The sequence below is a fragment of the Vibrio sp. 1727 genome (assembly GCF_033344415.1).
In the GTDB taxonomy this organism is placed as follows: Bacteria; Pseudomonadota; Gammaproteobacteria; order Enterobacterales; family Vibrionaceae; genus Vibrio; species Vibrio alginolyticus.
This window is the reverse complement of sequence record NZ_JAWPOT010000012.1, coordinates 57,672-115,342: the sequence shown is the minus strand read 5'-3', so window position 1 is coordinate 115,342 and position 57,671 is coordinate 57,672. Positions and strand designations below refer to the sequence as shown.

The window sequence follows — 57,671 nt, the reverse complement described above, 5'->3', positions numbered from 1 at the left end:
ACCTCATGAGTCAGTATGTAGTTTGTGCGCTGTACAAGTTTGTTGAGCTGAATAACTATCAAGAGCTACGCGAGCCATTACTTGCGTTGATGGAAAAACACCATATTCGCGGAACATTACTACTGGCAAGTGAAGGTATCAACGGTACTGTTGCATCTGATCGTGCAGGTATTGATACGCTACTGGAGTGGCTAAACAACGAACCTCGTTTGACTGGCACCGTATACAAAGAGTCGTATTCTGAGACCCAGCCATTCAATCGCACCAAAGTGAAATTGAAAAAAGAGATCGTAACATTAGGTGTTGAAGGTATAGACCCTCGCCACGTAGTGGGGACTTACGTGAAACCTCAAGAGTGGAACGATCTTATTGCTGATCCTGAAGTGTTTGTTGTCGATACACGTAATGATTACGAAATCGAGATCGGGACATTCAAAGGCGCTGTAAACCCAAATACTGAAACCTTTCGTGAATTCCCAGACTATGTAAAAGAAAACATGGACCCGGCAAAACACAAGAAAGTTGCGATGTTCTGTACCGGTGGTATCCGCTGCGAAAAATCAACTGCTTACATGAAAGAACAGGGCTTTGATGAGGTCTACCACCTAGAAGGCGGCATTCTTAAATATCTTGAAGAAGTTCCTCAAGAAGAGAGCATGTGGGAAGGCGATTGTTACGTATTTGACGGTCGTGTTGCCGTGAACCACCAGCTAGAAAAAGCAGATTACGATTTATGTAACGCTTGTCGTCTACCGATCACTGAAGAAGACAAACAGTCAGAATTGTTCGAGCAAGGCGTGAGCTGTCCAAAATGTCACGGCACACACTCAGAAGAACAAATTGCTCGATTCCGCGAGCGTGAAAAACAAATTGTTCTTGCAGAGCAGCGAGGCGAGCAGCATGTTGGTGGTGAAAGTGCCAAGCAAAGAGAAGCCCGACGTGCCGCTAAGTACGCGCAAAAAGAAGCGCAGCGTAAACAAGACTAAGCCCAACTCTCCTTATATTTAGCGAGCTGCCGTATAGTGGCTCGCTTTTACTGCGCACCAATACTCTTTCAGTACAGTTTTGTATCCCTCACCAATACCTCTAGTTGATTGTTTCTTTTGCCTTCGGGTAGCCCCACCATTTCATCATAAGCACTTTGATGTACTAAAACCTGCTTATTTGCTTTGATATTCCTGCACTTCTTTTGCATCTCGATCAGGGAATGAGCCCTCAAAAAGATGCCGTTGTCATCAGTGATAAATTGCGCTTCTCCATCAATCACAACAGATGCCTGATACAATGCGAGATCAAGCGAATGAATGACCAATTTATCTACATAGAAGTATTTTTGTAACTTACTCAATGGTATTGCCATGTGTCACCTCCCTAAAAGTTACCTTTACGTTTTGTAGAATAAAACCGATCATTGGATGAGATTTCTTCGGTTTACTTGCGTACAACATCGGAAACTAAAGAGGATTCCGATGCAAACAATCAATGTCGTGTGGTTAAAACGAGATTTAAGGCTGACTGACCATCAACCACTAACTCAAGCATTATCAACAAAGCACCCAACTGTGCTTTTATATATTGTTGAACCATTGCTATTGAACAACCCACACTATTCTGAGCGCCACTGGCGATTTGTTTGGCAATCACTGCAAGACATGGATGAGACGCTCAAAGCATATGGGCATCGAATCACGGTGCTGTTTGACGATGCCTTAGCATGTTTTCAATCAATTCAAGCGCAATATCAAATCAACGCTGTTTTTTCTCACCAAGAAATAGGACTCAACTGCACCTTTGAGCGCGACAAACAAGTTGCCGCTTGGCTGTATAAGCAGAACATCGACTGGTTTGAGTTCGAACACGGTGCTGTTATCAGAGGTGCAAAAAACCGGCAAGGTTGGGACAAACATTGGGACTCTGTCATGAGAGCCTCAATAAGCCCTATTGAGCTCCAAACCGACTTATTGCATTCATTGGATGCAGAAGCTCTCGGCTGTTCGTTTTCGCCACCATCATCCTGGCTATCAAAATGCAAAGGAATGCAAACGGGAGGAAGCCGGCTCGCTTGGAAAACACTAGAGGACTTTTTTCATCGTCGAGGTCGTGATTACTATCGAAGCATTTCTAGTCCCACAGCCTCACGCACAGCCTGTACTCGACTTTCTCCATACCTCGCTTGGGGTAACATATCCTTGCGTGAAGTTTATCAATACCTTTTGAAACACTGGCAAGTCGCTGGATTTCGTCGCAGCTTAATTGCATTGTCTTCACGGCTTCATTGGCACTGTCACTTCATCCAAAAATTCGAATCGGAATACGACATGGAGTTTTACTGCGTTAATCGGGCTTACGAACCATTGATTAAACAAAGTAGTACTTTCGATGAAGAAAAGTTAGCAGCATGGAAATCCGGGCATACTGGCGTACCTTTGATTGATGCCTGCATGCGCTGTTTGCACCACACTGGTTACATTAACTTTCGCATGCGTGCCATGCTGGTTAGCTTTCTTACTCACCACATGAACATGGATTGGCGAGTAGGTGTAACGCATTTAGCGCAACTGTTTCTCGACTTTGAGCCTGGAATTCATTACCCACAATTCCAAATGCAAGCAGGAGTAACCGGGACTAACACAATCCGTATTTATAATCCGATCAAGCAAGCCCAAGAACATGATCCTAACGGTACGTTCATCTACAAGTGGGTACCTGAGTTACAAATGGTTCCTCCCCCTCTTTTATTCGAGCCCTGGACAATGACCCAGATGGAAGCTGTCATGTATCAATTGCAGCCAGATAGCCGTTACCTTGCACCTATTATCGCACCAGACAAAGCAGCTAAGGCAGCAAGAGAGCGCTTATGGACGTGGCGGAAACGAGCTGATGTGAAACAAGAAGGCAGACGAATTCTTGCGCGACATGTTAGACCCTCAAAAGAAAGTAGGACGCGATGATCATCTTTCAATCACGATGCGTACAAATGTAAACACACTCCAGGGAACCCGTTGTACCCTCAACTAGTAAGGAACACATTATGTTCAAACGTATCTTAGTTATCGCGGCGACACTGATGGCGACATTATCTTTTATGCTTCCCGTCAAGGCTCATGAGCATGGCATGATGAAAGCCGATATTGTCGACGTTGCCGCTGAAAACGGCTCTTTCAATACGCTTGTTGCTGCGGTGAAAGCAGCGGGCTTGGTTGACACTCTCAAAGGAGAAGGCCCATTTACTGTTTTTGCACCAACGGATGACGCTTTTGCAAAACTGCCAGACGGCACAGTCGACATGCTCTTAATGCCGGAAAACAAAGACAAGTTAGTATCTGTTTTGACTTATCACGTCGTCCCAGGGAAAGTGATGGCTGCCGATGTTGTTAAGCTAGACAAAGCGACTACGGTTCAGGGGCAAGATGTGATGATTAAAACCATGGGCGATAAAGTCATGGTTAACGATGCAAATGTCATTGCAACCGATGTGAAAGCTAAAAACGGTGTCATTCACGTGATTGATACTGTCATCATGCCGAAATAACACCATTCAGAGGGCGGTACAATCCGCCCTTTAGACAGAACTTCTTCCACCCTTAGCACGATTCCTCTCCACTTATCCCCAACAAACCCCCACTCATTCACCATGACTATAAAAAGGATGAAAACAAAATTAAAATCAATACCTTGTAAGACGACACTGCACAATATTGACGAGGTTAAGATATCGTTACCTTTCAATTTGAGAACAGGATTCCATGTCAGTGACGTTTACTTTTCCACATGTAAATTCTTAAGCTAAATTTTGGCTGCTCAATCACATTTCGGCAAACCATTCGAAAGGGTGGGACGCAAAGCTTCCGGTCTGTCAGCATTTAAAAATCTAAAAGAATGCTCATGATAGCGGGGTTACCATGACGCAGTGTTACAGAAGTCCAATTTCTGTAGCGTTGCTTTATGCTCAGCATGCGCCGGGGTGTGACATTAGTTTGTCAGCCATAACAGAGGACATGTGATGAAATCATTTCCAACCAAATCCGTACTCGCGTTAGCACTTGCAAGCATTAGCTCAGGTGCTGCGGCTCACGGTTATGTATCAGAAACCAATGGTGGTGTCGCTGCAAGTCGCTCGGCACTATGTAAGTATCCAACGCCAGATACTAACGAAAAAAATAATAACTGCGGTGCGATTCAATATGAACCGCAAAGCGTTGAAGGCCCTGATGGCTTTCCCGAAACAGGGCCTCGCGATGGTAAAATAGCGAGTGCCGAAACCGCTTTAGCAGCTGCCCTTGATGAGCAAACTGCCGACCGTTGGGTAAAACGCCCTATTCAAGCAGGTACACAAACTTTTGAATGGACATTTACCGCTAACCACGTGACGCGCGACTGGAAATATTACATCACCAAGCCTGATTGGAACCCAAACGCTTCACTATCACGAGACTCTTTTGATCTAACTCCTTTCTGTGTCGTCGACGGCAATATGGTTCAACCCCCGAAACAGGTAAGCCATCAATGTAATGTGCCTACTCGCGAGGGATACCATGTCATCCTGGCAGTATGGGATGTTGGCGACACTGCAGCCTCATTTTATAACGTGATCGATGTGAAATTTGATGGTGACAGTCCCGTTATTCCAGATTGGAAGCAAGGCGGTCAAATTATTCCTACAATGGATTTAAATATTGGGGATTCGGTTTATACACGCGTATTTGATCAAGCAGGTGAAAACGTGGCGTATAGAACTGAACTAGAAATTACCGATGCAGCAATGGGCCAAGCGAAAAACTGGTCTTACGCACTCGCGACTAAGCTAAACCAAGAACAAGCAAAACTGCAAGCCGGGCAGTATGCAGAGGATAAATTCACTCCTGTTTATGGTACTAATCCGGTGTATCTGCAAGCAAATAGCGGCCTTGAGCGAGTAGAGATCGGCTATAACATTGAAACTCCTGTTCCAGAATACTCACTCACAGTAGATGGCTTAGCAGACGAATATATCATTGAGTCAACACCGACAACGTTGGATCTGACACTAACTGCTGAAGGCGATTTAAATGCAGAACTCACCGTTTACAATCACCATCGCGAGCCACTTGCAAGTTGGGCAAACGAAATGAAAGACGGCTCGGTAGAGGCGATATCGCTCGCTTTAAGTAAATCGGAGCCGGGTCACCATATGCTCGTAACACGTATTAAGGATAAAGATGGCAACTTGGTGGATCAGCAAACACTCGACTTTCACTTAAAAGAAGAGTCAGTTACTCCACCACCATCTGATGAGTACGATTTTGTCTTCCCTGAAGGACTATCTAGCTACACGGCGGGCACAAAAGTGCTTGCCAGCGACGGGGGCATTTATCAATGTAAACCTTTCCCATACTCTGGTTACTGTATGCAGTGGAAAGAAAGCGCAAATCATTACGAGCCTGGAATAGGTTCACACTGGGAGATGGCTTGGGATAAAGTCAACTAAATCACCCTTTGAACGTTAAGTAAAAAGAGCCTCACGATGAGGCTCTTTTATAATCAAACGCAAAAATGACAGCTTTCCCGGTCTAAACCATGAACACCAGATAAACTAGTGAGATGCGCTCGCCCCTCAATCAGCCCCATTTCATACCCTTCTAGTAAAACGGATTGTCGCATTGATAAGCGCTGAACATGAAAATTATCTGGTGGGGCAATCACCCTAACATGTGTTCCTGGTGGAGGGTTACGAATAAACTCTAATGATTGATTATAGTTATCTGCACGTCTTAACATCGCATCCGCCATTTTGGGGTGCTCCGCAAACAGTTTCTTCATCAGCCATGTGGTCTTAACTGGCTTTTTGGCATAATTCAGCGGGTGAGAGAGTACTACGGTTATGTCGCGAGCCCCTCGACGATAAGCCTCACGCACTGGGATAGAATCAGCGACCCCACCATCGGTATAACAACCGCCAGAAAAACAAGGGGTATGCTTGTAGGCAATCGGTAATGCTGTTGTCGCTTCAATCGCATGGTGAAAATTATCACGTGTCACGCGGTAATAATCTGCCTGCCCTGTATCTACATTTGTTGTCGCTGCGAGAAAAGGAACGCCATTAAACAGTTTATTTTCATCGACGGGATACAAGCGATTAGATTCTTCAAACAGCCACTTCACATCGATGAGGTCCCCACCTTTAACGAAGCGAGTTGGGTCAAAAAAGCGTTTGCTTGTGGCCAGCTTAGTAATGACGTTAATACTGCGATGCGGGTAGTCGGTCAAATACCCAATCAAATTTGATGCACCAGCAGATACACCGATTGCAAAATCAAACGGTTTATAACTCTGCTCTAAAAACGCATCTAACACTCCGCTTGCGAAGACGCCTCGCATCGCGCCACCTTCTACTACAATTGCTTTTGTTGCCATATTTCCCCCATTCTCCTTGCCAAAAGAGTAATGAAATTCGTGCAATCACAACAATTGAATATTCTTATTATTGAAATAGGTGAAGTCTATTTATTTCTCTCTTAGAAAATGAAAACTAAAGTTCAAAAAATCCGTACCCGTTAGAAATGTAATTGCGGGCTTAACCAAGGTGGCAAGGTCTAAGAGAAATCTAGGAGAAAACCGTTTTATAGGCTTCGCCCGCGCCATCAATGAACATTTGAGTACCAATAACCGCTAGAATTAAGCCCATCATTTTAGTCACAACATTTAGAGCACTTGGTCCAACCGCTTTGACCAATTTGTCTCCAAATAAAAACAGTACATAGGTGATCACACACAGGACAGCGAAAGAGACGATAGTAATAATGGTTTGATCGAAACCACCCGCTGTCGCAAAGTTCATCGCGGTAGCAATCGTTCCAGGCCCAGCTAATATTGGCATCGCCAGTGGAGACACAGCAATACTCAATGCCGCCCGTTGCTGAGCTGGTGAATACGCCTTCTCTTTGGTTTTCTGATGCGTCGAATCACCTTGAAGCATGTTAAAACCTATCAAAAACACCAAAATACCGCCTGTTATTCGCAATGCATAAAGCGTGATACCAAACAAATCAAAAATTAACTTACCGGCAATAGAAAATATCGCGATGATAATAAATGCAATAAAAACCGAGCGAAGCGCAATGGAACGGATGGTTTCTTTATCTTCATCAGCAGTTAAACTCAAAAAGATGGGAATATTGGCGATAGGGTTCATGATGGCAAAGAAGCCCATAAACACCGTAACTGTATGAACAATGAGTTCTTTCATATTTTCCACTGCATTTAAATTATTGATTCTAAAAACAGTATATACGCTCTCAAACAGAACGAGTGGTGTATTCTCGATTCGTCTTCACACTTATGCACCAAGCATTGTTTTTCTTTTGAGATAGTTTACCGACTCATCAAATGTCGCTAAGGTGAGTCTTCAGCCTTTAACGTAACAGGGGATGTTAAGTCACCATGAACAGCACGATTCAAACAATTCTCAATCACCGCTCAATTCGAAAATTCACCTCACAACCGATTGAGAGCGAACAATTAGATGCCATTCTTCAAGCCGGCCTTGCGGCGTCCTCATCAAGCATGTTGCAAGTCGTTTCAATTATCCGCGTGACCGACAAAGAAAAACGTACACTATTAGCTCAATATGCCGGAAATCAAGGGTACGTTGAAAGCGCGGCTGAGTTTTTGGTGTTTTGTATTGATTACCAGCGCCATGCCAGTATCAACCCAGATATTCAAGCTGATTTTACCGAGTTAACGCTAATAGGCGCTGTAGACTCGGGGATCATGGCACAAAATTGCTTGCTTGCGGCGGAGTCGATGGGACTAGGAGGCGTGTATATTGGTGGTTTACGAAACAATGCCACAAAAGTAGACGAATTATTAGGTTTACCTAAAAATACCGCCATTTTATTTGGTATGTGTCTTGGTCATCCAGATCAAGCTCCTGAAGTAAAACCTCGCCTACCTAAGCATGTCGTGGTGCATGAGAATCAGTATCAAGACCTAAACTTGGATGATATTCAGACGTATGACCAAACCATGCAAAACTACTATGCAAACCGTTCGAGCAATCAAAAACAGAGTACTTGGTCGCAAGAAGTCACCAGTAAACTGGCTGGCGAATCACGTCCGCACATCCTGCCTTACTTAAACAGAAAAGGGCTCACTAAAAGGTGATGACTACAATACGATAGGATCAAAAAAGGCCTCTGAAGAGGCCTTTAGAATTTATCAGCAAAAACTTGCTTAGTTACCGCCTGTCGCGCCAGTGCCTGGACCCGGTGGATCTTCAGGTTCAATTGGCTCACCGACTTCCGCATCTGGGATTTGTGGTACTTCAGGTTCGATATCTTCTAGTGGAGTGTCGTTATCAATAGCCTCTTGTACATCAGCAACAACTTTCTGAGTATCTTCAGCTGGAATCGTTACGTAGATAACATCACCCGAATCATTCTCAGGATAATTTGGGTTCGCCGCGATTACATCTTCTGTTATTGCTTTTGCAGCAACAGCTACAGCTTCAGGCGAAGCTGTTGGGTTCGCTTTGATGATATCTGATACAACGTTTGCTGTTGCAACTAGCTGAGTAGCAAGTGCGCTGTTACCACCCTCACTACCAAGTCCTGCTACTACAGATTCTGTATCACGAAGGATTTCGTCAACTGTTTTACCACTTGCATTGATATCGATACCCAAATTCTCGAATACTTTTTCAGCGATATCAGAAGAGTATACTTCACCATCTTTTAAAGAGTTAGCAACCAAAGTCGTAAATGGAGAGCCTGTTACCAATGAATCCGTCTGGGCTAGGCCTTGAGGGATTTTGTAGTCAGATGTAATAGGTTTACCATTTGACGCGTCTTTACTATCTTCTGTGTGCGTTAATACGAAAGCACAATCACCTGGCGCATTTACAACGTTGATATTTTCAAAACGCGCTTTACCAACCATACCTTCATAGTTTGTTGTATTTTCAATAGCGTCGTATGTCTCACCACCACATACTGCTTGAACTTTCATGCCGATAACAGCTGGGTCATAAGCCTGAACTGAGTATCTTTTTACCTCAGGATCGCTGTCACTACCACAACCTGCTAGTAGGACTGCTGCCACACTTGCCGTTAAAAGTTTGATTTTCAAAATTAGCTCCAATATTTGTTGTTATATCCGACCGCAACAGGAAGCATAACGGCAGTTGCATATAGTGTAAATAGGATGCATACAACTTTGGCATGAGTTTTTTCACATTCTTGCCTGTTTGCTTGTGCAAAATCATGCATTCATCTCATTAACGTTAAATAGACACAATTTTGTCATGTATTCGTCAGTATTTTTTCAAGTAACTTGTTGCCTTTATTGCAACCAGATGGATAATAGTTGACTATTTTTTGTGGGTCGGATTTTCACACCTTCATTAATGAAACTAAGAGCTCTAAGTCGCTAGCAGCCATTTGGAGTGTTTATTACACAAATAATTCTGAATGGACTCGCTTTCTAAAGGCTTAAAACTGCAGTAAATCATCAATATTGATGAAATGCAGTTCAATTAGAATGAATCAATTTCAGTCGGCAAACTTTCTTTCGGTAGTTATAAACCAATGAACACATTTAATAAATTTTTGGGGATATCAGTACTTCCTATCCTTCTTACAGGGTGTACTTTGCCTGGTAGCCACCTTTCGGTCAGTGACAAAACAGTCATGAGCACTGAATCGAGTGATATAGAGTCTCAGGTTACCGTTTATCCCTTAACTTTGGAGCGCGTAACGTCTTTAAATTCAGTGGACCCTTTTTCAAAACCAAACCCAGAGTTAGATATTGAAATCGCAAAATATGAATACGAAGTAGGACCTGGCGATATCCTAAATATCACTATTTGGGATCACCCAGAGCTAACGATCCCAGCGGGCTCATACCGAAGCTCAGCCGAAGCGGGTAACTGGGTGCATTCGGATGGCACGATCTTCTACCCTTACATAGGTGTCGTACATGTTGAAGGCAAAAACGTACGTCAGATTCGTGCAGACATTGCAAGCCGCCTTGCAAAATACATTGAGAGCCCACAGGTCGATGTAAGCGTTGCGGCATTTCGCTCTAAAAAGACTTATGTAACTGGCGAAGTTAACAAGCCAGGACAACAACCAATTACAAACATCCCCCTTACACTTCTAGATGCTGTGAATAGAGCTGGCGGACTGGCTGCCGAGGCTGATTGGCGTAATGCGACACTGACACGCAATGGCGTTGTTGAAAACGTCTCTTTGTATGCTCTGATGCAACAAGGCGATTTAACTCAAAACCGCCTTCTAAAGCCTGGTGATATTGTTCATATTCCTCGAAACGATGCGCAAAAAGTATTTGTTATGGGCGAGGTTAACGATCCGAAATTACTCAAAATTGATCGTAGCGGCATGAGCCTTACTGAGGCTCTTAGCAGCGTTGGTGGTATCAGTGAAATCTCCGCAGATGCTACCGGTGTGTTTGTCATCAGACGTTCAAAAGAAGAAGCTAAAATGGCGGACATTTATCAGCTAGATGTTTCTGACGCTTCTGCTTTGGTGATTGGTACTGAGTTTGATCTCAACCCTTACGACATAGTCTATGTGACGGCTGCACCTGTTAGTCGTTGGAATCGTGTGATTGCTCAGCTCGTTCCAACCATTTCCGGCTTTAATGAACTAACTGAAGGTGTACTACGAGTACGCACTTGGCCGTAAAACAACGTGCCGCAAGAAAATTATCTCTTGCGGCACGTAATCGATATCTACTCAGCTCAATTGCGCAATATAAAGAAGCCAGCAATTCAGTTGAGATCATAAGCATACAACTTAAAGTAGGGTAAGCATTTGTTTTCTAATATTCTTGTCGTCTGTGTCGGTAATATTTGCCGCTCTCCAACAGGAGAGCGGCTTTTGCAGTCTTTACTACCAAACAAACATGTCGCATCAGCAGGAATCGCAGTAGATAAGAGCCATCTAACGGGAAAAGCTGCTGACGAGATGGCAACCACTATCGCGAACGAACATAGCGTAAGCTTAGATGGACACGAAGCACGACAATTAACACCTGAGCTTTGCGCTCAATACGATCTGATATTGGTTATGGAAAAAGGTCATTTAGAAGCCTTAACCAAAATCGCTCCTGAGGCACGAGGTAAAACGATGCTGTTTGGACAGTGGATAAATGAACAAAACATCCCTGATCCATACAGACAAAGTAGAGAAGCTTTCGAACATGCATATACGCTTATAGAAAAAGCAGCAAAAGCGTGGTCTCAAAAACTATAAGCCGCAAGGCTAAATAAACGCCAATGGCAAGGTATTTAAGAAGTTAAAGTAATGACAACACAAACTAATAAGCAATCACGTCAAGCCGACGATGAGATCGATTTGGGAAAGTTATTTGGGATCATTCTCGATGCCAAATGGCTCATTCTATGTACCGTAGTCCTATTTTCGATTATAGGCGTCGGCGTTGCCATTCTATCAACACCTATCTATAAAGCTGACGCTCTTATCCAAATCGAAAGTAAGAGTTCAGGTGGTATTTCAGCGATGGTTGGTGATATGGGAGAGCTGTTTTCAGCAGAATCATCAGCGACAACAGAAATAGAGATCATCAAATCTCGTATGATCTTGGGCGGTACTGTTGATAAGTTCAACTTAACGACTGTCGTTTCTCCAAACTACATGCCAATTATTGGTAAAGGCCTAGCTCGACTACAAGGTGAGCAAATCAGTCTGAGCGTTTCACGATTTAATGCTCCTTCTTACGCAGTTGGCGTTCCTTTAACTCTTGAAGTTATTGATTCTGAAAAACAGACGTTCAGGCTCTTAGAAGATGACAATAACGTCATTCTAGAAGGTAAAGTTGGTGAACTGCTTGAGAAGAATGGATACCAGTTTTTGGCGACTGAACTTGTGGCTCAAACTGGTGACTCATTCACGGTCAGCAAAATCAGTAAATTAGATGCAATTAATAAACTTCAAGAAAACTTATCGATTAGCGAACGTGGTAAGCAAACCGGGATTATATCTTTAAGCTTCTCTGGTGAAGACCGCGCTAAGATTCAAGATATCTTGAACGACATTAGCCAAAACTACTTCTTACAAAACGTTCAAAGAAATTCTGCAGAGGCAGAGCAAAGCCTCGAGTTCTTGAAAGGTCACCTCCCAGACATCAAAACAAAACTGACCGCTTCTGAAGACGTTTTAAATCGGTTCCGTCAAGAAAATGAATCTATCGACTTAGGCCTTGAAGCTCAGTCAACGCTGAAAGTAATGGTTGAGTTAGAAGCACAGCTAAATGAGCTTACATTCAAAGAAAGTGAGATCAGCCAACGCTTCACACAGGATCACCCAGCTTATAAGTCGCTACTTGATAAACGTGAAACACTATTAAAAGAGAAAGAACGTCTTAATAAACAAGTTCAAAAGTTACCGAAAACACAGCGTGAAGTTCTACGTATGACACGCGATGTAGAAGTAAACCAACAAATCTACATCCAACTATTGAACAAGGTTCAAGAGCTCAACATTATTAAAGCCGGAACAGTTGGCAACGTTCGAATCTTAGATAGCGCTCAATCTTTCTCTAAGCCAATTAAGCCGAAAAAAGCGCTTATCGTTGTGCTAGCAACACTGCTTGGCGGTATGGCAGGCGTGGCTTTCGTATTAATTCGTGCAGCATTCCACCGTGGTGTGGAAACACCAGATCAAATTGAACAAATTGGCATGCCAGTTTACGCAAGCGTTCCAAAATCTATTCAACAACTGGAATTTGCAAACAAGCTTAAGCGCAACAAAGGCAGCAACAATGAGCTAGTCCTTCTAGCGGAAGCTAACCCAGCCGATCTTTCCATTGAGGCTCTACGTAGTCTTCGCACTAGCTTGCACTTTGCAATGATGGAAGCGAAGAATAACGTTCTTATGATTTCAGGTCCTGCACCATCTATCGGCAAAACATTTGTATCGACCAACTTTGCGGCCGTCGCTGCGAAAACCGGTCAGAAAGTGCTGCTTATTGATGCGGATATGCGTAAAGGTTATTTGCAGCAATGCTTCGGTCTACGTTGGGACAACGGTCTTTCTGATTACTTGAGCGGTAAGACATCCCTTAGCAACATCATTAAATCGACATCCATTGATAATTTAGATGTTGTGACTCGCGGCCAAGTACCACCAAATCCGTCAGAACTTCTTATGCACCCTCGCTTCAAGAGCTTTGTTGACGAGATGTCTGCACAATACGATCTAGTCATCATCGATACACCGCCTGTACTCGCAGTTACCGACCCAAGCATTGTTGGCGCGCTTGCAGGAACAACTCTGATGGTCGCTCGTTTTGATCAAACGACTTTGAAGGAGATTGAAGTCGCGCAAGGTCGCTTCGAGCAATCAGGCGTTGAAGTTAAAGGTGTGATTCTCAATGCAGTTGAGAAAAAAGCATCTAACTCATACGGCTATGGATACGGCTACTATAACTACGCGTACAAAAGCGAATCATAACTTGAATTTAGATCGCTAATTAAACCAAATATGACAAAGCCCTGCTAGAAACAGCAGGGCTTTTTCTATTGCACTCTTAATTGCTTGTACGTAATCAAACTAAGCAAGACAAAGAATATTGGGTCACTCCAACCAAAACCGACAAATACTCCGATAATGCCGGCATAGGTAGTAATCACTGCCCCTAAGCCATTAGTAATCAATAATGCTTTAAACAGCTGTTTCGCAGTATGCCCTGATTCCACATTACGTAACATCAAACTCACCGCAGCGATTCCACCTAAAAAGATCGAAGTATGCTGCGATAAAAACAGCGCGTACTGGTCGTTAATTTGTACTCCATAGATCGGCCACATTATGGTTGGTACAAAAAACAACGCAAAAGCGAATACCGTATATACGACACCATGAGCGGTTAGAAAAGTGCGGTTGGTCATCATCTCCTTATCCTCTAATAGGCCCTTGATTGAGCGTAGTTAACGGCACATTGATATCGAGAATTTGACCTCGTACTTCGACTACGCCCATTTTTCGTAAGCGTGCGGCATGCATTTCGAGATAAGCTTGCGCCGTGGCTTCATCTTCAAAAAGATAGATACCACCACCGAGTTTGTCTTTTTCGCTTTCCGTCCAGATTTTCCAAATCATGCCCGGCTCTTGGTTAATCGACTTAGCTAAGTCGACCAGAGCATTCGACATCTCGTCACCAAACGGACCATGAAATTCAAAATCAACTTGCAATAATTTCGCCATCTTGAGTCTCCTCTTCTTATTGACTCGTTTTCGATGACAAGATTATTACCTTTATAAAACTGACAGAAAAGTTCATAATTTCGCCATTAACTGTCTAAAAAATTGACTCATGAGACTAAAAACGACCTTAGAACAATGGCAAACGCTACAAGCGATTAATCAAGAAGGCAGCATTCAATCCGCAGCTTTACTGCTCAACAAGAGCCATACCACATTGATCTACTCGGTGAGGAAGTTAGAAGACCAACTTGGTATTCAACTTATCGAAGTACGAGGGCGCAAAGCGGGTTTGACAGAGCACGGCAAAACCATACTGCGTCGTGCACAATCCATGCTTGAACAAGCGCGGGAACTAGAAGTCATCAGCGAGCAGTTAAAAAGTGGGGTGGAATCTCAAATCACGGTCGCAATAGATCATCTTTGTGACCCTTGTTGGCTTTATGCACCACTCAGTCAATTTTTGGAGGACAACAACACGACCTCCGTTCAAGTGGTTGAAACGTCACTGAGCAAAACAACCGAAATGGTCGTAAATGAGCTCGCTGACATCGCAATCATCAACTTACCGATAACCAACTACCCTGCCGAAGCATTTGGCGTAACAACCATGCTGCCTGTAATCGCAGCACACCATCCACTCGCTAAAAAGCCGCATGTTTCCATCGACGATTTTGCAACCACCAGCCAAATTGTCATCCGTGACTTAGGTGATTCAGACAAAACGAAAAGAGATGTGGGTTGGTTACGCGCACGTCAGCGTATTACCGTCGATAACTTCGACCACGCTTTTCACGCCGTAGAGCAAGGCGTTGGATTTTGTCGGCTACCAGCGCACTTAGTCGCAGCCCGCAAGAGCGATAAAATTAAAGTATTGGAGATCGAACACTCCCATCAATATCAAGTTGCGCTGCACCTCACTTTACCCAAAGGAGCCAAAAGTGGTCCTGCGACTCAAGCGCTTTATCGTACTTTACTCAAAAGTGTAGAAACTCGAGTCTAGCAACAGTGGTATTGAGTTGAATCGCTAGTGTTATCGCCTATTGATTCTCCCTAAATATAGAGAAACGGCCATTTTGTGACGCTACACTCTCACAAAAGGTTGCACGAAGGATAGCGACCACCTACTATCACTCTGCTCATGCCTAAAGCACCCAACACTCGCGGAAAGAACTCGGTTCACGGCAATATCCTCACCTGCTTGGTTTAGCAGGCACAATCTGTTTTTACCTTCTTTTTAGCTTCTATATAGGCGAGTGTGGAAGAAATAAGAAAGGTGAAATATGAACTCTACAAATAGCTTCTCGATCAATATCAATCAGCAAAAATCCATTGCTAAAAAAAGGCTCAAAGCTATCCGCCTATACGATGACGCCACGTTGGAGTTAGTTAAGCGATTTCACTCCAAACCAGAATCTTTGGCTCCCAATACAATTCAATTGGCTGACGTTCAACATGCACTCGCAAGAGAACTGGGCTTATCCAGTTGGAGTAAACTAAAAGTTCATGTCGAAGAGCTAGAAGCGCACAAACTAGCCATCAAAGAACAAAAACCGCCCCTAGATGCAAAAGTAAAAACGCTACACGTTCGTTGTGGCCACGACATTCAACAACAACTTAAAGCCAGCGGATTTGAAGGGGCATTTTTAGCCCTGATCGATCCGCTTTGTATTGGCCCCATACCAGCAACACCACAGAATTTCCTTGCCATTCGTGCCCAATATGTCGTAGAGACTCTGCTGCCTGTGATGAAGCGTGAAGACTCGGTTCAAGATATAGTCACATTGGAACAATCAAACCTCGATCTGTTGCAAAGTGATGTATTTGAACGAATCGTCTTTTGGGTCGAACATGACAGTTATGATCAATTGATGCTAATTCGTGCTCTAACACAGTTAGAGAATGTAGAGAATAAAGTGATAGAGGTCATTGAGTTGAACCAGTTCCCGGGCACTGAACGATTCATCGGCTTTGGGCAGTTGCCTGAAGAAGCTATTCGTTCTTGTTGGCGATACCGTAAACCTGTGACAGCAAAATTATTCAGTCAGGCTAAACGGTGTTGGCACGCTATTACATCACCGACACCTATTTCCATAATTAATTTGATTCAGCAGCATAACCTGGATTGCTTGCCCAATATATTCAACGTGCTTAAACGCCATTTGCAAGAGTTACCTAATTCACAAACTGGATTGAGCTTGACACAACACCTCGCACTAAAGGTTTTGAACTCGCAAAATCGTTCAATTCCCATCAAAGATTGGTTTGAGCAATATCAACAACTAGAACCTCTTCCTTACCTAGGAGACGTGATGTTTTACGCGTTACTCCTCCCTCTAGCACAGTGTCAAACACCTTTGATCACGATTGAGTCACGTGAAAGGCACTGGTGGGAACAAAGCGTCCGTATCACTGAGGCTGGCAAGCAGTGTTTGGAAGGCTTAATACGAGCGAAACAATGCTATTGGGTTGGAGGGATTAAAAATACCAGTCAAAGTTATTGGAGCTGGGATCACCTCCAACTAACTACACTTGCCAACCATCATTGAGTTGACAAATATGAAAGCATAACGGGTTCGTTGGCTCTGATGAACACTCAATACTAAATTATCCCTAAAGAAGCGACCGCTAGCCTGAATATAACTTAAATAGTTATGCAGAAATGCATCCACTCAAAGAGAGTATGCACTCTATCTCTTATTAAAATTTATTGTAAATCCTCTTTGTTATCGGTTGTATATTCGATAAAAGTGTTAAAATACAAACTTTTCATCCGGCCAATTCGTTAATATTTGGTTAAAATCCCATTTTTATTAGTGATAAAGTTCACATCTATTAACCATTTAGAGGATTATTCTTTCGTATTTTCTCACTCCGCTGCTAATCTGCTCGCCGCTTTGAAGTGAACTCAAGGTGCATAACTATAAGGAGTGTTCTCATGAATACCAAGAAACCGATGTCGCTTACCAGCCGCGTAATTTTAGGTATGGTTGCGGGTATCTTGACAGGATTTGCAATTCGCACACTTTTTGCCGACAACGGATTTGTCGACGCATACATTGTTAATGGATTATTCGAAGTTGGTGGACAGATCTTCGTTGCCAGCTTAAAAATGCTTGTTGTACCGCTAGTATTTGTTTCGTTAGTTTGTGGTACTAGCTCTCTCAAAGACCTCTCTACACTGGGTCGCATGGGCGGTAAAACCCTCGCTTTCTACGTTACGACAACGGCTATCGCGATTACGCTTGCTCTAACTATGGGTACTCTATTCCAGCCAGGGGCAGGGGCAGATCTAACGGCAGCAAGTTCATTCAAATCAGCCGAAGCGCCATCTTTGGGTCAGGTGATCATCGATATGTTCCCGACCAACCCAATCAGCGCAATGGCAGAAGGTAAAACTCTGCAAGTTATCGTGTTCGCCGTGCTATTCGGTATCGCGATCAGTGCAGCGGGTAAACCAGGCGAACGCATCGCAGCATTCTTCTCTGATCTGAATGAAGTGATCATGAAACTGGTCGCGATTTTGATGAACTTGGCACCTTATGGTGTGTTCTTCTTAATGGCGAAGCTATTTACTGGTCTTGGTCTGGGCGCGATCGTCAATCTGGCAGAGTACTTCTTAGTACTGGCTGGTACGCTTGTCCTGCACGGCCTAGTCACTTACAGCTTAATGTTAAAAGGTTTCACTGGTCTAAATCCAATTACGTTCCTGCGTAAGATGGAAGACGCGATCATGTTTGCTTTCTCGACCGCATCATCAAACGCGACGATTCCAGTGACAATGGAAACAGCAAAGCACCGCATGGGTGTTGAGAACCGTGTATCATCGTTCACAGTACCACTTGGTGCAACCGTGAACATGGACGGTACGGCGATCATGCAGGGCGTAGCAACTGCGTTTATTGCTCAAGCTTTCAATATTGATTTAACTATGGGCGATTACCTAATGGTTATCATGACGGCAACTCTGGCGTCTATCGGTACCGCAGGTGTTCCTGGTGTGGGTCTTGTCATGCTTGCTATGGTATTGAACCAAGTTGGTCTGCCGCTTGAAGGTATCGCGCTCATCATGGGTGTTGACCGTCTTCTTGATATGATTCGTACCGCGGTAAATATCACTGGTGACAGTGCTGTAACCGTCATCGTTGCAAAATCAGAGGGTGCATTGGATGAAGCTCGCTTCAACGACCCAATGGCAGGCGTTGCCGAAGAGGAAGTGCATCTGAAGCGCGCGGAAGCTTAAATACTTCCAAGTTAAATTATCCTGTCTAAGCAAAAACCACCTTACTCTAAGGTGGTTTTTTATTTCCAATTAACCCGAAATCAAAAAGGTTTAGATAAAATTCTCGTCCCCCCGAAGGTTGTTTCAATTACTAATAGGTCAGTAGTTAGATTCTATATTAGTTCATCTAGAGGGTTAAGATAACTCGCCTATGTTTATCACTTTGAAAATGATATAAGGGACATTTTCATCATATAGAGATACAAATTCCATTATCAAATTAAAGTTCAAAACCAAATCGCGATAGATAGTAGTCTGATAATTAAGTTGGTACTAAGATACATACATCATAATTTCATGTTTAAAAATAGTCTTTTTTTATTCATATTCTCATTTCCAATACTTGCATTAGGTTTCAACGAAAGTATGTTCGATTTTTTTAAGAAATTTAAATATACATTAAGCCCAGAGATAAAAGGTACTTTAGTTCTTGATCAAAGACCTCTAAAAAATTTAACCGTTTACTTAGAAGCTAATTTTTTAAAGAATGCTTACAAAAGGAGTTCAATTACTAATGAGTTAGGTGAATTTCACTTTAAGCCAGTCATACATTCTCAACGGTTTAAAGAATCAGCTTTGAATCAAACATATTCATATATCGGAATATATACCTATATAAATGAAGAAAAGAAGTACATTTGGGAGTCTCAGTTAAGCTACGTTTCACCGCCTATATTTATAAAAGATAACTTAAATAACCTTTACTGTGAGCTTAAAAATAAAGAATTCCGATATTTTTTCAAAAATATCAATCTAGAAAGTGCTCGAGATCTAATGGTTATTAGCAACTGCAATTTAAATGGATTTTTATATAAAACAGAGTTTACGGAGGATACATAATGCCGTCTTTAACACCAAAACTTGCATCAGAGATCGCGAACATACCGTATGGAGTATACCAGGGACAAGGGAGACTAGCGTTTAGGGGAGAAGGAGGTTTTGAAAAACACTTTGCATTTTCGCAGCAAGATGTTTTTAGTGGCCGAACTGGAGGCATCACAGGATTAGATCGTATACCATTGTTTAGAAAAGTGGTACCTGGTGTAATGAGAACATCTGAAGCATTTGCGGTAATTGGTATTGGGAAAGGAAAATATAAGGGAGATTTAGTAATTTCCATTAGAGGGACGCAAAACGCCAATGATTGGGTAACCAACCTAAATGTCGGCCTTAAAGGCTCTCCAAATGGCTCTATCGCTCATGCTGGATTTATTAATTCATTTTCAAGTATCAAACCAAGCATAAAACAATATTTACAGCAATGCCAAAATTTACCTAACCGTATTCATTGTGTTGGGCATAGCTTAGGAGGAGCTCTGGCTTCATTATGTTCTGATTGGCTGAGAGAAGAATATTCATTAAGAGTGAATTTATATACTTTTGGCGCACCTAGAGTTGGTTTAGAACAATATTCCCGTAAATCTAGTAAAAGCAACGACAAAGTATACCGCTGTACTCACGGCGCAGATCCTGTGCCTAAAGTACCTGTCTGGCCATTTATTCATGCTCCACATAATGGCGATGAGTACCGCTTAGACGCTAGTACTGGCTTTAATTTAAATGCTCATAGTATGTCTAGCGAAACAAGCTTAGGGTATTTAGATAATGCTAACTCCGAAACGTGGGGAGCAATAAAAGTCAGATCTAACAAGTACTTGTATACACCTACTAGATTTAAGTTTGAGCACAGAAACCAAGCATCATTTACAGAATATTGGTCAGAAAGAATTCAAGCAGCATTAATAACCTTATTAAAAGATACTGGCTTGTTTGCAGCAATAGCAGCCCAAGCCACAGTATCTACTGGAATGACATTTTATGATATACTCGCCAGAAATATAGAAAAAGTAGCTAAAGCTTCTAAAGTAAGAGAATCACAAGTCAAAGGGCTGTTAGGCCATATGCTGGTGTTTATTGGAAAACCAGTAACAGCAATTGAAGATATGTCTGCAAAGTTTATTAGAAACGTTTTTCTTATGGTATTTGGAAAACTTTATCGAGCAGCACAAATGGCTATTAGTGCTGTAAAATAAACTTTCAACTTAATCAGACATCGAATTCAGTTTTTCTCTGGCTTGTGCTTCGTGTTCTTTAGTGATGGCATTACCGACTGAGTTCGCGGCTAAGGTAAGTGCCGCCATATCATCGGTAAAACCGACGCCAGCTAGTACGTCTGGCACCATATCTGTTGGTAGGACGAAGTAAGCCAGCGCGCCACCTAGTATAGCCTTGTGGCGAACGGCGGTGTTGGAATCTGTCATCGCGAGCCATGATTTTATGCCCATTACGGCAATTTCTTCACCTGCTTTCTTAACCGACCCTTTCATTTTTCGCCAGAATGTTTTCTCATCTGGCGCTTGCATCGTTTGATCTTTGGCGTCTTTCGGCGCCGATTTTACAGACATTGTTGTGCTCATCGTTGCCTCCGAAATTTATGACTGTGGCCAACATATTAATAAATCGAACCTGAACGCAAGATTAATAACAAGAAATGATAGTAAAGTGAAACAAAAACACAGATAGAAAAATCCCCAAACCGAAGTCTGGGGATCGTGATGTTGGGAACTAAGTTGTCGAGGGCGCTACTGAGCTATCTTCTCCAGTACACGCATCAGCATTTTGATACGTGGTTCGATAGACTCAAGCAACAAGTACTCTTGGTCACTGTGGAAACCTGCACCGATAGGTCCTAGACCATCCAAAGTTGGAATGCCAAGAATTGCCGTATTGTTTGCATCAGAGCCGCCACCCACTTCTTTCCAGTTGATGTCGATAGCCAGTTCACTTGCGGCTTCTTCAACTAATGCCATCAGGCTTTCCGTTTGCGCACTTGGCACCATAGAAGGTTTGTAAGCTTCACGAACCAACTCGATACTCACACCATCAACGAATGGTGTTTCCAGCATGCCGTTTAGCTTGCTGTCGACATCATCGTATTCTTCGTTGCTCCAGAAACGTACATCCACGATCGCTTCAGCGTGCTCAGGGACGATGTTCGCACCGTTGCCGCCAGAAATAATACCGACGTTCAGAGTAGTACCAGATTCAAAGTTGGTCATTGCATTGACTGCGAGAATCCAATTCGCCATCTCAGTGATTGCGCTGCGACCGTTTTCTGGCTCGTTACCTGCGTGAGCAGCAACGCCATTAAAGGTCATTTTGTAGCGAGCCATGCCTTTGCGCGCTTTCACTAAACCGCCATCTGCACGTGCTGCTTCTGCAACCAGTACATTCTTAGCGTTTTTCGCTACTGATTGAATCCAATCCACAGAGTCCAGAGAGCCCGTCTCTTCATCTGGGTTCATGCAGATAGCGATAGACAACTTATCCAACACCGCTTGGTCTAGATTGCGCATCGCGTATACGATGTTCAGCAAGCCAGATTTCATGTCCGAGACGCCCGGACCGTAAGCTTTCTCTGCATCTTGAGACATTGGACGAAGCTCAGCAGTACCCACAGGGAACACGGTATCCATATGACCAATCAGCATCACGTCGATTTGCTCAGCTTCCGGCTTATTTCGAACTTCAAGACCGATGCCCGCTCTGCCACAGTCAATGCGTTTTACGCTCCAACCTGACATCGCTTGGTACTTCTCTTCAAATTGAGAAGCGATGTACTCGATACCATCAGTGGTGTAAGTACCACAATCCACATTGATTAGCGGACGTAGCTCTTCTAGATATTCATTTAGAGAGAATTGCATAACTCACTCCTAGACAAACAGATTCATCACCAGCATTGCGCCAAACGCGTTCAATACTGAGATTGCAATCATAACTGGGATATAACGACCTTCAGTGCCGATTGGGCCCATGATACGACCCATGTACTGAACTTGAGAGCCCATTAGGTAGATAGCAGGCGCAAGAATCGCAATGTGCGTACCGTTCAGGATACCTTGGTCAAATAGCGTAATAACTACGCCCACCGCGCCACCCATCGACATCCAAGCACCGATCAATACCGCTGCTGCTTCACCCGGAAGACCAAACACCGCCATGATTGGAGAGAACACCGTGCCCATCAGATCCAGTGCTCCCGTGATTTGTAGCGCTTTGATGATAACAAACGCCATCAATACGTTAGGCACCGTAGAGGTAGTCGCAATCACCCAACCTTTCTTAGCACCTTCGACGAAGATATCCGTCACCATTGGTTTTTTCGCTTTAACGTCACCCATTATGCCGTCTCCTCTTTTAAGTTCCCTGATTTGTTTTGGTCTTGCTTGTCTTCTTTACCTTCCGTCATGTTCAGGTAGATACGGAACAGGTTCGCGCCGATGATCTTAAATGCGAACATCACCACAACTGCTAAACCAATAGAAGACGTTACTGCTAGAGAGCCGTCAGCCATCGTCAGTGTGAACAGCACAGCACCCGATGAGAAGAAGTTCACGATGGTTGCACCTGCAGTGAACTGGAACATGGTAAATACGTCCGTTTCACGCTTAGTTAGGTGACCTTCATCTTTTAGCTGACGCGTCATTGCCGCACCTGCATCGGTACTTTGTAGAGAAGCAATTAAAGCCAGACCAGAGTTACCAGGGATGCCCATTAGAGGACGTAGAAGAGGAGTAAGAAGCTTACGAGCTGCTTCAAGTGCACCGTAGTGCTCAAGTACGTTGATCATACCTAATGCGAACATAACGGTTGGAATCAAAGTAAGTGCGAAAATGAAACCGTCACGAGCACCGCTACCGCCAGTACCACGGAAAGATGTGGTCGCAGCTTGTACCTCGCCATCCGCACCTTCCGTTACGCCGTAAGCCACTTTACCGAAAGAGCCATTAAGCGTTGTAAAATCGAATACACCGTACCATTCGCTAGATTGCATCAGGCCGAAAAGAACACAACCGCAAACGCCAGAGCAACGTAGCACCCCAGTGTAACTTTACGCTCAGTTTGAACAGGAATTTTCATAACATTACCTACACATGTGGAACTTAACACATATGTTCACCTGAATAATGTGCTAGAGAGATGATCAAAATCAATCCGCCTGCCGAACATTATCGCGACTCAGTTATGAAGTTTTGTTTTATGATTCCAATCACAATTGAAAGATAATAAAAATTTGTGCTAACAATTAGGTATATTAATCTATGTCGATAGCTCACGACTTCTTCATCAACTCAACAAATGATTCTGACGAATATTGCTTTCTACAACATTCATGACGTACTTCATACTTTGGCATTGAGGCAATATCGATTAACTCGAAAGTAACATTCAGCCACGAAATTTAGGTTAGGATGGCCCGGTCATATGTAAACGGCATAAACCAGAATTAACAGGACTATACGACCCATTGTTACGCTCACAATATAAAATAGCCAAATGGACACTCGCCCTCGTGCTTTGGGTGGTGATGATATGCTTAAGCCAAAATTCTGGTTTCTCGAAAAGCTGCCCGAAGGCTCACCAAATACAGAGTCAGCAAGATGAAAGCGTGAATTTATCACCATCTTGCGACCTTTCAGAAAAGCTGGTTCAAGCTTACCAACATCAGTTTGATCATATTCTTATTCCATTTTTTCTGTTTGCTTTGATTGTGGCGCTGCCGATGACAACCACAGCAATTCGCTATCTGGAATACACAGAACCGATACCGGAAAAGTATCGGGTTCACCTAAAACTTTGCGTGTTTAGAGAATAAAGCCAGCAAGGCGAGAGACCTTTCGGCCTGACTTTTGTACATATTTTATTCACTTCACATAACAAACAACGAAATTTAAAAGTTTTAGGAAATATTATGACATTCACTCGTACACTTTTGGCGTTAACGATGGCTATCGTACCTGCCGTATCTTTCGCATCAGAAAAGACCGCAGAACAAAAGCTAGAGGAAGTTACTCAGATACTAAAAGAAAACCCTCAAATTCTTGATTCATTGCACCAAAACCTTCAAGAGTACATTGCGTATCAACAGTCATTTGGCGACACCTTGAAGGAGGTTCGTCAATATCTAAGTGATGGCAAACATTCCTCTTTTGGTGCTGAAAACCCTGAGTTAACCATTATTAACGTAACAGACTATAGCTGCCCTTTTTGTAAACGTTTAGAAGGAGAGCTGGTCAAAGTTGGTAAGGAATATCCGCAGGTAAAAGTGCTTAACCTCAATGTCTCTTTTAAAGAACAATACGAGAAAAACGGCTACAACTCGGCAAGTTACGCATTAAATGTTTGGCAAAACCAGCGAGATAAGTACGAACAAGTGCATGAGTTATTGGTGAAAAAACCGGGCGCACATGACGCACGTTCCTTAAATCAAATAGCGAAAAAAACGGGGACAGAAGCACAGCTTGTCGACGACAAAGAGACCAAGGCGTTGCTTGATAAAAACTATCAGTATTTCACGCAACTTGGTTTACGCGGCACGCCCGCGTTGATCATTAATGATCAAGTCATTCCTGGCTATGTGCCGTTTGACGAGCTAGAAAAAGTCATCGACCAAGAACTGGCGAACTAATACAACAAAGCCCTTCCCTGATAACTCAAGGAAGGGCTTTTTCTATCTAGGCTTAAAACGAAGTTCTAACTACTTGTCGCGACCCACAAACGCCACAACGACTTTGTCATTGCCAAGCGAGCGAGAGAACACGTACGCGCCTTCTTGTTCAATTACTTGATGCTGACCCGCACCAATCGCTGGGTGCGCTTTACGGAACTGACCAAGAGTTTGCCAGTGTTTGAGCAGCGCTTGCTTCTCATCAGATAGCTTCCATACCATGTCAGAACGAGTGCCTTGGTGGAAATCGTCCGCGTAAGGACCAATGTTACGACCAACTTCATCACCATAATAAACCTGAACAGCACCAGGACTCAAAAGCAGTGCATTCGCGGCGTTACGCTGCATACCGTAATCTTTGAAGCGAGAGAAGAACAGCTCGGTATCGTGAGAAGACATGTAGCTCACAGGGTTAAAGTCTTTCTCATTGGCGATAGTGTCCGCATAGCTTTGGTAAGTGTCTGCCATTTGGCTGAAACACGCCGCGCCTTTGTCTAACTTCTTCTGCATATCGAAGTTAATCAACGCATCAAAGCCGTCGTCGAAGTAAGGGCTGCGATATGCGGTATGTCCCCATACTTCACCCATCATCCAGAATGGCTGACCTGACTTACCGTTCTCTTTACGCCACTGCTCAAGGCTGCTTGATGCCTCTTCTTTCAAGCGTTTCCACACATCGCCTTCAACGTGCTTCACCGTGTCGACACGGTAACCATCAATACCAAAGCGTTTCACCCAATCAGTTTGCCACTCAATTAGGTAGTCCGAGACGGTGTAATTATCACGCTCCTCAACGCGAGTGCCAGGGTTATCCAATAGCCATTGAGCTGGCTTCACGGCTTTATCTGATTCAGTGATAAAGTCTGGCAAACCCGCCAATGACATGGTGATATCACTGCTGCCCGGAACTGGGTATCCCGGTAGACCTGTTCTTACCCAGTCACCGCCCCACCATTTCGCCCAGTTTGGACTCTGGTAATCAATATTCTGGTGGTAGCTATGCCAGTTTTCGCCCGCTTTTGGTTTCCAATCCCCCCATTTCTTAGGTAGGTCAGCGTTTGGTTTTAACATCTCAATACCGTCAAATTGCAAATCGGCTAACGTTGAGTAACCAGTGTGGTTGATTACTGCGTCCATCAAGACTTTAAGGCCACGTTTATGTGCCTCTTCCACCAGCTTTTTAAGATCAGCTTCGTTACCGAAGTTCTCATCAATCTTGGTAAAGTCACGCGTCCAGTAACCGTGGTAAGCGTAGAATGGGAATGAGCCGCTATCGCCGCCACCCACAAAGCCGTGTACTTGCTCAACGATTGGCGACAACCAAATCGCATCGGTACCTAGGCTCTTTATGTAATCTAGCTTTTCGATCACACCTTTTAGGTCACCACCGTGAAAGGTACCAATCTCTTCTTTACCGTCTTTCTTGCGACCATAGCTGTTGTCATTGCTCGTATCAGCATTATTGAAACGGTCGACCATCACGAAGTAAATGTTGGCATTGCGGTAATCAAACGGCACTGCTTCTTTGGTTTTCTTCACTGGCTCTAGTAGCACCAAACCGCCTGAATCTTTGCTTGGTGTCAGCGATACTTGCTGATCTTTTACTTCGACCATCTGACCAGAATAGGCATCACGCAACTTGGTGCCATCGGGGAAACTGTCACCCAGCGCGATGGTGACTTCGCCGCCTTGGTAAACCTCACATTGCACTTGTGGGATTGGGCGTTTAAATTCTGTCTTGGCAGCTTTCTTAGGCTCTCGCTTGAAGCGTAGAGTTTTGGCTTCCGCATCAAAAGCAAAAGAGTAATCGCCAGTAAAACGGATTTTTAAAGGCAGTTCTGTTGGCTTTCCACAGTTCAGCGCGATAGGTTTGTTGAATTTGACCTTCTGACCATCAGGCGCGACACAGTCGCCTTCAATACCCGTGATTTTGAGCGTGTATCCGTCTTTGGTTAAGGGCACAACCAAAGGCTGCTCTGCACTTAACGGAAAGTCACGGCTGTTGGTCGTGGTAGCAATGGTGATGTTTGGCTCGGCGATGGCACTTGCCGATGCAAGCAATAAGGTAGTCGTAATCAGATTCAGTTTCATCGTTCAGTCCATTGGTTGCGCATAGGCGCAGTATTCGTGTTGTAGTTTTATTCACACTAATAGTAAATGGATGAAAAACTGAGCACATCATTCTGAAAGGCTACGCCCTAAAGCTTGTGACGCTTCACATTTTGCTTTTATGGGGGCGTAGTTCTACTTATGAGCAGGGTAAAAAGGAGTTTAAAGCTGAATGCTACCAAGGTTACGCATTTGTCTCATCGCCCAATTGACGCGGCTGATGGTGTAAGAAGTCTGAGGGTAAACTTTGATGCGATACGGATTTGGCAGCACCACCGCAAGCCTTGCTGCTTGGCGTGTTGAAAGTTGTTTAGCAGGAATACCAAAGTAGTTTTGCGCAGCGGCTTCCGCGCCATAAATACCTGGACCAAACTCCACCACATTCAAATACACTTCAAGAATGCGTTTTTTACTCCACATTGCTTCCATCAGCAGAGCAAAATAAAGCTCATACGCTTTGCGCACATAAGAGTGTGAAGGAAACAGAAACACGTTCTTTGCAGTTTGCTGAGTAATCGTGCTCGCACCGCGAGAGGGACCGTTCTCGCCAGACTCTGAGATCACTTTAAACAAGGAATCAAAATCCACTCCGTAATGGGTCGGGAACTTTTGATCTTCTGTCGCAATCACGGCCAGTTGAATGTGTTTAGAAATATCACTCAAAGGCACCCATTCATTTTGACTCTCTTCAGGAAATCCTTCAGGAGGAGAAATCATGCGGCTGATCTTCCATCCCCAAATTGGTGGATCGATGTATTTCACTATGCCAACGAGCATCACTGGTAAAAGCAAAAGCACCAATAAGATATTGAACAGAAGGGATTTAATCTTTCTCAAAGTCCGACCTAGCCTGATTTAACAAAACAATATGATGCAAGTATAGAGTATGCAGTCTGTTTATCGTTAGTGAAAACTTGGTCAAAAAAAGCCCGATTTACAATGTAAAACGGGCTTAGAATTTGATTAGACTAAATTATTTGTGCAGCTTGTAGAACACGGTTGAAAGTGGAGGCAAACGAAGCTCAAGTGATTGAGGCAGTGATTCACTTTCAACTTTTTCCGTTTTCACACTGGTCAGCACTTTAAAATCGCTGCCGCCGTATTTGCTGTCGTCTGTATTCAGTAGCAGTTCGTATTGACCTGCATTTGGAACGCCTAAACGGAAACGCTCGTGCGGTACGGGCGTAAAGTTGGTGATGATCAGAATACGCTCACCTTCTTTACTAATACGCTCGTGCGCTAGGATGCTCGCATCCGCTTCGTCTTGTAGACGCCACTCAAAACCAGCAGGAACACAATCTTGATCGTGCATCGCCGCTTCATTTCGGTACAAGTGGTTCAAATCTCGCATCAGCTTTTGAACGCCTTGATGACGCTCGTATTCTAGCAAGAACCATTGCAACTGATCATCGTGGTTCCACTCCGCCGTTTGGCCGATTTCCGCGCCCATGAAGTTCAGCTTTTTGCCCGGTTGACCATACATATAACCGTAGTATGCTCGTAGGTTTGCGGTTTGCTGCCATTCATCGCCCGGCATCTTGTTGTGAATAGAGCCTTTGCCGTACACCACCTCGTCGTGAGAGAGAGACAAGACGTAGTTCTCGCTGTGCGCATAAACCAGCGGAAATGTGATGGTATTGTGGTGGTATTTGCGGTGAACAGGATCTTCTTTGATGTATGAAAGACTGTCGTGCATCCACCCCATATTCCACTTGAAGCCAAAGCCTAAACCACCCATAAAGGTTGGCGCAGACACTCCCGGAAACGCCGTTGACTCTTCCGCAATCGTCATCGCATTCGGGAAGTACTTGTACACTTCTTCGTTCATCCATTTTAAGGTTGCGATTGCGTCGTAGTTTTCGTTGCCACCATCAACGTTCGGGACCCACTGATCGTGGCTACGTGAATAATCGAGATAGAGCATCGACGCGACGGCGTCCACGCGAATGCCATCAATATGGAATTGTTCAAACCAGTACAGCGCATTCGAGACAAGGAAGCGACGTACATGTTCACGGCCTAAATCGTAAATGTAGGAGTTCCAATCTTGGTGCCAACCGCGACGAGGATCTGGATCATGGAACAGAGGCGTACCATCAAAGTTCGCTAAACCATGATCATCCGATGGGAAGTGCGCAGGAACCCAATCCAGCACTACACCGATACCAGCTTGGTGACACGTATCCACGAAGAATTTGAAATCATCAGGTGAGCCAAAACGGCTAGTTGGTGCAAACAAGCCAACAGGTTGATAGCCCCATGAACCATAGAATGGATGCTCAGACACAGGCATCAGCTCAACGTGGGTGTAGCCCATATCCACAAGGTATGGCACCAACTGCTCCGCGAGTTCGCGGTAGTTCAGGAAATCACCTTTCTCGTCGCGCTTCCATGATCCAGCATGCAGCTCGTAAAACGATAACGCTTCATCACGCTTTTGTGTCACTGCGCGATTTTGCCATTTCGCATCTTGCCATTGGTAACGCTTGTGATCGTAAGTAATGGATGCGAACGATGGGTATTGCTCAGAGTAGAAACCCCAAGGGTCTTGTTTGTGTGGCAGCCCTTCCCCATTTGGCCCTTTGAGCTCAAATTTGTACTGAACGCCTTCTTCTAAGCCAGGAATGAATAGGCCCCAGATACCGTAGTCTAGGCGTTGCATTGGATGACGACGGCCATCCCATTGGTTGAAGCAACCCACAAGGCTAACAGCAGATGCATGTGGTGCATAAACAAGGAAACGCACACCAGAGATGTTTTCACCGCCACGTTCTAGCGTGACAAAGTGTGCGCCCATGTAGTGATACATGTCTTTTGGCGTATGCAGATGCTCGTACTCTTGGTAGATATTGTGGTACTGGTACGGGTCATCAATAATTTGTTCAACACCATTCCAATCGACCGCTAAACGGTAGTGGGTCAGGTGTAAATCGCGTTGCTCTTTTAAGATGAAACCGCTGTCGCCATCACGCTCAAGCGCCACACGAGGTTCACCATTAACAAGCAGTTCAACCTTGTTTGCGCCCGGCATCCAAACTCTCAGCGAAGCTTCGTCGTCAATGAAAGGACCCAGCGCCGCAAATGGATCTGAGTAAGCCGCCTCAGCAAGCAGTTCGTATGCGCGTTCGTGTTGTTTCTTTATTTTCTTGGTTTTGGTGGTTTTCAAATCTTTCTCCCTAGAGCCAACATCCTTTTCAAGACCAGAGATCTGAATCAAACATCGGTTTCTCCACAGCCAACGTTGTGAACTCACAAAAAGACTCCGCTTCTCACGTTCGTTGCGTAAACGGCGTCAAAATACAAAAATGCCCGCTATTGTCGCGGGCATAATAACGGTACTTCATCCTAACGGATTGTGTTTTAGGAATGAGTGACCTAGACGGAACTTTCGTACCTCTGAGCTAACAAAATTGGTAATCAGCTCGTCCATCTACGTCACTCTAGGCATCTTACTTACTCGCCTGTGCGCGAACTTCAGTAAGGCGTTTAGAAATACGATTCACATCTTCACGGCTGAAGATTTCATCTATGTTCATCGACAATTTACGACGCCAGTTTGGATACTCATCCACCGTACCAGGAATATTGACAGGTTGATCCATTTCTAGCCAGTCTTCAAGCTGAACGCTAAGCAGTGCAGAGTCACCCGCGGCTACGTGCAGTTGCAGCGCTTCGCTTAGGTATGAATCCATTGGCACGTACTGAGCATCATGACCAATGCCTTCTGGCAGATAGCCATGCCAGCGAACACTGTCTAGAATGCCTTGTTTGCACTTCAAGCGGTCAGCGAATAGGCCTTCCAACTGCTGCTCATCAGGGTACAGACCAATCTCACGCCCCATCTTCAAGTCATCACAGTGCCAGAAACCGCGTAGTGTTGGCATATCGTGCGTACACAGCGCAGCCATAGACTGCTCAGCGTAGTGCTTCGGAGAAATAAAACCGCCGTCGTCTTTTGATGTTTCGAAGAAGAAGACTTTGTACGAATGCACACCCGCATCACGAAGGATATCAACGATTTCATCAGGTACAGTACCCAAGTCTTCACCGATTACAGAACACTGATGACGGTGAGATTCCAACGCTAGGATTGCTAGCATGTCTTCAACTGGGTAGTACAGGTATGCGCCTTCTGTCGCTTTCTCGCCTTTTGGAATCCACCAAAGGCGAAGCAGGCCAAGTACGTGGTCGATACGCAATGCACCACAATGCTTCATGTTAGCACGTAGCAATTTGATGTAAGCGTCGTAGCCAGTCGCTTCTAAAACCTGAGGGTTAAGCGGAGGCAGACCCCAGTTTTGGCCTAGTGGACCAAGTACATCTGGTGGTGCACCGATGCTTGCATCCAATACTAGCGCGCCTTCATCAGCCCATGTTTCACTACCAGAATCAGCAACACCAACCGCAAGGTCACGGTATAAACCCACAGCCATGCCTTTTTCTTCGGCTAGCGCTTGCGCTTCTTTGATTTGATCGTCTGCGATCCATTGCAGGTACATGTACAAGTGAACACGATCTTGGTTGTCCTTAATGTACTTCTGAGTACCAGCTGCGTCGAATGTGCGGTATTTCTCAGGGAATACAGGCCAACCCCACATGTTTGCATCTTCTGCATGTAAATCAGCATGAAGTGCATCGAATGCAGCTTGATGTAGCAAGCTGTCGCCGCCTTTTTCAACAAAGTCCAAGAAGGCACGAGCGCGATCGGTGTTCTTGTCTAAATGGCGAGCTTTAAACTCACTGAATAGCAGCGGAAGAACGCTCATTTTTAGTTGCGAAACTTCGGTGTAATTCACCCAATGAGAGTCTCGCGCTTTTTGTAAACGTTGTTGGAACTCTGCGCTACCAACACGCTGTTGTGCTTCTGCACTTAGCGCGAATTCAGGTACAGAGCTTACGTCGATGTACATGATGTTCAACCAACGACGAGAAGACGGGCTGTATGGGCTTGCCCCTTCTGGATTCGCAGGGAACAGCGAGTGAATAGGGTTCAAGCCAATGAAGTCACCGCCACGAGAGGCAATATCACTCACCAGTTGTTTTAGGTCGCCAAAATCACCGATGCCCCAGTTATGCTGAGTACGCAGTGTGTAAAGCTGGATACTAGGACCCCATAGCTTTTTGTGTTGGTTTAGATCGTCTTGTTTGAAACACGCTTTCGGCGTAATGATCAATGACATCTCGTAAGGTGTTTTACGACGCTTACGACTGATGATCAGTTTGTGATAACCCCAAGCCAAGTTCTTTGGCAATGCAAACACTAGAGGGCCACCCTCAGCACGCTCATCACGAACAATTTGGGACTGAAGATAGCCTTCAAGTACCTCTCCTTGTTCTGTTTCTAAACGCCAGCTGAATTCACTCTCACGAGCACTCGTACCTAGGTTTAGTTCCACTTCGACTGGTTCGCCGTCGCGTAAAACAAGAACAGGGGCTAGTACGTCTTTTTTATGTTTCTTTTCAGCAGAAGCCAGTAGTTTTTCATCACTGCTAGTATCGTAGCCAAGCGAAGCGAGCAAGCGGCGTAGCGTCTCCTCAGACACTTTAGCCTCATCTCCCCAAGCACTGACATAGCTATCAGCCAATCTCGCCATTTCCGCGACTTTCTTTAATGCTGTTTGTTCTTTCATCGCTTTCTCCGAAGGTAATACCAACACCTTCCATGTAGGGTTTTATTGTTATCAATAACTTCTTTTGGAAAATGACCAAAGGTAGCGCTTGGCTACCTTGGTCTTAACTAGGTTCTATTAGCGTTTCACCGCTTCAAGTTTCCAGATATTGTTCACGTAGTCTCGGATTGAGCGGTCTGACGTGAACTTGCCAACAAGGGCGGTATTAAGAATGGCCTTCTTCGCCCAGCCAGCTTGATCTTTATATTGTTCGCTCATGTCTTCGTGCGCTTTCACGTAAGATGCAAAGTCCGCAAGACATAAGTACGGGTCACCGCCGTCTAGTAGGCTGTCGTATGTGGCACGCAGTAAGCCCGGTTGACCTGGAGTGAATTCTTCACCCAGTAGTAGGTCCATGGACGCTTTGAGTAAGTGATCCGCATTGTAGTAATCAAATGGGTTATAACCTTGAGCTTTCAGCGCTTTCACACCTTCAACATCTAGACCGAAGATATAGATGTTCTCATCGCCTACTTCCTCACGAATCTCAACGTTTGCACCATCCATTGTACCGATAGTTAGCGCACCGTTTAGCGCCATCTTCATGTTACCTGTACCTGATGCTTCTTTACCCGCTAGCGAGATTTGTTGAGAAACGTCAGCCGCAGGGATAATGATTTCAGCCATGCTCACGCGGTAGTCAGGGATGAATACCACTTTCAGCTTGTTACCGATGCGAGGATCGTTGTTCACCTTGTCTGCAATCTTGTTGATTGCGAAGATGATTTCTTTCGCTAGGTGGTAACCCGGTGCTGCTTTTGCTGCGAAGAACACAACGCGTGGCGTACACTCAAAACCTGGTTCATTAAGAATACGGTGGTACAGAGACAGTACGTGTAGCAAGTCTAGATGCTGACGTTTGTACTCGTGCAGACGCTTGATTTGAACATCGAAGATTGCATTAGTATCGAGCTCGATACCCATGTTCTCTTTCACCCAAGTTGCTAGGCGTTCTTTGTTCTCTTTCTTCACTGCCATGAATTCTTTTTGGAATGTCGCGTCAGTAGCGTACTTCGCAATACCTTCAAGTTGCTCTAGTTTCGCTGGCCATTCTGGGCCGACTTTCTCAGTGATAAGCTGAGACAGACCTGGGTTACAGAACTTCAACCAGCGACGTGGCGTAATACCGTTCGTTACGTTGTGTAGACGTGTCGGGTACATTTCGTGGAACTCTGGGAATAGGTCTTTCTTAACCAATTCAGAGTGAAGTGCTGCTACACCGTTTACTGCGTAAGAGCCGATTACACATAGGTTTGCCATGCGAACCATGCGGTGGAAACCTTCTTCGATGATAGAAAGCTTCTGTTGTTTCGCGACATCACCCGGCCACATTGCACGTACGTCTTGTAGGAAGCGGTGGTTGATCTCGTAAATGATCTCCATGTGACGTGGTAGCAGGTGCTGGATTAGCGACTCTGGCCATGTCTCTAGTGCTTCTGGAAGTAGCGTGTGGTTGGTGTACGCAAATGTCTTAGAGCTGATTTCCCAAGCCGCTTCCCAAGTTAAACCTTTTTCATCCATCAGGATGCGCATTAGTTCAGGAATCGCAATCGTTGGGTGCGTATCGTTAAGCTGGATAGTCTCTTGCTTAGGTAGATCCGCTAGCGAGTAGCCTGCTGCTTCGTGGCGACGTAGGATGTCACGTACAGACGCTGCTGAGTGGAAGTACTGCTGCATCAGACGCAGTGTTTTACCTTTCTCGTGGTTGTCGTTCGGGTAAAGCACTTTAGTGATGTTACCTGCGTCGATCAGTGCGTGCTGAGCTTCGAAGTAATCACCATTGTTAAAGCTTGCTAGTGAGAATGGTGCAATCGCCTGACATTCCCAAAGACGTAGCGGGTAAACCGTGTCTGATTCGTAACCCACAATTGGAAGATCCCAAGGCATTGCTCTTACTGTCATGCCTGGTACCCATTTGCGAACCTCTTTACCGTTCTCGTTAATCACTTCAACGTGACCGTAGAAACCGATCTCTTGCGCAAGTTCTGGACGCGCAATTTCCCAAGGGTAGCCTTCTACACCGCGCCATGCGTCAGGTGCTTCTTGCTGGCGACCATCTTTGAATGACTGTTTAAATAGACCGTATTCGTAATGTAAACCATAGCCGACAGTTGGGAATTCTTGTGCCGCACATGAATCCATGAAACACGCAGCCAGACGACCAAGGCCACCGTTACCCAATGATGGGTCGCGCTCTTCTTCTAGCAGATCAGTTAGGTTGTAACCTAGTTCAGCCATTGCTTCTGTTACTTGTTCGTACAGACCCATGCTGATTAGGTTGTTACCAGTCAAACGACCGATAAGGAATTCTAGCGAAAGGTAGTTAACGCTCTTCGCACTTTTAATGCGTGGATCTTCTTCTGTCGCAAGCAAATCTAGAGTAGTAAATTCAGCCAGAGCATGCCCCATTGCTAGGTACCATGCGCGGCTGTCTGCGTTTTCAATCGTATGAGCGTAAGTTACAGATAGGTGTTTCTTTACGCTTTCTTGGAACGACTTCTTGTCAAATTGTTTTTGTTGAGTAGGTTTCATTACGAAATTCTCACGTCTTTTGGTAATTCATCTGCCATACATCGTGCATTTACCTCTGTGAATAAACATCCTCCTAATTCTCATCCTTTGAAGGAGGAGGGCTGAGGGCGTAGAGGGGGTACCATTGCTAGGTTAGTGATCCAAATCTCAACAAAGTGAACTTTGCACCAGTTCTTAGTGATTTTGATCACAATGGAATGTGAGAAAGGTTAAAACCCGTTCATGACGCTTTTTATAGTCCACTCATCTGATGATGTGAAAATTGTAATATCGGTCACATTAACTCGGTCAGCGTAGAAGAACTTTTCGTAATCTATGTGCAACGCGATCTTAACGCTAACGAAACAAACGATATTTAAGTGACGAAAATCACAAATAAAGGGCGTAGTTGATGGTAAATCCATCAACCCTTGAGAATTAGGAAGTGGATCAAAGTAACGAACATTTCTGATGTCGTAACATCCCTCTCAGCTCACAGGATTGTACGCTTTTTATACAAACTAGAATTAGGCGATGTGAGTTATTTCTAGTTTTCGCTAGCTTTTATATTTAAGTGACCGTATGGAATGGTTTTTCAGACGGACGCAAGCCCCAATAGCAGCGACATTATCCGGTATTCAAACAGTGTTTTTGATGCTGATGGCATCATTCAGTAAGACGGCTTTCAAGGGGGCTTTACTAGAATGATCACGTTGCTGTCATTTGGGTATACATAAATAAGGACATAACTACTAATGTGGATTCCATCTAAGCTTACTCGACCAGGACGCCTACACAATGCCATCGTGCGCCCACGAGTGTTGGACTTACTACAGCAAGCGCCTTACTACAAATTGGTTTTATTCCGATCCCCAGCAGGTTACGGAAAAACAACAATGGCAGCGCAGTGGCTATCCGATAAGCCAAACGTCGGTTGGTACAGCATTGATGACAGCGATAACGACGGCTTTCGCTTTGTAAACTATCTGCTTCAAGCATTAAACAAAGCCACCAACTTCAGTTGCGCTAACGCACAAAAACTGGCGGAAAAACGTCAGATCTCGTCTTTACGCTCCCTATTTAGCGAAGTATTCGCAGAAATGGCTGACTTTAATCAAGAGTGCTACGTGGTGCTTGATGACTACCATTTAATCACGAATGATGAAATCCATGAATCCATGCGTTTCTTTTTAAAGCACATGCCAGACAACCTCACCGTTGTGGTAACCAGTCGTGCAGCGCCGCCTCTAGGCACTGCAAACTTACGTGTTCGTGATTTAATGATCGAAATTGGCAACGAGATGTTGGCGTTTGATACCGAAGAAACCACTCGCTTCTTTAACCAGCGTATCGCCGATGGTATTGATGAAGACATGGCGAACAGCCTAAGAACCTATGTTGAAGGTTGGCCATCGGCGATGCAGTTGATCGCATTACAAGCCCAACATCAAAACCGCACATTGGCGCAAACTGTAGAGTCGGTATCGCAGTTCAATCACGCGCACTTGTGGGATTACTTGGTCGAAGAAGTGTTTGACTTACTCGATCACGAAACTCGTCACTTTTTAATGCAAGTATCCGTGCTTGACCACTTCAATGATGAGCTAGTGTTTGCCCTTACCCAACGCGAAGACGCACTGGGAATGATTGAATCGCTTAACCGTTACGGCTTATTCATTTACCCGCTCGAAGGGGAACAGAACTGGTTCCGGTTCCATAACTTATTTGGCGAGTTTTTATCTCATGAGCGCCAAGCTCGTATTCCTCAGCAAGAAAAAGATCTCCACCGCAATGCTGCTATCGCTTGGTTACAACAAAAAGCACCACACCAAGCGATTCATCATGCACAAAAATCGAATGATAAGGACTTAGTGGTAGAGATCCTAAACGAATTCGGCTGGAAGATGTTTAACCAAGGCGAACTCAGCACACTGGAAAGCTCAATTAACAAGTTGGACGATGATCTGTTGTTCAGCCACCCAAAACTTACGATGCTCCGAGCATGGTTGGCTCAAAGTCAGCATCGTTATAACCAAGTGGGCCACCTGCTTGAAGAAGCGGAAGAGGAACACAAAAAGCGTAACATTGCGTTAGATATTCATTATCAAGGTCAAGCAAACGCGTTGCTTGCTCAAGTGGCTATCAACAGTAACCAGCCAGAAAAAGCTCTCGAATTAGCGGAGTTAGCGCTTAGCCAACTTGATAACACAATTTACCGTAGCCGAATTGTGGCGACTTCGGTTGTTGGTGAAGTTAACCACGTGCTAGGTAAACTAGACCGTGCTTTGCCAATGATGCAACAAACTGAAAAGCTAGCTCGTCAGTACCAGGTATATCACCAAGCGTTATGGGCAATATTGCAGCAAAGCGAGATTTTAATTGCACAAGGTTACGTGCAAGCTGCCTTTGAACTACAAGATTCCGCATTCCGTCTGATTGAAGATCAGCAGCTTCAGCATGTTCCTCTTCATGAATTTTTGCTGCGTATTCGCGCGCAAGTACTTTGGTGCTGGAACCGACTTGATGAAGCGGAAGAATGCGCGTACAAAGGTCTGCAAATTCTCGAAAACCATTCACCAAGCAAGCACTTACATAGCTATTCGATGTTGGCGCGTATTGCGATTGGACGCGGTGAATTAGACAAAGCCGGTAAATTCATTGAGCACATCCAACACTTGATGAAACAGTCGACTTACCACGTAGATTGGACTGCAAACGCTTCACTATCGTTGATTCTATTTTGGCAAGCGCGTGGGAATACCGATGCAATGCAAGAATGGCTCAACACTGCGGTTCGTCCTGAATCGGCATGCAACCACTTTTCTCAATTGCAATGGCGTAACATTGCTCGCGCCCACATTAACTTAGGCCAATATACCGACGCTCGTGCTGCGTTAGATTTTCTCCAAGGTGAAGCTCGTCGCACTAACCTAATCACAGATACTAATCGCAACTTAGTGGTTGAAGCAGTCCTTTCTGCTCGCCAAAAAGATGAGGAGCAAGCCAAGGCTCTGTTAAAAGAAGCATTAGTAATGACGAACCAAACTGGCATGGTCGGAAACTTCCTGATTGATGGTGCAACCATTGGCGGTCTGCTGGAGAAGTTGAGCCTCCGCCATGAACTGGGCGATCTTGAGCGTCACCGTGCTCAACAGTTAATGAAGGACATTTCATCGAATCAACGTAGCCGGTCGATTCACTTTGATGAAGACTTTATTGAAAAGTTGGTGAATCACCCTAATGTGCCAGAGCTAGTACGTACCAGCCCATTAACACAACGCGAATGGCAGGTTCTGGGGCTGATTTATTCAGGCTTTAGTAACGAGCAAATCGCACAAGAGCTGGATGTGGCAGGTACGACAATTAAAACCCACATTCGCAACCTGTACCAAAAGCTTAATATTGCTAATCGTAAAGAAGCCATTGTGACAGCTGAAAATTTGCTACAGTTAATGGGATACTGAACTGCTAGATAAACGGGTTAAAACGTAAAGTAAAACACAAGGGTTGACGTAACACGTCAGCCCTTTTTTATGACTGACAGAAAGAGAAGTGCAATTTGCAAAGCACGTAAGTAACGTTGTTCATATAAAAAAATAGCCAACCGCAATAATCGCGATTGGCTTATATTTAGTGTGAACAAATTGTATTCACTAACAACGTCAGTTGGCTAGGTGACCCTCGGCTTAAGAAGGGTCGAGCAGTATTATGCATTAATCATGCCAAAATGCAAAGGCTTATTTTTGGGCACAAGATCTCATATAAGCTGGATTTATTCACGCGCAAATTATCAAAATGCAATTTTATAATGCAAATTGCAATTGCATAATGCAACCAAGATTGATAATTGATAGTAGAGTTAATCATCTCAAAAATGTAAACCAAGCATTAAAAGCTCGTTACGGCGGCATTGTCTTTTGGCGGATAATAAAGATAGGCAATAGATTGGATATAAAACCAAGTAGTTACAGCACTATTTCATACTTTTTTCATCGCAATGTTTGTATACTCTCTGCCATCGAAACGACTTAGCATTAGAGCAATGAACTACTTAATTACTTTCTTCAAGGGAATCGCCATGGGTGCAGCAGATGTTGTACCTGGTGTATCTGGCGGCACCATCGCGTTTATCACTGGTATTTACGATACGCTGCTTGAAAGCATTCGACGCATTAACCCCTCACTTTTCTCTATCTGGCGAAAAGAAGGGTTTAAAGCCGCGTTTAATCACATCAACGGATTCTTCCTAATCGCTCTGTTTGCCGGCATTTTCACCAGTATTGCAACGCTAGCAAAGTTGATTACTTGGCTTCTTGACACACACCCGATCCCACTTTGGTCATTTTTCTTTGGTCTAATTTTGGTCTCTGTGTATCACATTATTCGTCAGGTTGAGCAACGCGATCTTGTCCGCTTTGTCATTCTGCTCGTTGGTGTCGGGTTTGCTTATAGTATTACTGTGCTCAAATCTTTACACATGGAACCAACGGCCATTAACACCTTATTCGCTGGAGCTATCGCGATTTGTGCGATGATCTTGCCGGGTATCTCTGGCAGTTTTATTTTGCTGCTGATTGGCATGTATGCTCCTGTATTAGCCGCAGTGAAAGGTTTTCAAGTCGATACATTAGCGCTATTTTTGTCTGGCTGCGTGATCGGTTTACTGTCCTTCTCTCACTTATTGTCGTGGTTACTACGCAAGTTCCGTGATTTCACCCTGATGTTTTTGACTGGATTAATGATTGGTACGTTGCCAAAGATTTGGCCATGGAAAGAAACCATCACTTGGCGCACTAATTCGAAGGGCGAACAAGTGCCATTGCTACAGCACAACCTATCACCATTTGAATTTGAACACGTGACATCACAACCTTCTCAGTTAGTACTTGCTGTCGTAATGATGCTTGCAGCCATTGCTCTGGTTTTGGGTCTAGAGAAATTCGCAGATTCAGATAAATAACTTTGGTATCAAACACATACTGAACCAAATAAAAACGGAGCCAATTGGCTCCGTTTTTATCTATTGGCTAAGGGCAAAAACATCTCAATTGAAAACTCTGCTGTATTTGATGCAATAAAGTCCATCGCATTACTAAGAAGCTGGTCACCGAGGTATAACGCACAATTTACCGAGGTCACGAGTTGGCGAGCGGCGCATCTGTGCTACGATGCTCGTAATGTTAAGTGATAAATGCTGAACCTTAATGAAACTGTTACAAATCGCCGCTGTTTCAGCCGCATTAGTTGCGGGATTTTATGCCCCGACTCTAATAAAAAGCTTTTCTTCTTCCACTCAAAGCAAGTCAATAGATGAATACTGCTTTCTCTCTACATCCTCTTGCGTCCAAGAAAATGTTACGATGACGCTAAACTCAGAAACTGCTCAACCCTTGGTTCCTACCACTCTAAATGTTGAGTGGCATACAAGCGATGCTAAGCAACTCATCCTAAGTCTTTCAGGAAGAGAAATGGAGATGGGTGAGCCTAAGTTTTTGCTGAAGCAAATCGCTCCTGGCCAATATCAAGGTGACATCATTCTCCCGGTTTGCACGGAGGATGCAATGACTTGGGTTGGTGAACTCAGTGATGGAGAGAATACCGTTTACCCTGCTATAAAAATGCAAAGATAAGGAATCGTTATGAGCCGCAATTGGTCCCTATTTCTCGTAGCTGCTTTCGCACTCGGGTTTGGCGTAAAGAGCTATTTAGATAACCAGAAAACGAAGCCAGAGCAAGTGGACAGTTCCACCTCTCAACAAACGGTATTGTTTGGGGAAAATAACCAAGCCGTCAATATCTTCGATGTGAATGACCCTCGCATCCGAGTCGTCTATTTTGGCTTTACTCGCTGCCCAGACGTTTGCCCAACTTCTCTTGCAATGCTGGCAGGAGCACTGAATCAAATTGACGACGCGCAAAAAGCACAACTACGCCCGATGTTCATTTCTTTAGACCCAGAGCGTGATGAGGCCGATGCATCAGCAAAATATGCCCATTACTTCCATCCAATGATTGAAGGCCTATCGGCACCACTTGATGTAACGACACCTTTGGCACACAACTATGGTGTCATTTTCCGTAAGACAGAATTGGAAGGCTCGGAACTAAAGTACACGCTGGATCATAGCTCTTACTTTTACTTCTTGAAGCCGGATGGCACGTTAATCACTAAAGTACCGCATACGCTCTCGCCGGCACCGATTGTTGAAGCCATTTCAAAACTAACGACCGAAGGCTCTTCAAATGACGGTTAAGTCAGTGCTGAAGCAATTTTTCAATTTCCTACCTCATACCAACCCCAATGTCGAACAAGACGTCGATACGATCATTGACGCCATTGGAGGCATAGAGAACCTGATAGAAACTGGTGCATGTGCGACTCGGCTGCGTCTTACCCTCAGAGCGACGTCCGTCATCGATAAGAACGCACTCAAAAATCATGGCGCGCATGGCGTCGTGATATTGGATGATCGTCATATCCAAATCATATACGGCTTAAAAGCCAACACGTATTCGCAGATTATGGAAGAGCGCATCACAAAACAAAGTTAATATTTTTGCAGTATAGCTACCCTCTTTAAAAAAGGGCAGCTATACTCTTTTGGCTTAATTAACTCACTTATTTATTAACCAACGAAGAGGACACAAGATGATTGTATTGAATAACACTAACTGGGCATCGCAAGGGTAACCCTAACAGCACCAACTCTGTGGCATAACCACAACTCCCCTTCTCTGCCCGGTCTTCACCGGGGTCAACTCTATCCGAATTAGACCCTAATGCGATTTGTATTAAGGCGCTTTGTTGCGTCTGGGATAATTCAATAATGAATCAAACACATACTTTTTGTGACACATTAGTTTCAACTTCAAACCCTCTAAAACAATTGGGTTGGAAACCATTTTTTCAGCAACAACTGACATTAGACGATTACGACAACACTATTTTTGCTCGTGTAATTGCGCATCACCGAAGTGGTTATTTATTGGCAACAGAAACTGGGCAAGTTCATCTTAATGCCCACCATTCTTTACCCAATATGACCGTCGGAGACTGGGTAATCTTAAATGAAGATCAGCAATTTGTTCGCTTACTGGATCGCTTGAGCCTCTTTAGCCGCAAAGCCGCTGGCAGCAAAGTGGCAGAGCAACTCATCGCAGCCAATGTGGATACAGTGTTTATCGTCTGTTCCCTTAACGACGACTTCAATTTAAGTCGTATTGAACGTTATCTTGCCTTGGCTCATGAAGCCGAAGTCGAACCCGTCATCGTGCTTTCCAAGGCCGATTTGTGTGACAATACTGATGAACTAAAAAGCCAAGTACAGAAGCTCGACCCTCTATTAGCTATAGAGACAGTCAACGGCTTAGAAATAGAGAGTGCTTCTAAACTCATGACCTGGTGCAAAGAAGGACAAACCCTCGCTTTTATCGGTTCTTCAGGCGTTGGCAAATCAACTCTTGTTAATGCATTACTCGGGCAACAAGAACAGGCAACTGGGTATATTCGTGAAGACGATAGCAAAGGGCGACATACAACTACATCGCGCTCTATCCATATATTACCTGATGGCGGCATCTTGATTGATACTCCGGGAATGCGCGAGCTTCAACTAGCAGATTGTGAATCGGGGGTCAGTGAGGCATTTTCTGACATTGAGGCTCTCGCTCAGCGTTGTCGCTTTGGTGATTGCCAGCATCAAACTGAGCCGGGTTGCGCAATTCAAACTGCGATTGAAAATGGCAAACTGGAAGTTCGTCGTTTCAATAACTATCAAAAACTATTGCGAGAACAAGCCTTTAACGGTGCGACTTTGGCAGAGCAACGAGCTCAAAGTCGACAGTTCGGGAAACTCACTCGAAATGCCATGAGTGATAAGCGCAGGCGCCAACAAAGTTATTAATTTGTTGCGTTTGAGTTGTCAATAAAATCAAAGGAGACGAAAGTCTCCTTTTTAACAACTTTATTAAAAACCATTACTCATAACTAATGATAATTTTCAACATAAAAATCTTATTTAAATAACATTGAGCAAACATTTAATCCAAAAACAAACTAAAACTAGACACAAAATATTACCAAGCTAAGATATGTGATATTCAGCAAGAAAATGGCTGAATTTATAAAAACAGGATAATTGATAATCATGTGTCTTAGTGACCAGAAGCAATGCTCACCCCTTGCAATATAAGGGCATTATCGCCGTGTAATGATGGACTATTGCCCTGCCACTCTGGCATAAAATTGCAGGAATGATGTATGCAACACAACAGCCTCGTTGCCCGATATGCTCGTGGTAACCTCGTCGTCCAGATCCTTGTCGGTATCGTCTTTGGTATTTTGCTCGCGACAATTTCTCCAAGCCATGCCGAAAGCGCGGGATTAATTGGTAGCCTTTTTGTCGGTGCGCTTAAAGCGATCGCGCCAATTCTTGTGTTTATTTTGGTTGCCGCTTCAATTGCAAACCAAAAGAAAAACCAACACACTTACATGCGCCCAATCGTTGTACTGTACCTGATGGGTACATTCTTCGCGGCGCTATCAGCAGTGGTTCTAAGCTTCCTTTTCCCGACCAATTTAACGCTTGTCACCGGCGCTGAAGGTGCAACGCCTCCTCAAGGTATTGCTGAAATTCTACGCACATTGTTGTTTAAACTGGTCGACAACCCAGTAAATGCACTAGTAGAAGCAAACTACATCGGCATTCTTGCTTGGGGTGTGGGTCTGGGTCTTGCACTACACCACGCATCGGCAACAACGAAGGCCGTATTTGAAGATCTAAGCCACAGCGTGTCTCACATTGTGCGCTTTATCATTCGTCTTGCACCATTTGGTATCTTTGGCTTGGTTGCTTCAACGTTTGCGACAACAGGCTTTAGCGCGCTAGCAAGCTACGCACACCTTCTGGCGGTTCTTCTTGGCGCAATGATGATCATCGCACTCGTTGTAAACCCGGCGATCGTGTTCGTTAAAACCAAACAAAACCCTTACCCACTTGTATTCCGTTGTCTACGTGAAAGTGGTGTAACAGCGTTCTTCACTCGTTCAAGTGCAGCGAATATTCCAGTAAACATGGCACTATGTGAGAAGCTAAAACTGGACGAGGATACATACTCAGTATCTATTCCTCTAGGTGCGACCATCAACATGGCTGGTGCTGCAATCACTATCACAACACTAACGCTTGCAGCTGTGCACACTATGGGTATCGAAGTTGATCTACTGACTGCGCTACTGCTCAGTATTGTGGCTGCGGTTTCTGCATGCGGCGCATCAGGTGTTGCAGGTGGCTCTCTACTACTTATCCCACTTGCGTGTGGCCTGTTTGGTATCTCAAACGACGTAGCAATGCAGGTTGTAGCGGTTGGCTTCATTATCGGTGTGATTCAAGACTCTGCAGAAACTGCGCTAAACAGCTCAACAGACGTTGTCTTTACGGCAGCAGTTTGTAAATCAGAGCAGCAAAAAGCTCAGTAAGACTGACAGAACAAAGAGAAAGGGGAGCCGATGATGGCTCCCCTTTTTTGTTTAATTGCGCTCAATTACGCGGTGACCAAAGCCACCTCTTCAATTGAGAAATGCTTACTTGGCTCAACAAACTCTTGCTGCGCAGCAATAGTTTGCAGCTCCCATTCGCCTGCATGGTACGTTGCACTTAACACCCCGTAGCATGCGTCATGACAATGTTGGAAAGCTTGCTTGGGAGACCAGCCTTTTAAGAGTCCCGCGGTAAAGATAGCTGAAATAAGATCGCCCACGCCAACAGGTTGTTTAGCAAACTCAAATTGAGGACGCTTCGCAAGGTAAATGCCTTCTTGCGTAGCCAATAGCATGTTGAAGCTGCCATTTTCTAGGCAGTAAAGGTGCTTAACTAGCACCACTTTTGGACCTTTTTCTAGCGCACGTTGGCATGCGGTGATCGCATCGTCTAGTGAGTGGATTTCCATCTCAGAAAATTGACTTAGCTCGAATTGGTTCGGAACGATCACGTCCGCCATTGGCATCAAACGCGTTAGAAGATTTTCAGCAATGCCCGGAGCCACAATGCAGCCTTTGTCTGGCGCGCCCATTACAGGGTCGCAAACGTAAAGTGCGTTCGGGTTTGCTTGTTTCACTTTCGTCACGGTATCTTCAACAGCAAGGCACTGCTCTGCACTACCTTGGTAGCCCGTCAATACCGCTTGGCACTTTTCCAGCGCGCCGATGTTACCAAGTCCACGAACTAACTCGCTGATGTCTTCAGCCGCAAACGCTCGCCCAGTCCAGCCTTCTTGATACTGCGTGTGGTTAGAAAATTGAACGGTATGAATCGGCCATACTTCGAAACCCATGCGTTGCATTGGGAAAACGGCACTGCTGTTACCAGCATGACCAAAAGAAACATGAGATTGTATAGAGAGGATACCTTGCATAGTACCTTACCTCTTATTGTAGTTATCGATAGTTCAAAGACAGCGGCAAGCGCCAGTTTTGCGAAACCAGTAGTGTATCCGACAAACCAAGATTCTCTAACTCAATTCTCCTCAATATCTTCAGAGTAAGTTGGAACGTTGGTTTTCAACACCATCTTCTTAATTTCCATTTTGTCTTTATTCAGTGCGATTTCTAGGGTATCTCCTTCCCTTATCCCGAGCTGAGCCAGGATTGCGCTTGGAATGACTACGGCGGTATCGCCACCGATTTTAACAGGTTGACTTATCATCTTTCGTCCTCCAAATGTCGAAAATGAGTTTTCACGTCATTGGATGTCTAGCCTCAAATGCATTGAGCTGACTTGGATTGGCGTAACATTTTAAAGACAAAAGAAAAGCCTCAATCTTGAGGCTTCTGGATAAGATAGGTTATGGCTGAAGGAAGTTTTGAGTGAAATCGAGCGCATCTTTAGAGAGTTTTTTTTCGTTGGGCGATGTGCTTGCCTGACCTTCTGCTGTTACCGTTGTCATGTTAGGCTGAAAATCTAGTGTTGATGCCTCCTCCCAAGCTTCGGAGGCGTCTTTATTCTCATCATTCAACACCGCATTGAGCTCCTCTTCCGCAGGAAAATACGCTTCGCGTTTGTACACTTTGTTAAGGGCTCGAATAATAGAGTGCTTTCTCACCATTCCTGAGGCCAGCTTTCTTTGCAACGGCTTCGCTATGGACTGCAATCCAACGACAACATCAACACCAATATTGGTTGCCACTTCATCACGTAACGTACGCGCAGGTTGGTAGCCCATATTGGCAGCAAGAAACAGCCAAACGTAAGCAATTGCATTACCCGTTTTACCTTTATCCTTCCACGCTTCGCCAGCATGATACATCGCTTTAGCACTGCCACCTTCCGCGGCCCGTTCCAGCCAGTAGCAACCTTTAACCATGCTTTTTTCTGTACCAATGCCATTTAGGTAACATAAGCCGACTTGGATCTTGCCATCTGCACTGTCTTTTTCCGCCGCTTTCATAAACCAGTAAAGCGCATCTGCACTGCGTCCTGCACTATTGTCTGGTGAAAGCTGCCATTCCCCCATATAAATCATGGCATCAATGCAGCCTTCTTCGGCGGCAGTTTCAATCAGTTGGTTACCTTTTGGGATATTTTTTTCAGTTCCTCGACCAAAGACCAAGGCCTTGCCCGTCGAAAATTTCGCTTCGGTATCCCCTTCCATTCCCGCAATTGCGGTACGCCAGAAGTTTGCCTGCTCTTTTAAAATCACATCTTCGCGCATGCGTTCACTTAAGCGAACAATGCCGTACATCCCCGTCACATTGTCCAGTTTAGCGGCTTTATCATACCAATACAGCGCTTGACGAATGTTGTCCTTTTCGGCTTCTTTCGCTAGAAATAAAATGGTGGGGATATGCCCAGTTTCGGCTTTGAACTCTCGCTCTTTACGCTCTTGCTCTCGCGCTTTATGCATCGCCTTTCGATAAGCGGCTTCGCGAGCTTTCCTCTCTGCCTCGAGTCTTTGTTTCCGCATCGACAACGAGATCATCCACACAAATATCAGGACGAGTGAAAGGCCAGTTGCCGCAATGGCAATGCCCATACTACTCATAAATAGCCTCTTTTGGTTTCAGGGCCCAATTCAACTCCCTTTCAGGGAAATCTTATGATTATGCGCCGACATAACGCCGACTACCTTCATTATATAACGACCACTTAGCGAAAATCTGAAGCTTGCTAAGACTTAATGGCGGTATTTTATTCAACATCACTGCAACTTATTTTTAAAAGAAAAATATGGCCCTCATTTTTATAGAACTTAATCACGGTTTTGGGGCTGAGATATTCTCATCCCCTATCATCCCCCCTTACTCCTCCCATAAAAATTCACATTTTAATGATGTGCAGAATCTCTCACTATGCGCCTGTTTTATTATTTAATTTGTGAACAAAATCGACTGTGACAGAAAATTTGCACCTGTAAAAAACTTAACAGCCTGCTCTCACATTTTGCTGATGATTCAGTGTATTAGCATCTAATTGAACATTTCCTTTTTTGGCATCTGCCTTTCTAGCGTGTGCAAAACCTTCTTGATGATTGAGTCAGCGAAGGCAGCGCGCAGCTCAATATCAATTCAATAACAATGGATTTGTAAACGTGGACAATAAGACATTTAAATTATCAACAATTGCCAAAACCGTACTGCCTTTGATTTCCGTCGCGGTAATCAGCGGTTGTGGTAGTGATAGCACGAACGAAGATACGACGACCCCTGGCTCAGGCTTGTACCCTGCGGGAGAGAACGAAGTCGTCATTTATTACAAACGTGACGTAGCATCAGCTTCAACAGCCAGCGACTACGAAGGTTGGGGCTTGCACCTATGGAACGGTGAGGGCTGTACCAGCACAGATTTAGACGCAATGGGCATTCCGGGAACAGGAACGGATTGGTCTGCGCCACACCCATTCGATGGCATCAACGACACCTACGGTGCTTACTACGTACTGAAAATAAATCCAGACGCCTCTGACCCACACGAATGCATGAACTTCATTCTGCACAAAGGTGATGAGAAAGCGTTCGGCAGCGCAAACTCAAAAGTAGAGTTGACGAAAATCGGCGAATCGAAAGGTTTGTTTGGCTTCCACGGCAGCAGTGAGCTTTACTACGAGCCAATCGAAGAACGCCCTGTTGATATTGATGGTCAAAAAGCGCATTGGTTAGACGCCAACACCATCGCGTGGGAAGCGGCGGCCAATGCGGATTCCATGAAGCTGTTCTACAGCCTTAGCAATGACATCAAAATGGATGAAGATAAGCAAATCTCTGGCGGTACAGCGGTTGAGCTGACAAAGGCTGGTGAGTTGTCTGATGGTCTGAAATCACGCTTCCGTCACCTTGCTAGCCTTCAAGCTGCGGGTATCGATGTCGATGACGCGACCTTGCGTACGATCCTGAAGTCACAAATCGTTATGGTGGCTTACAACGCAAATGGTGACGTCATTTCTGCAACTGAAGTGCAAAAACCGGGCGTTTTGGATGCGGTGTTTGCCGATTCCAAGGCAGGTAACGCGATCGGTCAAGAACTCGGTGCGATTGTGGAAGGCGGTGCCGCAACCTTCAAACTATGGGCACCAACTGCCCAAGATGTTGATCTGATAATCTACGATGAAAACTTAGCAGAAGAAGCGACCGTTGCCATGACGGAAGACCCAGCAACAGGTATCTGGGTTTCTGAGGCACAAAGCAACGTTGTCAACAAATACTATCGCTACCAAGTTAAGGTATACCACCCAACAACTGGCGTCGTTGAAACGCGTTTGGTAACAGACCCATATTCAATGAGCTTGTCTAAGAACTCACGATACTCGCAAGTGGTTGATTTAGATGATCCAAGCTTAATGCCTCAAGATTGGAAAAACTACGCACGCCCAACGGTTAAAAAAGACGAAGACCACGTCCTTTACGAGTCACACATTCGTGATTTCAGCTTTAACGACAGCAAAGGCACACCAAGTCTTGATGGCAAATATCTGGCGCTTACAGAACCTGAGCGTGAGTCTGTATCTCACTTACAAGCTTTAAAAGATGCTGGCCTAACAACGCTACATATCTTGCCAGCATTTGATATTGCAACCGTGGATGAAGACGCTGACAAGCGAGTCGATATCACCGACACCGTGGGTAAACTTTGTGGCATCAAGCCAGAAGCCTCCATTTGTGAGACCGAAGATGACGGCAAAGTGATTGAAGAGGTATTAAATAGCTACGACCCAACAACGGGCAAAGCACAAGCGTTGATGAACGATCTTCGCATGCTAGACAGCTTCAACTGGGGTTACGACCCTTACCACTACACCGTGCCAGAAGGCAGTTATGCGACCGATCCTAACGGGTCTAAGCGTATTCTAGAGTTCCGCGAAATGGTTCAAGCGACGCATAAAATGGATCTGAAACTGGTCATGGACGTCGTGTACAACCACACAAATGCATCTGGTGTGAACGAAAAATCAGTACTGGATAAGATTGTCCCTGGGTACTACCACCGCCTAAACGTCAACACTGGCGGAGTCGAAAACTCAACCTGTTGTGATAACACCGCAACCGAGAACTTGATGATGGGTAAACTAATGGTTGACTCATTGATGGTATGGGCGGATGACTATAAAGTCGATGGTTTCCGTTTTGACCTTATGGGCCACCAGCCGAAAGATGTGATGGTTTACGCACTTGAAAAAGTCCGTGAAATTGACCCGAATACCTTGTTCTACGGCGAAGGTTGGGACTTTGGTGAAGTCGCGCAAAACGCTCGCTTCGATCAGGCGACACAAGTCAACATGGCGGGGACAGAAATCGGTACTTTCTCTGATCGTCTGCGTGACGCAGTTCGTGGCGGAAGCCCGTTTGATGGCGGTGTAGATTCTGAAGGTAAGCACCCACTTCGCTTTAACCAAGGCTTTGGTAACGCCGCTTATCCTAACGAAGAAACCAAAACTGACGCAGAATCGGTGAATGGTCGTTTACACAACCAAGATCTGGTTCGTCTAGGTATGGCTGGTAACTTGGCTGACTACATCCTTCTTGATTACAAAGGCGAAACCAAACTGGGTAAGAACGTTGATTACAATGGTGCGCCTGCAGGCTACACAAAAGTGCCATCAGAGAACATCTCTTACGTGTCTAAGCACGACAACCAAACATTGTGGGATAACAACGCCTACAAGATTGCGACTGGCACTTCATCTGCCGAGCGTGCACGTATGCAGGCTGTGTCCCTATCAACGGTGATGCTTGGTCAAGGCATTCCATTTATCCACATGGGTTCTGAGCTATTGCGCTCTAAATCCATGCAGCGCGACTCGTACGATTCTGGTGACTGGTTCAACCGTGTATTCTTCGACGGAAGCGACAATAACTGGAACGTTGGTCTACCACGTGAAGACAAAGACGGTGCAAACTGGGAGCTGATCAAAACCATCGTTGGTGACAGCACGGCGAAACCAGATTCAACCGACATCGAGCTGACTAAGCAACAATTCCTAGAGCTACTAAAAATCCGTAGCACAAGCGAACTGTTCCGCCTAGATACCGCGCAAGAAGTGATGAACCGTGTGGACTTCCGCAACGTAGGGAAAGACCAAGTGGAAGGCTTGATTGTGATGTCTATCGACGATGGTACATCAGCAGGTGCCGATTTAGATTCGAACTACGATGCTGTTGTGGCCGTTGTGAACTCAACATCAACTGAGAAATCTTTCAAAGTTGCTGGCGCAACTGGGTTCGAGTTACATGAAGTTCAACAAAACTCTGCGGATGACATCGTGAAAGGTGCAAGCTTCACCAATGAAACCTTCACAGTACCAGCACTGACAACAGCGGTATTCGTGCAGCCACAAAACGGCGCGCAAGGTGCTGGCCTACCAGTAAACACGGATAACAAAGACGTATCGAGTATTCCTCCTTACGGCGAAACGGTTGTTTACGTGAAAGGCACGATGAACGAGTGGTCTGATAGCAGTGATTGGGCGATGACCTTTATTGGCAACGGTATGTACTCTGTAACTGGCGTTCTTGAAGCAGGTGAGCACGAGTTCAAATTCGCGGACTCTGGTTGGGCAAATCCAAACATCGGTTGTGATGCTGCGAATATAGCTTCTGGTTCACTAGACTTAGGTTCAGAAGGTAACTGTAAGCTGTCTGTTGCTGAAACAGGTAAGTACAACTTCACTCTGAACGCGCTGCATGTTCAAGATGAAAGCGTAGAAAAACCGGTCGTGTCAGTGACCAAGTCAGCAGATGCACCAACATTCGGTGAAACAGCACTTTACCTACGTGGCACTATCACCACATGGGACACTCCAGCGCAAGACTCCACTGCGAAGTTCAGCTATGTTGCAAATGACGTTTACTCGCTAGACATTGACCTAGCGGCGGGCAACTACGAGATGAAAGTTGCGAGCGCAGACTGGGCAGCAGACACCAACTTCGGTGGCGAAGGCAGTGTTGAGCTTGGTAAAGCGCTAACGATGGAAGTCGGTGGTGGTAGTGCAAACCTGAAAATTGCGATTGCAGAAGCAGGAAATTACAACTTCCACTTCAACGCGGCTGACAAGTCGGCGCCAATCGTGACGGTAACGAAAAACTAGTTTCATTTAAAAACATCCGTAATGAAAAAGGGGAAGCATCACGCTTCCCCTTTGTTTTGTTGGCGTCACTAAATGGTGGATACCAAAATCAAAAAGGTGTTAGTTTCCCCAAATCTGTTCAACAAACTCAGGATGATCAATGAATGGATTACGATTGCCCTGAAAATCAAACACTTGTTGATTGCGGTTTCGTTCTTTTTCACTAACGGGATCATTTTTGTGCCAACGTTTCAGCATGTTTAACATCCAAGGTTCAAAAACCGTCGAACTTGAACCATCAAGGACAGCATCCGCATTGCTTGAATTGCCTTCCCAGTTACCTACAATATTTTCATAGCGGGTTGCCATGTAGAAATAGGCACGAGCAAAATCGCCTTTAAACTCATCGATCGGCTCAAAAACCGTACCGGAGTAGCCCAGACTAGTGCTTGCTTGGCCAAGTTTAGAGCCATTACTAGACACGTAGGTCGCGGTGCCCACTTCACCAAATGGCCAATTACTGCGCTTCGCGTTTACATAACCATCAGTTGCAAACAAGTGATGACCGTCTGAGTTCATCGGCTCAACCTTACCGCCAAACCAGCTTTTCGGAAAAGAGTGCTCACGGTTGTAGCAATCCCCTTCCGTTTTGTATTGGCCACATTGGTCTGTGACTTTGGTAAAGCTTACTGTATCGCTACCAGATGGCTTTTCAGAATACATATCGAGAATAGAGCCATCATTTTCGTAATAACGATCAATATCGGCATCTTTTACCAAGGTCCAGACCGCAGAATAGCCTCGGCTGGAGTGATTATTGATAATGTTAAACAACGCTGTTTTTAGAGCGTATCCCGTCTTACCAGATGCCGCTTGATAGTAACCATCAACCACTGGTGGGGTCGTCGTTGTGTCACCTAAGTTAAAATTGGTGGTTTCACTTTTCGAGAATTCAGCGCCAGAAGCAAGAGTCTTATCTCCCACCTTCAACGCGTAAGACCCCGAACCATTGCCACAGCAAATGCCGTCGCCATAGCTGTCTTGAATCGTAAATTGGTAGTTACCATCGGCCAAACACATGGTCTTTTCAACAGAGGTTGACGACTCATACCCCTGACCAGAGAAAAGCACTTGCGCTTGGCTATTTTTCAACTCCCAGCTAGTTTCTGAGCCATAGTTGTCCGTCGTGAGTGTAAGAACCACCTCATGATCACTACAATTTTCTACAGGAGGTTGTGTACTTGTCTCGGTCGGTTGAAAATTATCGACGTAGACAACTTCTGAGCCATCAAAACTGGCTTCATCGTAAAAACGCAAACCGACGTTGATGGTCTTGTTCGAGCTCGCTGTGTAGTTGTGCGCGAGCTCTTGCCACTGGTTTATCTGTTGTGGGTTCGAGTAATTGTGATAACCATCAACCACCAGACGTGCTTTTACATTTCCTTCGGTATGATAAACCGAGACAGAAAACGGATAGGTTTTCCCTTGCTCCACATTAATGGTTTGCAAAAAGTCGGTGTTGCTTTGGGTACCTGTATTCACGACGACCTGGGCAGCCAGACCACCCGATTTGATTTGCTCGCTGCTTGGCGACACTGTAATGCCAGCGTCAATCTCCGACCACTGCGTAGGCGCACTGCCATTCCACTGTTCAAAGTCACCATTGAGAATTTGGCTATATGCAAGCGGAGAGCTAATAACAGCAAGAAGACAGAGGGGTTTCGTTATGGATTTCATTATACTTTTCCATTAGTTATGTAAATCCCAAACACGATAAACATATTAGTGGGGCATAAGTAATCCTTCAGTCACATTTTTACGTTGCACAAGTGTTAATTTACTTTTTAATGTGCAGCTTATCTCACAAATATCCATCTGCTGAAAACAAATGCCAATACAAAAAGCGAAGCAACTTGTTGGCTACATCGTCGTAAAACCATTAAGAGAAAAGTAAAACAGACAGAAAAAAGCCAAGTGTGCGCCTATGGGGGTCAGCAACAACACTTGGCTTGTTTATAAGAAAGCTTGTGGTCAGCTCAACTGGTGAGCATCAATTCTGGATAATTCCTTAAGGTTTTACCGCAAAGAATCGTCCTTGTAGTGGCGACATCAGAATCTGATATTGACCATTGCTCGGAGTAATTTTTTCATTCGTGAGCAAATCCACCAACTCACCAGTACCAACACTCTCCTGAGTAAGAGTAACGCTTCTAGCGCTCTCTAAGGTATTTAGCGCAAACAAGACTTTGTCCGAACCAGATTGTTTCAAGTCCACATAACTGCCGTTACTCGCAACTAAATTCGTGCGTGACCCCTGATAAAGTGCAGGATGCGCATCGCGCATTGTCATCAGCGATGTCACATAAGATTTGAGATCGGCTTGGTTTGCATCAAGCGTCGCCGTCACGCCTTCAATTTTCGCACTGCTGCGCGCAACGTGATCATCGCACAAACCTTGAATGGCGCAGGTGCTGTTGTCTTCTTTTGCGGCAAAACCATCCACTTGATCCCCGATTTCATCACCGTAGTACAACGTGATTGGCCCGGTGTACGCCGCTTGGAAAGCAAACGCGGCTTTATGGCGTAACCAATATTCTGCATCATTCACATCCGCCAAGTTTCCGCGCTGTAACAAGTCACCAAAGCGCACTAAATCATGGTTGCCGATCATCAAATTCGGCTGCGCATGTGTTGGATATTGGTTGTGTGTGCTGTAGCCGTTGTCTAACCAATCCGCACCGCGACCACCCACGCCGCTCTCATTCACGGCCAAAGTTTCAACGATGCGATATCGCATAGGGAAGTCAAACGCAGAGCACAATGCTGGATCGCTGTTCGATCCATACGCCTCATTCGCGATTTCAGACTCCCCTTTCCAAATCTCTGCCACCATATAGCCCAACGGATTCACTTGTTCGCCTTTGCTATTGGTGTACGTCACACTTTGTGAGGCTTCATCGACGGCTTTACGAAGTTGTGTCCAAGCGTCTGTCGGAACTTGATAGGCTTGATCTAAACGCCAGCCGTCAATCTTCAGTTCTTTGATCCAATAGGTTGCCACTTCTTTGTAGAAATCGAGACTGGCCGGGTAATCAACGGGATTGCTCGATCCCGATGGCAACAAACCGGAGGGAGATGGTTTGATCAAACCATCTTTGTGATGACCAAATACACCATCAAAAAACACGTATAAGCCGCGTTTGTGTGCTTCCTCGACCAAGGTTCTCGCCGTTTCTAAATCACCAAAACGTGGATCAATGGTGAAGTAATCCGTTGCAAAGTAGCCCGTGGCATCCAGACGATCGGCCCAGTGTTCTTGGCCCACTATCGCTTCCGATTCAAAAACTGGCGTCAACCAAATCGCGTTCATCCCTAAATCTTGGATGTAATCGAGTGAATCAATCACTCCTTGCAAATCGCCGTTATGATGGCTGGTGCCATAACCTGTACCGTGACCAATGCTCGCATCACCATCCACAAAACTCTCTACCATGATTTGATAAGTACGAAGTTGGTTACTTTGCGCCATGACATTGGCTTGGCAAGCATAACTGGTATCCGGTAGCGGAGTGCTGCTATTAGTGTCGCCACCACCAGAAGAATTACACGCAGATAAAGCACCAATCACACTTAACGCAAGCAACGATCGAGACAGGCGATGGTTACGTAGGATATTACGCATTTTATTCTCCCTAACTTACTCAAATAAACTACGGAAATTTGAGTAATAAAATTAACCCCGACATGTGTTTCATGCAGGGGTTAATAAATAAAAATAGATTTTAAATAACTGAATGGAATATTATTGGCACTTATTTACCATGACATGAACAGGTTTGCCTTTTCCTTCAAACTGAAGACTCCATACATATTTACCATCTTCTTTAATATCAACCGAAGTATCCGTACCGTAACCACCAAATGTTAATGGTGTTAATTCACCAACGTTCATTCTATTACCTTTTGCGGTAAATTGTGGGAACCACAACTCGGTCGCGTACTGCATTTTGTAGGAGCCTACTTTTTCTTGAACCACGGCTTGGTAGAAATTATTCCCTTTGTAGGTGTATTGACGCTGAGGCACGTGTTTCCAATCGGAATCCGCAAACGTACCCACCACAAATAGTGGTTTAGAAATAGGTCCTTTCGCTGTGCTATCTGGGTTGTCACACGCTTTCATGAAAGCAACCACTTCGTCTTGAGACATATTAACAACAGGCTCTGCGGCCGCTTCTGGTTCTGCAGTCGATTGACAACCCACTAAGGCAGCAAGTAGAGCAGCAGCAAGAGAGGTCTTCATCATGTTCATTTCACGTAATTCCTTTTTAGTATATCCAAAGTAAAATAAACTCAACGGTTAAAAGAAATATTAATCGTTATTAAAATGGAAATATCAAACGACAAATAAATATCGTCAGATTGTGAATTTAAATCACTTCGAGAAGTTTGTTTATTTCCTAAGTACAAAAAATAAATTAGGAACTGCCATTAATTATTGATCCAACCTATATAAAAAACAAAGTAATAAAAATAATTATGTGAATAAGGTAACTCTATGTAGGGGTATTTTTATTAGTTTATTTTCTATGAAAAAGGTCAGCATTTCGCTGACCTTTTTTTATCTGATTATTTTCTATTTACGGCTTTCACAAACACTTGTTGTGCACCTTCAATACCTAGCTCTTTTGCTTCATCAAGCAAAGTGAGCGCTTTCGGAATATCATTCGCTGCGACTGCCGCTTCAATTGAGCTGTAGTAGTAGCTAGTAAGGTCCGTACCTTGGGGAATGTTGTCGTTTTTCGCAACAATCTTAGTATTCACAATATCATTCGCGGATACCGAAAAGCGGAACTGACCGAGTGGGCTATGTTTCGCTAGAGGGTCTGCAATATCTGGCGGCTGAGTGTGACGCGCCATGGCGAAGGCTTTTGCAGGGTGTAAAACTTGTGTACTTCCTTTTAGATCGGCGGAAGTCGTGTAAACCAACACATGCAGATCGTTACCTGTCATGTCTGGAATCACATTGAGATCAAGTACGAATTTATCGTTGTCCAACAGTTTTGCTGGTTCGTACTTAAACTTTGAAAAATCTGCTTGGTAAATGGTTTCTCCTGCCGAGTTCATCACTGCGACATTAGGAGCATAAAATTGAAGTTCTTTACTTACGAATGTCTCTAATTTGATATCGAGACTGCCACGGTTACCTGGAAGAGCAAACGCTGCAATAGCGCCAGCACTGTTACCATCCAACAACATTTGGCTTTTATCAGTCAAAGCGAATTCAGTAACCACAGGCACGTTAAGCGGTACCCATTGAATATCACCCGATTGCGTGATCACTTGTTGCTGACCTTTTGGACTCATCTCTACTTGTTCTACAGACGCACAACCAGTAGCCAACATGCCCAGCAGTACGGGAGCAAGCCATTTTTTCATTACTGTCTACCTCGACTCTTTATTGTTTTTTAAATAAATACAGCCAGATAAGTTCTGGCTGTATCATTCTAGGACAATTTAGGACTTAGTGGTTAGATGATTACCACCAAGCTTCAGCTTGTACACCGAATTGGAACGTATCGTCTGAACGACCGTTGTCAAATGTGTTTGAGTTGTCTTCTTTGTCAGCCGTTAGGTAAGAAGCGTAAACACGGATTTCAGGACGAGCCCAGAAGCTAGAACCAGCAGACCATGCTTGAGCAACAGTTAGCTTACCGTATTTGTTTTCTTCGCCGTCGTTATCGTCGATAGCGTAACCAGCTTCGAAAATAGTTTTGTGGTTGTCATCCCATTTGTACATTGGACGAACAACAACA

45 protein-coding genes, 1 pseudogene and 1 riboswitch (1 of these 47 only partly in view) are annotated in these 57,671 nt (G+C 44.7%); of the genes and pseudogenes, 23 read left to right on the top strand and 23 right to left on the bottom strand.

All coding sequences use genetic code 11. The annotated features are described in order from the left end of the window. The first annotated feature begins 5 nt into the window (after nt 1-5). A complete protein-coding gene (locus R8O10_RS13050; RefSeq protein ID WP_017634441.1) occupies nt 6-986 on the top strand; it encodes a rhodanese-related sulfurtransferase in 981 nt (326 codons plus the stop codon). A gap of 68 nt (nt 987-1,054) precedes the next feature. Here R8O10_RS13050 and R8O10_RS13045 read toward each other — a convergent pair whose 3' ends face one another. After that, nucleotides 1,055-1,360: a DUF6482 family protein gene (locus R8O10_RS13045; RefSeq protein ID WP_136976810.1), complete on the bottom strand. Its 306-nt coding sequence runs from the start codon at nt 1,358-1,360 to the stop codon at nt 1,055-1,057. Between the two features lie 109 nt (nt 1,361-1,469). On the opposite strand from R8O10_RS13045, the gene R8O10_RS13040 reads away from it, so the two are divergent. The 3 genes from R8O10_RS13040 (at nt 1,470) to gbpA (ending at nt 5,467) form a co-directional block, all read left to right on the top strand. Continuing rightward, nucleotides 1,470-2,951 (top strand): cryptochrome/deoxyribodipyrimidine photo-lyase family protein, encoded by a 1,482-nt coding sequence (locus R8O10_RS13040; protein ID WP_203345568.1) that lies wholly within the window; start codon nt 1,470-1,472, stop codon nt 2,949-2,951. 80 nt (nt 2,952-3,031) lie between these two features. Continuing rightward, nucleotides 3,032-3,532, top strand: coding sequence for a fasciclin domain-containing protein (locus tag R8O10_RS13035; RefSeq protein WP_005384595.1), 501 nt, complete (start codon nt 3,032-3,034; stop codon nt 3,530-3,532). A 272-nt stretch (nt 3,533-3,804) separates the two neighbouring features. Beyond that, nucleotides 3,805-3,905: riboswitch (cyclic di-GMP riboswitch) on the top strand. 98 nt (nt 3,906-4,003) lie between these two features. Further along, the gene (gene gbpA / locus R8O10_RS13030; RefSeq protein ID WP_104976409.1) at nt 4,004-5,467 is read left to right on the top strand and encodes an N-acetylglucosamine-binding protein GbpA; all 1,464 of its coding nucleotides are present in this window, start codon (nt 4,004-4,006) and stop codon (nt 5,465-5,467) included. Nucleotides 5,468-5,520: 53 nt separating this feature from the next. Here the strand turns inward: gbpA and R8O10_RS13025 are convergent, their stop codons facing one another. Both R8O10_RS13025 and R8O10_RS13020 read right to left on the bottom strand, forming a co-directional pair. Continuing rightward, nucleotides 5,521-6,393: a patatin family protein gene (locus R8O10_RS13025; RefSeq protein ID WP_005374891.1), complete on the bottom strand. Its 873-nt coding sequence runs from the start codon at nt 6,391-6,393 to the stop codon at nt 5,521-5,523. A 190-nt stretch (nt 6,394-6,583) separates the two neighbouring features. Further along, nucleotides 6,584-7,225, bottom strand: a complete 642-nt coding sequence (locus R8O10_RS13020; protein WP_005374889.1) for a MarC family protein — start codon at nt 7,223-7,225, stop codon at nt 6,584-6,586. 194 nt (nt 7,226-7,419) lie between these two features. Between R8O10_RS13020 and nfsA the strand changes: the two genes are divergently transcribed. Next, nucleotides 7,420-8,142: an oxygen-insensitive NADPH nitroreductase gene (nfsA, locus tag R8O10_RS13015; RefSeq protein ID WP_054579381.1), complete on the top strand. Its 723-nt coding sequence runs from the start codon at nt 7,420-7,422 to the stop codon at nt 8,140-8,142. 69 nt (nt 8,143-8,211) lie between these two features. Here nfsA and R8O10_RS13010 read toward each other — a convergent pair whose 3' ends face one another. Then, nucleotides 8,212-9,105, bottom strand: coding sequence for a hypothetical protein (locus R8O10_RS13010; protein WP_017820140.1), 894 nt, complete (start codon nt 9,103-9,105; stop codon nt 8,212-8,214). A gap of 458 nt (nt 9,106-9,563) precedes the next feature. Here R8O10_RS13010 and R8O10_RS13005 point away from each other — a divergent pair, with 458 nt between their 5' ends. The 3 genes from R8O10_RS13005 (at nt 9,564) to R8O10_RS12995 (ending at nt 13,472) form a co-directional block, all read left to right on the top strand. Then, nucleotides 9,564-10,682 carry a polysaccharide export protein gene (locus tag R8O10_RS13005; RefSeq protein WP_017820139.1) on the top strand — a complete coding sequence of 373 codons (1,119 nt, stop codon included), beginning with the start codon at nt 9,564-9,566 and terminating at the stop codon, nt 10,680-10,682. 129 nt (nt 10,683-10,811) lie between these two features. Next, entirely contained in the window at nt 10,812-11,252 is a 441-nt protein-coding gene (locus R8O10_RS13000; protein WP_031780905.1) for a phosphotyrosine protein phosphatase, read from the top strand. 51 nt (nt 11,253-11,303) lie between these two features. Further along, nucleotides 11,304-13,472 (top strand): polysaccharide biosynthesis tyrosine autokinase, encoded by a 2,169-nt coding sequence (locus tag R8O10_RS12995; RefSeq protein ID WP_318191460.1) that lies wholly within the window; start codon nt 11,304-11,306, stop codon nt 13,470-13,472. A gap of 65 nt (nt 13,473-13,537) precedes the next feature. Here R8O10_RS12995 and R8O10_RS12990 read toward each other — a convergent pair whose 3' ends face one another. After that, entirely contained in the window at nt 13,538-13,909 is a 372-nt protein-coding gene (locus tag R8O10_RS12990; RefSeq protein ID WP_054579383.1) for a hypothetical protein, read from the bottom strand. A 7-nt stretch (nt 13,910-13,916) separates the two neighbouring features. After that, nucleotides 13,917-14,225, bottom strand: a complete 309-nt coding sequence (locus tag R8O10_RS12985) for a monooxygenase (protein ID WP_054579384.1) — start codon at nt 14,223-14,225, stop codon at nt 13,917-13,919. Nucleotides 14,226-14,334: 109 nt separating this feature from the next. On the opposite strand from R8O10_RS12985, the gene R8O10_RS12980 reads away from it, so the two are divergent. From R8O10_RS12980 to R8O10_RS12960, 5 genes are all read left to right on the top strand, one after another. Further along, nucleotides 14,335-15,225 carry a LysR family transcriptional regulator gene (locus R8O10_RS12980; RefSeq protein ID WP_054579385.1) on the top strand — a complete coding sequence of 297 codons (891 nt, stop codon included), beginning with the start codon at nt 14,335-14,337 and terminating at the stop codon, nt 15,223-15,225. Nucleotides 15,226-15,505: 280 nt separating this feature from the next. After that, on the top strand, nt 15,506-16,771 hold the full coding sequence (locus R8O10_RS12975; protein ID WP_115386834.1) for a DUF1835 domain-containing protein: 1,266 nt from the start codon (nt 15,506-15,508) through the stop codon (nt 16,769-16,771). Between the two features lie 389 nt (nt 16,772-17,160). Beyond that, nucleotides 17,161-18,465 carry a dicarboxylate/amino acid:cation symporter gene (locus tag R8O10_RS12970; RefSeq protein ID WP_054576578.1) on the top strand — a complete coding sequence of 435 codons (1,305 nt, stop codon included), beginning with the start codon at nt 17,161-17,163 and terminating at the stop codon, nt 18,463-18,465. Nucleotides 18,466-18,870: 405 nt separating this feature from the next. Further along, nucleotides 18,871-19,344: a DUF6795 domain-containing protein gene (locus R8O10_RS12965; RefSeq protein WP_232284613.1), complete on the top strand. Its 474-nt coding sequence runs from the start codon at nt 18,871-18,873 to the stop codon at nt 19,342-19,344. Then, nucleotides 19,344-20,537 (top strand): lipase family protein, encoded by a 1,194-nt coding sequence (locus R8O10_RS12960; RefSeq protein WP_005374861.1) that lies wholly within the window; start codon nt 19,344-19,346, stop codon nt 20,535-20,537. Before R8O10_RS12965 ends, R8O10_RS12960 begins: the two co-directional genes overlap by 1 nt. A gap of 9 nt (nt 20,538-20,546) precedes the next feature. Here R8O10_RS12960 and R8O10_RS12955 read toward each other — a convergent pair whose 3' ends face one another. The 4 genes and pseudogenes from R8O10_RS12955 to R8O10_RS12940 form a co-directional block, all read right to left on the bottom strand. Then, nucleotides 20,547-20,921, bottom strand: a complete 375-nt coding sequence (locus tag R8O10_RS12955) for a YkvA family protein (protein ID WP_042522180.1) — start codon at nt 20,919-20,921, stop codon at nt 20,547-20,549. 165 nt (nt 20,922-21,086) lie between these two features. Then, the gene (locus R8O10_RS12950) at nt 21,087-22,211 is read right to left on the bottom strand and encodes a M20 family metallopeptidase (protein ID WP_262657159.1); all 1,125 of its coding nucleotides are present in this window, start codon (nt 22,209-22,211) and stop codon (nt 21,087-21,089) included. Between the two features lie 9 nt (nt 22,212-22,220). After that, entirely contained in the window at nt 22,221-22,688 is a 468-nt protein-coding gene (locus tag R8O10_RS12945; RefSeq protein ID WP_005374849.1) for a YjiG family protein, read from the bottom strand. Further along, nucleotides 22,688-23,427: pseudogene (locus R8O10_RS12940) on the bottom strand (nucleoside recognition domain-containing protein). Before R8O10_RS12940 ends, R8O10_RS12945 begins: the two are co-directional and overlap by 1 nt. Before the next feature lie 448 nt (nt 23,428-23,875). Between R8O10_RS12940 and R8O10_RS12935 the strand changes: the two are divergent. Together R8O10_RS12935 and R8O10_RS12930 are read left to right on the top strand one after the other, a co-directional pair. Then, nucleotides 23,876-24,163 (top strand): hypothetical protein, encoded by a 288-nt coding sequence (locus tag R8O10_RS12935; protein WP_049872671.1) that lies wholly within the window; start codon nt 23,876-23,878, stop codon nt 24,161-24,163. A gap of 96 nt (nt 24,164-24,259) precedes the next feature. After that, entirely contained in the window at nt 24,260-24,976 is a 717-nt protein-coding gene (locus R8O10_RS12930; protein WP_005374842.1) for a DsbA family protein, read from the top strand. Nucleotides 24,977-25,045: 69 nt separating this feature from the next. Here the strand turns inward: R8O10_RS12930 and R8O10_RS12925 are convergent, their stop codons facing one another. The 5 genes from R8O10_RS12925 to R8O10_RS12905 all read right to left on the bottom strand — a co-directional run bounded on the left by R8O10_RS12925 (nt 25,046) and on the right by R8O10_RS12905 (nt 35,325). Then, nucleotides 25,046-27,106, bottom strand: a complete 2,061-nt coding sequence (locus tag R8O10_RS12925) for an alpha-amylase (protein ID WP_213967501.1) — start codon at nt 27,104-27,106, stop codon at nt 25,046-25,048. Between the two features lie 180 nt (nt 27,107-27,286). After that, nucleotides 27,287-27,961 carry a monofunctional biosynthetic peptidoglycan transglycosylase gene (mtgA, locus tag R8O10_RS12920; RefSeq protein ID WP_025768637.1) on the bottom strand — a complete coding sequence of 225 codons (675 nt, stop codon included), beginning with the start codon at nt 27,959-27,961 and terminating at the stop codon, nt 27,287-27,289. 136 nt (nt 27,962-28,097) lie between these two features. Then, on the bottom strand, nt 28,098-30,290 hold the full coding sequence (gene glgB, locus R8O10_RS12915; RefSeq protein WP_250155567.1) for a 1,4-alpha-glucan branching protein GlgB: 2,193 nt from the start codon (nt 30,288-30,290) through the stop codon (nt 28,098-28,100). 283 nt (nt 30,291-30,573) lie between these two features. Then, entirely contained in the window at nt 30,574-32,754 is a 2,181-nt protein-coding gene (malQ, locus tag R8O10_RS12910; protein ID WP_318191459.1) for a 4-alpha-glucanotransferase, read from the bottom strand. 117 nt (nt 32,755-32,871) lie between these two features. Continuing rightward, complete coding sequence (locus R8O10_RS12905; RefSeq protein WP_053307964.1) at nt 32,872-35,325, bottom strand: glycogen/starch/alpha-glucan phosphorylase; 2,454 nt, start codon at nt 35,323-35,325, stop codon at nt 32,872-32,874. A 734-nt stretch (nt 35,326-36,059) separates the two neighbouring features. Here R8O10_RS12905 and malT point away from each other — a divergent pair. The 7 genes from malT to sstT all read left to right on the top strand — a co-directional run bounded on the left by malT (nt 36,060) and on the right by sstT (nt 44,782). After that, the gene (malT, locus tag R8O10_RS12900; protein ID WP_318191458.1) at nt 36,060-38,768 is read left to right on the top strand and encodes an HTH-type transcriptional regulator MalT; all 2,709 of its coding nucleotides are present in this window, start codon (nt 36,060-36,062) and stop codon (nt 38,766-38,768) included. A 578-nt stretch (nt 38,769-39,346) separates the two neighbouring features. Next, nucleotides 39,347-40,264: a DUF368 domain-containing protein gene (locus tag R8O10_RS12895; protein WP_318056954.1), complete on the top strand. Its 918-nt coding sequence runs from the start codon at nt 39,347-39,349 to the stop codon at nt 40,262-40,264. 244 nt (nt 40,265-40,508) lie between these two features. Next, nucleotides 40,509-40,934, top strand: coding sequence for a hypothetical protein (locus tag R8O10_RS12890; protein WP_213968232.1), 426 nt, complete (start codon nt 40,509-40,511; stop codon nt 40,932-40,934). 9 nt (nt 40,935-40,943) lie between these two features. Continuing rightward, entirely contained in the window at nt 40,944-41,558 is a 615-nt protein-coding gene (locus R8O10_RS12885; RefSeq protein WP_042522188.1) for an SCO family protein, read from the top strand. After that, a complete protein-coding gene (locus tag R8O10_RS12880) occupies nt 41,548-41,856 on the top strand; it encodes a PTS transporter subunit EIIB (protein WP_318191457.1) in 309 nt (102 codons plus the stop codon). Before R8O10_RS12885 ends, R8O10_RS12880 begins: the two co-directional genes overlap by 11 nt. Nucleotides 41,857-42,131: 275 nt before the next feature. Then, on the top strand, nt 42,132-43,208 hold the full coding sequence (gene rsgA / locus R8O10_RS12875; RefSeq protein ID WP_258474578.1) for a ribosome small subunit-dependent GTPase A: 1,077 nt from the start codon (nt 42,132-42,134) through the stop codon (nt 43,206-43,208). A 356-nt stretch (nt 43,209-43,564) separates the two neighbouring features. Continuing rightward, nucleotides 43,565-44,782: a serine/threonine transporter SstT gene (gene sstT / locus R8O10_RS12870; protein ID WP_005374821.1), complete on the top strand. Its 1,218-nt coding sequence runs from the start codon at nt 43,565-43,567 to the stop codon at nt 44,780-44,782. A 65-nt stretch (nt 44,783-44,847) separates the two neighbouring features. Here sstT and pdxY read toward each other — a convergent pair whose 3' ends face one another. From pdxY to R8O10_RS12855, 3 genes are all read right to left on the bottom strand, one after another. Beyond that, complete coding sequence (gene pdxY, locus R8O10_RS12865; RefSeq protein WP_054574874.1) at nt 44,848-45,717, bottom strand: pyridoxal kinase PdxY; 870 nt, start codon at nt 45,715-45,717, stop codon at nt 44,848-44,850. Between the two features lie 101 nt (nt 45,718-45,818). Continuing rightward, on the bottom strand, nt 45,819-46,007 hold the full coding sequence (locus tag R8O10_RS12860) for an AbrB/MazE/SpoVT family DNA-binding domain-containing protein (RefSeq protein ID WP_318191456.1): 189 nt from the start codon (nt 46,005-46,007) through the stop codon (nt 45,819-45,821). Between the two features lie 139 nt (nt 46,008-46,146). Next, nucleotides 46,147-47,343: a tetratricopeptide repeat protein gene (locus R8O10_RS12855; RefSeq protein WP_115386840.1), complete on the bottom strand. Its 1,197-nt coding sequence runs from the start codon at nt 47,341-47,343 to the stop codon at nt 46,147-46,149. Between the two features lie 546 nt (nt 47,344-47,889). Between R8O10_RS12855 and pulA the strand changes: the two genes are divergently transcribed. Beyond that, nucleotides 47,890-51,879 carry a pullulanase-type alpha-1,6-glucosidase gene (pulA, locus tag R8O10_RS12850; protein WP_054578623.1) on the top strand — a complete coding sequence of 1,330 codons (3,990 nt, stop codon included), beginning with the start codon at nt 47,890-47,892 and terminating at the stop codon, nt 51,877-51,879. A gap of 99 nt (nt 51,880-51,978) precedes the next feature. Here pulA and R8O10_RS12845 read toward each other — a convergent pair whose 3' ends face one another. From R8O10_RS12845 to R8O10_RS12825, 5 genes are all read right to left on the bottom strand, one after another. Then, entirely contained in the window at nt 51,979-53,595 is a 1,617-nt protein-coding gene (locus R8O10_RS12845; protein ID WP_054578622.1) for an endonuclease, read from the bottom strand. A 331-nt stretch (nt 53,596-53,926) separates the two neighbouring features. After that, the gene (locus R8O10_RS12840; RefSeq protein ID WP_054578621.1) at nt 53,927-55,540 is read right to left on the bottom strand and encodes an alpha-amylase family glycosyl hydrolase; all 1,614 of its coding nucleotides are present in this window, start codon (nt 55,538-55,540) and stop codon (nt 53,927-53,929) included. A 120-nt stretch (nt 55,541-55,660) separates the two neighbouring features. Beyond that, nucleotides 55,661-56,167, bottom strand: a complete 507-nt coding sequence (locus R8O10_RS12835; RefSeq protein WP_054578620.1) for a hypothetical protein — start codon at nt 56,165-56,167, stop codon at nt 55,661-55,663. A 317-nt stretch (nt 56,168-56,484) separates the two neighbouring features. Next, entirely contained in the window at nt 56,485-57,294 is an 810-nt protein-coding gene (locus R8O10_RS12830; RefSeq protein ID WP_005374786.1) for a MalM family protein, read from the bottom strand. A gap of 100 nt (nt 57,295-57,394) precedes the next feature. Next, nucleotides 57,395-57,671: the 3' end of a maltoporin gene (locus R8O10_RS12825; protein WP_005374784.1), read on the bottom strand. The gene runs 995 nt beyond the window's last position; only the last 277 of its 1,272 coding nucleotides appear in the window; its start codon lies beyond the right edge, outside the window; its stop codon occupies nt 57,395-57,397.

What these genes read in the sequence shown, in the direction of transcription:
- R8O10_RS13050 (WP_017634441.1), top strand. Translation starts at nt 6, where the DNA reads ATGAGTCAGTATGTAGTTTGTGCGCTGTACAAGTTTGTTGAGCTGAAT.
- R8O10_RS13045 (WP_136976810.1), bottom strand. Translation starts at nt 1,360, where the DNA reads ATGGCAATACCATTGAGTAAGTTACAAAAATACTTCTATGTAGATAAA.
- R8O10_RS13040 (WP_203345568.1), top strand. Translation starts at nt 1,470, where the DNA reads ATGCAAACAATCAATGTCGTGTGGTTAAAACGAGATTTAAGGCTGACT.
- R8O10_RS13035 (WP_005384595.1), top strand. Translation starts at nt 3,032, where the DNA reads ATGTTCAAACGTATCTTAGTTATCGCGGCGACACTGATGGCGACATTA.
- gbpA (WP_104976409.1), top strand. Translation starts at nt 4,004, where the DNA reads ATGAAATCATTTCCAACCAAATCCGTACTCGCGTTAGCACTTGCAAGC.
- R8O10_RS13025 (WP_005374891.1), bottom strand. Translation starts at nt 6,393, where the DNA reads ATGGCAACAAAAGCAATTGTAGTAGAAGGTGGCGCGATGCGAGGCGTC.
- R8O10_RS13020 (WP_005374889.1), bottom strand. Translation starts at nt 7,225, where the DNA reads ATGAAAGAACTCATTGTTCATACAGTTACGGTGTTTATGGGCTTCTTT.
- nfsA (WP_054579381.1), top strand. Translation starts at nt 7,420, where the DNA reads ATGAACAGCACGATTCAAACAATTCTCAATCACCGCTCAATTCGAAAA.
- R8O10_RS13005 (WP_017820139.1), top strand. Translation starts at nt 9,564, where the DNA reads ATGAACACATTTAATAAATTTTTGGGGATATCAGTACTTCCTATCCTT.
- R8O10_RS12995 (WP_318191460.1), top strand. Translation starts at nt 11,304, where the DNA reads ATGACAACACAAACTAATAAGCAATCACGTCAAGCCGACGATGAGATC.
- R8O10_RS12990 (WP_054579383.1), bottom strand. Translation starts at nt 13,909, where the DNA reads ATGACCAACCGCACTTTTCTAACCGCTCATGGTGTCGTATATACGGTA.
- R8O10_RS12985 (WP_054579384.1), bottom strand. Translation starts at nt 14,225, where the DNA reads ATGGCGAAATTATTGCAAGTTGATTTTGAATTTCATGGTCCGTTTGGT.
- R8O10_RS12980 (WP_054579385.1), top strand. Translation starts at nt 14,335, where the DNA reads ATGAGACTAAAAACGACCTTAGAACAATGGCAAACGCTACAAGCGATT.
- R8O10_RS12975 (WP_115386834.1), top strand. Translation starts at nt 15,506, where the DNA reads ATGAACTCTACAAATAGCTTCTCGATCAATATCAATCAGCAAAAATCC.
- R8O10_RS12970 (WP_054576578.1), top strand. Translation starts at nt 17,161, where the DNA reads ATGAATACCAAGAAACCGATGTCGCTTACCAGCCGCGTAATTTTAGGT.
- R8O10_RS12965 (WP_232284613.1), top strand. Translation starts at nt 18,871, where the DNA reads ATGTTCGATTTTTTTAAGAAATTTAAATATACATTAAGCCCAGAGATA.
- R8O10_RS12960 (WP_005374861.1), top strand. Translation starts at nt 19,344, where the DNA reads ATGCCGTCTTTAACACCAAAACTTGCATCAGAGATCGCGAACATACCG.
- R8O10_RS12955 (WP_042522180.1), bottom strand. Translation starts at nt 20,921, where the DNA reads ATGAGCACAACAATGTCTGTAAAATCGGCGCCGAAAGACGCCAAAGAT.
- R8O10_RS12950 (WP_262657159.1), bottom strand. Translation starts at nt 22,211, where the DNA reads ATGCAATTCTCTCTAAATGAATATCTAGAAGAGCTACGTCCGCTAATC.
- R8O10_RS12945 (WP_005374849.1), bottom strand. Translation starts at nt 22,688, where the DNA reads ATGGGTGACGTTAAAGCGAAAAAACCAATGGTGACGGATATCTTCGTC.
- R8O10_RS12935 (WP_049872671.1), top strand. Translation starts at nt 23,876, where the DNA reads ATGATATGCTTAAGCCAAAATTCTGGTTTCTCGAAAAGCTGCCCGAAG.
- R8O10_RS12930 (WP_005374842.1), top strand. Translation starts at nt 24,260, where the DNA reads ATGACATTCACTCGTACACTTTTGGCGTTAACGATGGCTATCGTACCT.
- R8O10_RS12925 (WP_213967501.1), bottom strand. Translation starts at nt 27,106, where the DNA reads ATGAAACTGAATCTGATTACGACTACCTTATTGCTTGCATCGGCAAGT.
- malQ (WP_318191459.1), bottom strand. Translation starts at nt 32,754, where the DNA reads ATGAAAGAACAAACAGCATTAAAGAAAGTCGCGGAAATGGCGAGATTG.
- R8O10_RS12905 (WP_053307964.1), bottom strand. Translation starts at nt 35,325, where the DNA reads ATGAAACCTACTCAACAAAAACAATTTGACAAGAAGTCGTTCCAAGAA.
- malT (WP_318191458.1), top strand. Translation starts at nt 36,060, where the DNA reads ATGTGGATTCCATCTAAGCTTACTCGACCAGGACGCCTACACAATGCC.
- R8O10_RS12895 (WP_318056954.1), top strand. Translation starts at nt 39,347, where the DNA reads ATGAACTACTTAATTACTTTCTTCAAGGGAATCGCCATGGGTGCAGCA.
- R8O10_RS12890 (WP_213968232.1), top strand. Translation starts at nt 40,509, where the DNA reads ATGAAACTGTTACAAATCGCCGCTGTTTCAGCCGCATTAGTTGCGGGA.
- R8O10_RS12885 (WP_042522188.1), top strand. Translation starts at nt 40,944, where the DNA reads ATGAGCCGCAATTGGTCCCTATTTCTCGTAGCTGCTTTCGCACTCGGG.
- R8O10_RS12880 (WP_318191457.1), top strand. Translation starts at nt 41,548, where the DNA reads ATGACGGTTAAGTCAGTGCTGAAGCAATTTTTCAATTTCCTACCTCAT.
- rsgA (WP_258474578.1), top strand. Translation starts at nt 42,132, where the DNA reads ATGAATCAAACACATACTTTTTGTGACACATTAGTTTCAACTTCAAAC.
- sstT (WP_005374821.1), top strand. Translation starts at nt 43,565, where the DNA reads ATGCAACACAACAGCCTCGTTGCCCGATATGCTCGTGGTAACCTCGTC.
- pdxY (WP_054574874.1), bottom strand. Translation starts at nt 45,717, where the DNA reads ATGCAAGGTATCCTCTCTATACAATCTCATGTTTCTTTTGGTCATGCT.
- R8O10_RS12860 (WP_318191456.1), bottom strand. Translation starts at nt 46,007, where the DNA reads ATGATAAGTCAACCTGTTAAAATCGGTGGCGATACCGCCGTAGTCATT.
- R8O10_RS12855 (WP_115386840.1), bottom strand. Translation starts at nt 47,343, where the DNA reads ATGAGTAGTATGGGCATTGCCATTGCGGCAACTGGCCTTTCACTCGTC.
- R8O10_RS12845 (WP_054578622.1), bottom strand. Translation starts at nt 53,595, where the DNA reads ATGAAATCCATAACGAAACCCCTCTGTCTTCTTGCTGTTATTAGCTCT.
- R8O10_RS12840 (WP_054578621.1), bottom strand. Translation starts at nt 55,540, where the DNA reads ATGCGTAATATCCTACGTAACCATCGCCTGTCTCGATCGTTGCTTGCG.
- R8O10_RS12835 (WP_054578620.1), bottom strand. Translation starts at nt 56,167, where the DNA reads ATGAACATGATGAAGACCTCTCTTGCTGCTGCTCTACTTGCTGCCTTA.
- R8O10_RS12830 (WP_005374786.1), bottom strand. Translation starts at nt 57,294, where the DNA reads ATGAAAAAATGGCTTGCTCCCGTACTGCTGGGCATGTTGGCTACTGGT.